The organism is Streptomyces sp. Isolate_45 (assembly GCF_024721315.2).
Classification (GTDB): Bacteria; Actinomycetota; Actinomycetes; order Streptomycetales; family Streptomycetaceae; genus Streptomyces.
In genome coordinates, this window is sequence record NZ_JANFAK020000055.1 from 1 (window position 1) to 47,556 (window position 47,556).

The window sequence follows — 47,556 nt, forward strand, 5'->3', positions numbered from 1 at the left end:
GAGGCCGAGCACGGCCATGGGGGTGCGGGCCCGCCGCCGGTGTCGGGCCCGCCGGGGCCTTCCGTTCCCGTCCGCCGGCTCGCCGGGCCCGCGCGGACCACTCGTGCCCCGCGACCGCTCCTGCTCGTCCGGCGTCCGGCCGCTCTTCCCCCCTGCCCCTGGCACCTTCCCCACCCCCTGGTCCTGGTTCTGGTTCTCCCCGTGATCCGCCGGAGTCGGCGACACCTGAAGTCTGCCGTCGGACGGGGGCCGTGGTCGTTGGCACACAGCGCACGCATCATTGGTCCTCGGCGCACGCGGAACCGGTGGACGACCGGCGACAACCCGCCATAGCGGGCGATGGGCCCATCGGGCCGGCGGCCCGGTCCCCCGCCGTCCGCTCCTCGGCCTCGGGTACCACTGGTGAGCGGCCTTGCCCCGGCCGGCGCGTTTCGCCTCATTCCGCTCGTCGGCGCGGGCGACAGCCACATCAGGCCGTGCGCCGGCGCGCGGTGTGGCCGCCGCGCGATCTCCTCCCGACGATGGAACGGCCGCCCCACGGCAAGGCGGTGGTGAGGGAGGGGGCACATGGGTTTCACCGTCTACGACACGGCCGATCTGCCGCCCGAGCACCGCTTCGAATGGTGGCGGGAGACGGTGAGCCAGGGCGCCGGCCCCACCTCGATCACGAGTGATCACCCGGCGGGCTTCACCGGCAGCATGGGAGTCCTGTCCCTGGGCATCGCGCAGATCGCCACGATGTCCTTCCCCACGATGAGATCGGAGCGCACTCCTCGCCTGATCCGCCGATCCGACCCGGAGACGTACGAGTTGACGCTGGTCCTCGACGGGTCGATGGGCGTCTCTCAAGCGCGCCGTGAAGCACTGCTCGTGCCCGGGCACTTCAACCTGTGGAGCTCCTCGCGGCCCTACAGCAGTCTGGGTACGGGTGACCCCGGCGCGGAGCCGTCCCGTGCCGTCGTCCTGCACCTGCCGCGCGCGCTCGTCCCGCTGCCCGAGGCGAAGGTGGACCGGCTGCTCGCTCGGGCCCTCCCGTCCGCGACCGGGGTCGGAGCGGTCTTCGCCCGTCACCTCGGCTCCGTCGTCGAGGAGGCGGCGACGTTCACCGAAGGGGACGGACAACGTCTCGGCGTGCTGACGTGGGACCTGGCCACGGCCTTCCTCGCCCATCACCTCGACGCCTCGGACCGCCTGCCGCCCCACACGCGCCACCAGTTACTACTGACGCGGCTCGACCTCTTCATCGACGCGAACCTCGCCGACCCGTACCTGTCGCCGCCGGTCATCGCGGCCCGCCATCACATCTCGGTGCGGCTCCTGCACCGGCTCTTCGCGGGCCGGCGGGAAACGGTGGCCGAGTCGATCCGCAGGCGCCGGCTGGAACGGTGCTCGGCCGATCTCGTGAACCCCGTCTTCTCCACCCTCCCCGTGCACGCGGTGGCCAGACGCTGGGGCTTCACCGATGCCGCGGGGTTCAGCCGTGCGTTCCGCACCGCCTACGGGGTCACCCCTCGGGAGCACCGCCTCGCACCGGAGACGGCACGGGCGTGCCTTGCGTGAGGCCGACGCACCCCGGGCAACGCCCTCCCGGTGGGAGTGCGGGCGAGGCGGCCGGGCCGCCGCATGGTGCTGCGCCCGACCACAGCTCTAGCCGATGAGGGCCTCGGTGATCTGGCGGGTGGTTTGCGCGGCGATCCGGGAGTCCACCGCGGCGTAGGCGGTGTAGGCGTTCAGGCCCGTGGCCAGAGCCCAACCGCGCCCCCGCGTCCAGGTCGCCTCGTCCACGTCGAGCGCGGCGCGGAAGACCGCCCGGCTTCGCGCGGACAGCAGGGTGAAGGCGATGGTCAGGTCACGGGCGGGGTCGCCGATGCCGAGTCCGCCGAAATCGATCACCGCGCTGAGCCGGCCGCCCACCGTCAGCAGGTTGCCGGTGTGGAAGTCACCGTGGAACCAGACCGGGGGCCGGTCCCAGCCGGGAGCGTCGAGTGCGGCGTTCCACAGTGCGGTCGCCGCCGGGGCGTCGAACACCCCGGCGAACCGGGCGATGGCGGCCCGGGTGTCGCCGTCGCGATCAGCCAACGGAGCGGCGGACAGGCCCGCCGGGACGTCCCCGGTCGGGAGGTCCCCGGGCGTGAACCGCTGGAGGGCCCTCAGGAAGCCCGCCAGGCCGGCCGCCGCCTCGGACGAGTCGGCGAGGGTCTCGACGGTCGCCTGCTCACCGTCCAGCCAGCGGGACACCGACCACGGCCACGGATAGCCGAAGGCGGGCCGGCCCGCCTTCACCGGCGCCGGGACGGCCAAGGGCAGGTGCGGGGCAAGTCGCGGGAGCCAGTCGAACTCCTTGCGGAACTGCTCGGCGACCGCCGCGCGGCGCGGCAGCCGTACGGACAGTTCCCCGCCCAGCCGGTGGATCACGTGGTCCGATCCACCCGGGTCGACCGGAGTAAGGGGCAGCCCGGCCCACTGCGGGAACTGGGTGTCGACCAAGCGCCTCACCAGCTCCGTGCCGATCACCGGGGTGAGGTGCGGGGTGCGTTCGGTCGCCACGTACGGCTCCTGCGGTCGGCCCTCCGGACGGAACGGGCGGTCGGGTCATCCCAGTACACGCGTACGCGCCCCGTCCAACGATTTGCGGGCCGCTGCGTGTCCAACACCGCCCGCGGCCGTTCCGGCACGGCCCGGGCCACGGTGAACTTCCCTGCTCACGGCTGTGGTCGAGTGCGCGGTCGGTGAACCCGCTGATCCACTCTTCGCCCGGGGCGAGCGGCACCGAGACGACGGTCCGGGACACCGGTGGCGTCGCGGGGCCGGCGACCGGGCCTGCCGGGCTCGGTGGTCCGGCAGGCCAGTAGTGCGCCGGGGCGGGAGTTCAGGAGCCGATGAAGCGGGTGGCGCCCACGAACGGGCGGTTCGTCAGGGGCTCCTCCCTCACGCTCTCCCCGGTCCGGGGCGAGTTGATCATCATCGGTTCGCCCTGGTCGTTCCTGCCGACGTAGATGCCCACGTGGGTGACGTTCGATGTGCTGCTGCCGAAGCCCACGACGTCGCCGGGCCGAAGGTCGCTCGGCGATGTGATCCGCTCGCCCTCGGCCGAGCCGGCGGGCGCCGCACCGCCGCCCGCGTCGAACTGCGGCTGACTGTCGCGCGGGATGGTGATGCCGAGGGTGGAGTACACCTGGCTCGTCAGGCCGGAGCAGTCGTACCCGAATCCGGCGGTGCCGGACCACAGGTATTCCAGGCCCAGGAACTTGCGCGCTTCGGCGACGACGTCGTCGCCGGTCACCCCGGACGTCGGGACCTTCGCGAGGTGGGCGCGCTCGAAGTAGATCGGCGTGCCGTCGTTGGCGCGGGCCTCCACCACGAACGGAGCGCCGGCGACGGGCTTCACGGCGAACTCCGTGTTGAACGAGTACTCGGTGCCTCCCTTGGACGGCGCCCCCGCCGCCAGTGCCTGACGCGAGCCGTAGCCCCGGGCCGTCGGGCTGCTGACGCGCTCCACGGTCGTGCCGGACGGGGCCTTCTTCCGGAGCTTCGTCAGCTGCCGGTCGGGCATCCAGCCCGGGTAGCCGGCCGCGTCCCGGGGCGTGGGCTGGCCGTGGACCACCACCTTGTCCCAGAGCACGCCGTCCTTCGTCGTCGTCTCCACCACCGTGACCCGGCCCCCGTACAGGGCCTGCGTCTCCCCCGGCACGTCTCGGCGGAGGTTGATGTCGTGGGCCATCGCGGCGAACCAGCCCCTGATGTCGACCGGGTTGGTGAGTGCCTTCGCGTCCACCGTCCGCACCTTGTCGGGGCTCTCCCAGATCTGGGCGACGGAGACGTCCACGTAGCAGGTCCTGGCACCTTTGCACGCGGCCGATGCCCCCGAAGGGGAGGTGTCCGCGGCGGACACGTGATGTGTCAGGGGAACCAGGGCGATGACGGCGCTGACGGCACTGACGGCGACGGGAAACGCGATGTTCGAGAGGGGCATACGACGATTGTCCTGCGCGGGCCACAGCGGACCAGGGACCGATCGGCCGACCATGCGGCTGATATCGGACATCCCGGTCGAGCGGCACCCTGTCGGCGCAGAGCCGACCCAGGCCGGATCGGACGCAACGGGGATGCGGCGAGGTGGCAGGATGACACGGTGTTCGACTCTCCGCGTGAACCGTGGCTCCGCGGCATCGCCTTCAATCCGGCGGCGCCCTCCGACGTATTGGTACGGCTGTTGGATCCGGCGGCCGGTGAGGCCGGCTTGCTGATGTGCGAGGGTCGTGACCTGCCTGACGCCGTCATCGACGCGGCCCTGCGCCATCCGGCCGGGGTCATCCGTCGCGCGTTCGCCCGCAACCGGTACGTCGACCCGGCACGGCTCGCCCCCTTGGCGTCGGACCCGTCGGGGATCGTCCGCGGGTGGCTCGCCTCCGGCCCCCACCCCCGCCACCACTCCCGCTCGGTCCGCCCGCTGCCGGACGACGTCCTCATGACCCTTCTGATGGCCCAGGACGGTGGCGAGGACGGCAAGGTCACCGCGAAGGAGATCGTCGGGGAGCTCGATTCGTCCCGGCAGATCCCGCTGTCCTTCTTCCGCTCCATCGCCGGGCACAAGCTCCCCGAACTCCGGATACGGGCGACGTGGAGGTGGGAGTCACTCACGCCGGCGCAGCGGGCGAGGCTGCTCGACGATCCGGACCCGGCGGTCCGCGCAGAGGCGCAGGACAGAAACTGGCGGCTGGACCCGGGACGGGTCGAGGCCATGCTGCCGTCCTTCGGCTCGCGCAACGGATTCGTGTTCGGCACGTGCGCCCTGTCCCCCGCGCTCGTCGAGCAGTGCTTCACGGACGGCACGGTGCTCCCCATGGCCCGGAACCCGCACATCCCCGCCCACGTCCTCGCCCGGCTCGCCCGCCACCCCGACGCGGAGGTCCGCGCGTCGGTCGCCGTCCGGCCCGACGTGGGACCGGACCTGGTGGCGGAGTTGAGGGAAGACCCGGACGCCGTCGTGCGGATGCACGCGCGCCTCCACCCCTCCCCCCGTACCTGGGCGGAGTACTGGGCGATCGACCAGGTCCTCGGGCACGGTCCCGACTGCGTCTGCCCGATCGGCGAGCCGTTCAACAGGCCGGACATCGACCCGGCCGTCGGGCCGTCACCCGACTGGTTCGCCACCTGCGCGGTGTCCGAGGAGCCGGTGCTCCGGCGGGTCGCGGCAAGTTGGCCGGGCCTGTCGGCGGAACTCGCCGGGACGCTCGCGCAGGACGACGACGAGGGGGTGAGGATCCGGCTGGCCTGCCATCACCCGCTGGCTCCGCCGCACCTCCTCCTGGATGTCTTCGTCACCCGCCCGGCACACCGTCCGCACCTGCTGGCGCTGCCCACGTTCCCCCGTACCGGCCGGGCTCACCTCATCGACCACCCGGACCCCGAGGTACGGGCTCTGGCGGCAGCCGATCCCGCCTTGCCCCACCCCCCGCTGGAGGACTCCGACGCGACGGTGCGCCTCGCGTCGGCCGGCAATCCGAACCTGTCACCGGACGCCCTGGAGGCCCTCCTCGCCGACCCCCGTACCGCCGAGGGCGCTGCGGCCAATCCAGCCCTCACCGTGCCGCGCATGCACGCGCTCCTCGACCACTGCCTGAACGGCACCGCCACCCCACCGGGGGCCGTCCAGCGCTGACCGCTTCCCATGCACCAGCAATGGGAATGGACGCGCCGACCCTGTGCGAGCTCGCGGGCGGAACCGGGGGGACCGGCGACGGCGTGCGCTCGGCACCGCCCTCGCGGCCGATGGCCCGGACCTGAATCAACTCCCGGCGTATCGCACCGTCTCACATCGTGACCTGCGAAGACACCGACCGTTGGGACGTGCGGCCCGATCCCTACCGGCTGCCCGCACGGGGGGTATTGTCGTCCGGTCACGGACGGCGATCGGGTCGTCCGTCCAACCCAGGGGAACCACCATGACTGATCTGAACTCGCTGCGGGCAAGCCTTGCGTCGGGTGAGCACGAGTTCGCCGACACCTTGGCCTTCGTCGCCGCGCATTACGACTATCAGCCGCAGGCGTTCCGCAACGGGGAACTGGAAAATGCCGCAGGTACGAACGAGGGCTCCTGCAAGACGCTGGGACTGGCCCTGCTGGAAGGGCTGAGCGACCAAGAGGCGCTGCAGGCATTCGGCGAGCACTACCGCGGTGTGCTGGCCACGCCGAACGACACTGATCACGGCAACATTCGCAACCTCATGGCCCATGGCCTGGCAGGAGTGAGCTTCGCCGGGCAGCCGTTGGCCCGTAAGAGCGTGGTGTAAGCCGCCGGAACCTTACGGCTCGTGGAAGACGGTGCGCACCCGCTTCCGTTCGCCACCGTCGACGGTGTGTCCTCCCGAGCCTGCGCCACATCCGGGCGCGGCCCGACGCCGCCGGTGACATCACCGGCAGGTACGGATCGGCCTCACCATCGCCGGCCCCGACCAACACGCCGCCTCCACCGCGCTCGCCGGGTGGGGCAACCGGCCCCTTCCGGGTCAACAACGTGGGCCGGGCGGGGCAGCGCCGGGGCGGGGAGGGCGGCGCGCATGGAGGGCCACAGCCGTTCGATGGTGCTTCGCCTCGGCCCCCTCCCAGGGCTCGGACGCGCTGCCCGCTTCCTCGTGAACGCCCCGGATCAGGGTCGCCCCACGGAGGTGTACCGGAATCCGATGTTGCGCAGGCGGGCCGGGTCGAGGAGGTTCCGGCCGTCGAAGATGACCGGTGTGCGCATGACGTCGTGTGCCTGGGTCCAGTCGACTTCGGCGAGTTCGGGCCATTCGGTGACGATCACTGCCGCGTCCGCGCCGGTGAGGGCCTGTGCCGGGGTCGGAAAGCGGGTCACGGAGTCCCACGGCTGTCCGGCGGCCGGGCGGGCGAGGGGGTCCCAGGAGCGTACGTGTGCGCCTTCGGCGAGGAGGCGGCCGGCGAGCACGGTGGAGGGTGCTTCGCGCATGTCGTCGGTTCCGGGCTTGAACGCCATGCCCAGGAGGGCGACGGACTTACCGGCGAGGTCGCCCAGTTCGTCCTTGAGGTGTTGGACCGCGCGGCGCTTCTGGATGTTGTTCACGTTGATCACGGCGGTGAGGAGCTGCGGGTGGAAGCCGGTGTTGGAGGCCATCTGGCGCAGGGCTTCGCTGTCCTTGGGGAAGCAGCTGCCGCCCCAGCCGATCCCCGGGCGCAGGAAGTGGGCTCCGAGGCGGTGGTCCATTCCGACGGCTCCGAGAACCTCGGTGACGTCGGCGCCGGTGTTCTCGCACAGGGTGGCGATCTCGTTGGCGAAGCTGATCTTCGTGGCGAGGAGGGCGTTGGAGGCGAGTTTGACCATCTCGGCGGACTTCACGTCCATCGTCGCCACCGGGGCGTTGATGCCGGTGTGCAGGTCGGCGACCAGGGCGCCGGCGGCCTCGTCGTCCTGTCCGATCACGATGCGGTCCGGGGCCATGAAGTCGGTGACGGCCCGGCCTTCGGCGGTGAACTCGGGGTTGGAGACGTAGCCGACGCGGGAGAGTCCGATCTCGTTCAACAGGGCTCGGGCTCGGGCGCCGGTGCCGACGGGGACCGTGGACTTCATGACGACGGCGCGCAGGTCGTCAGCTGTGGCAAGGGAGCGGATCACTTCCCATACCCGGGTGAGGTCGGCGTCGCCGGAGGCGGAGGGCGGGGTGTCCACGCAGACGTAGGCGACTTCGGTACCGGTGAGGGCCTCGGTGAGGTCCAGGGTGAAGGAGAGCCGTTCCTTGTTCCGGGCGATCATGTCGCCCAGTCCGGGCTCGTGGATGGGGACGTCACCGGCACGCAGGATGCGGACGCGCTCGGGGCTGATGTCGCGGAGCGTCACGCGGTGGCCGAGTTCGGCGAGGCACGCACCGGTCACCAACCCGATGTAGCCGGCGCCGAAGACCGCGATGCGTCGCGCTGCCATGGTCTGTCCCTGTCCTCGTGGTGGTACCGGGAAGCCGCTCGCGGGTTCCCGTTCAGGCCCTCGTGTCGCGCCACACCCTACTCGGCCGCCTCACCCGGCGGCCCTGGCCAACTTCGACCTGGAGCGGACGCGCGGAGACCTCGAAGCCATGACGGCGCCCGCGTGCCGCACGGTCGGGAAGCCGTTCACCGGACGGGTCCCGTCAGGGTGTCCGTACCCCAAGCGGCCAGCCGGCTCGTGATCGTGCCGCTGCCGTCGAGGACATGTCGTGAGAACGCGTCGCGTTCGTGGGCCAGGATGGCGGCTTCCCAGACACAGGGGGCCAGGCCGGTACGGCCGGGGCGGAGTTGGTCGGGCTGTCCGGCCGGTCCGGTGAAGACGGCCAGGTCCGACATGTGCCCCTCGATCCAGTTGTGGACCAGGACGTAGTCGCCGTCGGCGCCGGCGTGCAGGATCAGGACGGCGAGCCCGAGCGACCCGCGGGTGCGGCCGAGCCCCAGGTGTGCCTCGGTGATCCGCAGCGCGGCGGCGACGTCCTGTTCCGTCACGGTGCGGCCCGGCGCCTGGAGGGAGTAGGTCTTCACCAGATGGCCGCCGACCTGTCGAGTGCCCGCACTCCGTGCGGTGCGCTCGTGGTGCCCCTGGCTCAGGGTGAGCAGTGCTTCCGCGTCCACTGCCGCGGGCAGTTCCTCTCGATTGCTCATTCGCCCATCATGCATTGCGCGTTCGACCGGTCACGCACCGACCCCGGGGGCCGTTCAGCGCCCCAGTGCGACCCGCAGGGTGACCCCGTGGCGCCTGCCCAGGCGCCGTACCTCCCAGACCGAGAGCGCGGTCACGGACAGGGGCCCGCTGAGCAGGAAGGTGTACAGCACCTCCGGAGGCGCGGCGACGTCGGGACCGATGAAGAGCTGGAACGCCAGGAGCGACCAGACCAGCAACGGCGAGAGCAACGCCGGGAGCAGCTGGTGCACGTCCGAGGCCCGGAGGCACGTGACGAGACAGGAATAGCAGGCCAGGAAGGAGAAGGGAACCGAACCGAGCAGCAGTACGAGCGCTGCGAGCCAGCCGATGACCATCGTCAGGATGGCCAGCAGCGAGGAGGTGTATCCCGGGCCGGCGAAGGCGGAGAAGAAGAGATACAGGTCGTCACCGCTGATCAGGTCGCCCCGGAGGGTCTGGAAGGACACCCAGGCGCAGATGGGGCCGATGAAGAGCATGAAGCCCGCGCTGATCGGCCTGCGCACGCGCTCGGCGAAGTCACGGCGTCTGTCCGGGGTGCTCGCGACGATGAAGGCCGTCATGCCGATGATGCTTCCGACCGCCAGGACCACACAGGCGAAGCCCAGTTCGACGAGCTTGCCGAGAACGAATTCCGCCCCGTCACTGCTCAGCGGATAGACCACGACCAACCCGGTGGCCGCGACCAGCCCGAGCACGGTCCGTGCGATCCGCATACCGGAGATGAGCCCGTCCTTCACCTGCTCGGCGATGGGGGCGGATGTGATGTCCCCCGCCCAGGACCGGAAGAACGCCCGCAGCGCGCCGCCGGGCGCCGACCGGTCTCCGTATATCGCTCTGTTCCAGCTCACTTGATGTCTCTCCCCGGCCAACACGCATGCTCCGTAAGCCCCGTGGGGCACGCGTGCGCCGCCATGAGCATCGAACATCTTATCGGGCTACGTCCGGGCCCCGTCGTGTCCGTACGGGTCGGCCGACGATGCCGACGACGGCCGCGTCGAAGGGCGAGCAGGCCCCTCGTGGCCCGGCGGGCTCGTGCGCCGGTGGGCGTCCCGGGGTGAAGGCGTGGGTGGGCCGTGCACCGTCGGTCGGCGTGATGTGCGGGAGCGGTTCCACGGTGGGGCGGTCACCGGGCCGGCGACCGGAGCCGGCGCACGTACCCGGACACCGGCATCCGGCGCCGCCGGGCGCGCAGGGGCTTCGGTGTTCCGACGGCTCCGGCCTTCTCCGCGCGCACACCGGCCGGGGCCGCCGTGCGCGGTGTTCCGTCGGGTCACTCCTCGTTGAGCCAGCCGCAGACGTAGTACTGCTGGTTCTCGTCCCGCTCGATGATCCATTGGTTGAGGACGTCGCCCGCGATTTTCCCGGTCTCGGTGTCCCGCCGGGTGATCTTCGCTTCCACGCTGAGCTCGTCCATGTTCGGCGGGATCTCGTAGGGCTGGAGTTCCCAGCGGTCCACGAAGTAGCCGTTGAGGACGAACCCGAGCAGGCCCGCGCGCAGCCGGGGGCAGGTGCCTCGGCGCAGCGAGGTCATGTCGTGGTCGGCCAGGCCGTTCATGTAGAGCGAGAAGACGCGCTCGATGGCTTGGCGGTCGAGGGGGGCGCGTGCGGGACCGGGAGTGGGGGTCGACGGGAGCGGGACGGACGGGGTGGTCGTTACGGGTGGAGAAGGGGACGGGGAGCGGGGTGTGGGGGCCGTTGCGGGAGAGGAGGGGGACGGGGAGCGGGGCGTGGGCGTCGTGGAGTCGGTCGCGCGGGTGCGGCCGGAGTCGTCATCCGGGGATCCGGACTCCGGTAACCACCAGGGCACCGCGAGCAGCGCGGCCACGACGACGCCCACCAGGCGGACCGTCCGGTACCACCGTCGCCGGGCAGGGTGGGCGCAATCCCGTACCGGTGGAGTCGCTCCGGGTGCGGCGTCCGGCGCCGCACCGAGCCGCAGCGTGGACGCCGCTGTCGGCGCGCGGTCCGGGCGGGGGAGCTCCCTTCCTCCCGCCGGCCCGGCGAGCAGGTCGTACGTTTCCTCGGCGGTGAGGCGCTCCGCCGGGTCCTTGCGGAGGAGGCCCGCCAGCACGGGGGCGAGCGCGCCGGCGCGGACGGCGATGGCGGGTTCCTCGGTGGCGACGGCGACGAAGACGGCCCAGGATCCGGAGCCGCTGAACGGAGGGTGTCCCTCGACAGCGGTGAACAGGGTTGCTCCCAGGGACCACAGGTCGGATTCGGCGGTCGCCGGCAGACCCCGGACCTGTTCGGGAGACATGTAGGCCGGGGTACCCATGAGGGCCCCCGTCCGGGTCAGACCGGGCTCGCCCTCCACGGCGGCGATCCCGAAGTCGGTCAGCACCACCCGGTCGCCTTCGAGCAGCACGTTGGCGGGCTTGATGTCCCGATGGGTGACGCCCGTGGCGTGGACGGCGCGCAGCGCGTCCAGGACCTGTCGGCCGATCCTGGCCACCCGGGCCGGCGGCAGCGGTCCGTCCTCCTTGATCAGGTCGTCCAGGGAGCGGCCGTGAACGAGTTCCATCACGATCCACGGGCGGCCGTCGTCACCCGCTATCCGGTCGTGGACGGTGATGACGCCCGGGTGTTTCAGCCTGGCCGCCGCGCGGGCCTCGCGGTCGAGGCGGCCCATCCAGGCCTCGCGCAGGGAGGCGTCGAGGTCGTCCGGGAGCCGGAGCTCCTTGAGGGCGACCTCCCGGTCGAGTTGCTCGTCGTGGGCCCGCCATACGGTCCCCATGCCGCCCTGGCCGAGCAGTTCGGCCAGCCGGTACCGGCCGGCCAGCAGTCGTCCGCGATCGTGAGTCACGCCCGGAACCTAGCCCAACGCGCCCGGCCGTGAGAACGCCACCCCCTGCTCCCGGCCCCGCGCCCGAAGCCGCCGGTGCCCCAACCGCGCCAGGGCGCGCCGTCCCGAATCCGCGGTCCGCGCCATGCTCGCCGGGGGCGCCGGACCGCACTGCGGATCCGTGGCCGTCGAACGCCCCGCCCCCGGCCCCGATCCCTTACCCGGACCGGCGTTCGCCGCTCACCGGTGGCCGATCGGCGGGGGTTGACTCGAAGGGAGTTGGGTGGCCAGGAGGGTCAGGCCGCGGCGGAGCCTGCGGAAGTAGGTGGCACGGCTGAGGTGCAGGGCGCGGGCGATCTGCTGGTGGGTGCGGGACCGGCCCAGGTAGTACGCGACCAGGATGGTGCCCGCCTCCCTGTCGGTGGAGGCGGGGCAGGCGGCCAGGGCGGCCACGCGGTCGGTCAGCCAGGCGCGCAGCCGGGGCGGGGATGACAGCTCCGGCAGGGCCAGCAGGGGGTTCCCGGCGAGGCCGCCCGGATCCCGGAGGCCGGCCAGGGCCCGGCCGACCAGGGCGGGCAGGTCCTGGCCCATCAGGGCCGCCGGGCTCGCCCCGGTCGGAAGTAAGGTCCCTGCGGCGGCCGGGCCCGCGCCGAGGCGGCGGATCCAGCCCGCGAGGCCGGTGGCGGTGAACTCCTGGCTGTAGACCTCCGGGCGGCGCCCGCACCGGTAGACGTCGTCCCGGATGCCGCCGTGCCGGCGGAAGCTCAGCGCGTGCAGCAGGCTCTGGTAATCCGGGCTCGCCGTGGAGACGAGGAGGTGCCCGGCGAGGGTCGCCTGCACCAGGATGTGGCGCAGCATCTGCGCGTGCGCGCCCGTGTCCGCCCCGTACGCCGCCCCCAGGAACAGTCCGGCACCGGCCCCGCCCCCGTCGCCGGACTCGGCGTCGGGGCCGCCCGGGCCGGCATCGCCGTCGGTCGCCGGTCGGGGTGCGAGGAGGTCGGGGGCGTGCTGTTGGAGCAGCGGCTCGATGTCGTCGGCGGTGTCCGGCCCGACGGGTACGAGGGCGGCCAGCGCGACCGGTGCCCCGTCGCGGTCCCGGGCCAGGTGGAAGGCGGCCGGGGCCGACGCCAGCCAGCCCTCCGTGACCCGCTCCGAACGGCGCGGGTCGAAGCCGTTGCGGACCGCCCAGCGACGCATCAACCGTCCGATGTCATCGGCGTCGCCGGAGCGGGCGGGTCGGATCAGCGCATCGTCCTCGACGGGCGGGAACAGCGAACGCCGCAGAGCGGGTTCGCCGGACAGGAACAGCCCCTGCTCCACGATCCGGGCCCGCTCACGCGGGTCCCGGCGTTCGGTGAGCGACGTCTGCCGGTACCCGGCCGCGCGCGTCCGGACGTCGTGGTGGGCTTGCGGCCTGCGCCAGGCGTAGGCCAGCTCGAACAGCGACCGGTACGGTTCGCGCACCGCCAGCCCGAGGGGCCCCCGCCGGACCAGACTCAACGCCCCCAGCGCGGAGAACACCTCCGGCCCCGCGGTGAGCAGTCGCTCGTCGCCGGCGCCCACGGTGGCCAGTAGCCGCAGCGCGTGCCGGTCCCGGCCCCCGGACCGCGGCCGCTCGCGGTCGAGGCGCCCGAGCACCTCCTCGGTCACCGCGTCGGCGACGGCTCCGGGCGCATCTGCGGGGGTGCCGGCGAGGAACTCGCGGGCGGCCAGGGCGGCCGGCAACGGGTACCCGCCCGCGAGGCGCACCGCCAACGCCACCGCTTCCTCGTCCTCCAGACCGGCCGCCCTGACGAGGTCCTCGATGTCCTCGGCCGGCCACGGCTTCAGCGGTACGACGGAGGGCGAGTGCCGGTCCGCCCAGCCGGACAGCCCCCGCAGCGACCGCCGGCTCACCACCAGCACCGACGGTGCCCCCGGTGCCCGACTCCGACGTCCCGAGGACCCCATGACCCCCATGGCCCCCATGGCTCCCAGCAGACCTGAGGCCTCCGGGGCGTCGGAGGGACGGGGCTCCGCCAGGACCGCGGTCACGGCCTCGGCCTGGCCAGGGCCGTCCAGGCTGTCGATGAGCAGTACCCCGTCCCCCTCCGGGGCCCGGGCGAGCAGTACCCGTACCCGCTCCGCGGCGACGGAGGCCGGCAGCCCGCACAGGTCGACGCGGGCGACCACGGGCAGCCACCGGGCCAGTGTGCTCTTCCCGCTGCCGAGGGGTCCGCAGAGGTTGACCACGGAGTGCGAGGCGAGGGCGGCGGACAGGGCACCGAGGCCCGGGGGGATCTTCACGGTCCCCGGACGATACCCATCCGGCGCCCGACCGGGTCAGCGGTCAACCAGCCGAACGGTGGCTGGAGTTGATACCTCGGTGAGACTCCGCGGCAGCGAGCCGCGGCTAGGGTCTGAAACGACCGCGGGGCCCCGGCGGCGCACCTTCCTGCACGGCCACCACCTACCCGAATGGAGTCCGGAGTGAAGCTGGTTCGATGGCTGTCGACCACGGCCACCGCCCTCCTCGCCGCGACGACCCTGCTCGCCGCGCCCGCCGCGGCGAGCAGCACTGCGAGTGCAACCGCGGCCGCCCCCGCGCGCGGCACCGCCGTCCCGGCCGCCGCCCTGGCGCCCACCGCCCCCAAGTACTTCCTCGGCACCGGCTACGGCCCGTACAACATCGCCGTCGACGCGGCTTGGAACACCGCCTACGCCGCCGCCGTGAACGAGGGCTACCAGGCCTCGCGCTGCGCCCGCTCGGCGGGCCCGGCCGCCAATCCGATCGGCGGCAACGGCTACTACCAGGTGCTCGTCGAGATCTACTGCAGCGTTCCGCCTCCGCCGGGCTCCGGCCAGATCACCGGGGTCCACTCCGGCAAGTGCGTCGACGTGAAGGGCGGCAGCCTCAAGGACGGCGCCCCGATCCAGCTGTACCAGTGCAACGGAACCGACGCCCAGGCCTGGCGGCTGGAGAGCGACGGCACCGTGCGCGCCCTCGGCCGCTGTATGGACGTCCAGTACGCCAAGACGGAGAACGGGTCCCACATCGGGCTCAACACCTGCCACCAGGGCCTGAACCAGAAGTGGGAGCTCCTGCCGGACGGCCTGCTGCGCAGCGTCCACTCGGGCAAGTGCCTGGACGCCCTCGGCTGGGCCACCGGCAACGGCACCCGCCTCGGCATCTGGGACTGCGCCCCGCAGCACACCAACCAGCAGTGGCGCGGCGCCCCCCTGGGCACCTGATCCCCACGCACCACCACCCGTCCCGCCTCCGTACGGCCCCGGTACCCGGCCCCGTACGGAGGCGGGACGCGACAGCGGCCCATCGAGCCCCGCGCCCTGCCCTCATGGCCCGCGGACGTCGGAGAGGATCGGGTGGCTCGGGTGGCTCCGGGTCCGAAAACGAGTCCGGTACTTTGCCGCAGCGTGCGCTTACCGTGACCCCGACCAGGGATGATGACCCGTTGTGCTCACCAACATCATCTCTGCCGTCGGTCTGGCCACCCTCTTCTGGGCGCTCGTCCACACCACCCGTCTCGTCGTCCGCAACCGTAGGGCTCGGCACTTCGACGCCTCCGCCTACGGCCTCGTCCCCCGCGAGCAGCTCGACGGCCGGCGCTCCGGCCCGCCCCGGGACGAGCCCGCGCTGCGCCTCGCCGTCGACGCCGCCCTCAACGGCGAGTGGGAACCCGCGGCCGGACTCCTCGCGGACACCGCGGAACGCCAGGACTGGGCGGAGCGCTGGCGGCTCGTCGAGGTGTTCGCGGACGTGGCCGTGGAGGATGAGCGCTGGCTGCGCATCTGGCGCGCCAAGCGGCCGCAGGACGCCGACGCCGTCGTCGTGCACGCCCACGCCCTGCTGCTCCGCGCCTGGGCGGCGCGCGGCGAGAAGGACATCAAGCAGACCTCCGACGCGCAGGTCGCCATGTTCGGCGAGCTGCTGCCGACCGCCATGTACGCCGCCCACGAGGCGGCCAGGCTGGCACCCGGCGACCCCTCACCGTGGGTCACGATGATCGCCGCCGCGCGCGGCCTGGGCCTCTCCCACGACGAGTTCCGTCAGCTGTGGAGCGAGCTCACGAGCCGTGCGCCGCAGCACTACGACGCGCATTGGCAGGCCCTCCAGTACTGGTGCGCGAAGTGGTACGGCTCCCACCAGCTGATGTTCAAGTTCGCCAAGCAGGCGGCGACGTCGGCTCCGGCCGGGAGCCTGATATCGGGCATCTACCTGCATGCCGTGCACGAGGCAGCCCTCCAGGACGGCGAGGCGGCCTACCGCACCTGGGCCACCAAGCCCATGCTCGCCCGTATCCAGGCCGACCTGGCGCAGGCCGACCCGCAGGACCGACGGCTTCCCGCGATACGACACCTGTACGCCGCCGTGCTCGTCAAGACGGGCCGGTACGCGGAGGCTCTGACGCAGTTCCGGCTCATCGGCGGGTGGTGCGGAGCGGCACCCTGGACCGACGCACAGGATGCCGTGGCAGCGTTCGACCACGCCCGCGGCCTGGCGGCCCTCCACTCGGGCCGCCCCCAGTAGCGCCTCGGCGGCAGCGGTACCACGGTGTGGTGCTCATCCGTCCGGCAGGCAGAGCCAGACCTCGGAGCAGGCGAGGCCTCGCTCGTTGGTCACCGTGCCGCCGCTGCTGCGGGCGACGGGTTCGGGGCGGCGTGCCAGGGCAGGAGGGGGCAAGCGACGGCGGCGAGATGGGCAGCGGCCGGCGGGCTGACGGCGGAGGTGCCGGAAGCACTGTCCTGCGTGCCGCACTCCGGGAGACGGCAAGTATTCTCCCGGCATGCGCATAGGAAGATCGTTCGCTCTGGTCGGGGCAGCAGCCCTGCTGGTCGGTGCCTGTACAGCGCCCGACGCCTCGGAAGTCGCACGTCAGCCGCAACCCGGCATCGCCGAGCTCAGCACCGGCGAGCTCCAGAGCCGGTGGTGGAGTTGGGCGGCCTCCAGCCCGGAGGACTCCAACCCGGTGACCGACCCCGACGGGAGCTTCTGCGCACAGAACCAGCCGACCGACGCCTGGTTCCTCGCGGGCACCTTCGGCGGCAAGGCCGAGCGGCGCTGCTCGATCCCGGCGGAACGCCCGGTGGTCTTCCCGTTGCTCAACTTCACCGGCACAAAGGCCGAGTGCTCGGCACGGTTGGCCGAGGCGAAGGGCACCGTCAGGCTCGGCACCGCCGAGGTCGCCGTGGAACGGATCGAGCCCACCCCCATCCGGATCACCGGGGTCGAGGGCAACCCCGTGACCGGGCAGGCGGGTTCGCTGGCCACTCACGGCTGCGGACTGTGGGTCCGGCTGGGGCCGGTCCCCGTGGGGACGGCCTCCCTGACCATCGAGGGCTCTGCGGGATCGTTCTCCCTCTCCGTGACCTACAACCTCCAGGTCGCGTAGGCGGCGGGGGCCCGCGAACACCACTGCCGGCGATCGGCTCCGGCCCGCAGGCGCCCCTCGCGAACGAGTGGCCCGTGAGCGGCCCCGCCGCGACGGCCACGGGCACGGAGTCGCCCCGGAGTTCGGCGAGCAGCAAGAAGGCCCCGGTCTCCATGAAGGAGGCCGGGGCCTTGATCGAGCGCTGGGCAGGCCTTGCACCTGCATTCCCCCACGGGAAGTGGGATGTCTTTCCTTGGACCACCAACGCCGGACCCGACAACCCTTGTTCAGGGTGGCGAGCTCAAGATCCAGTGTACCGCAGGCCGGACCGGGGCCGACACCCGCTCCGCCGGCGAAGTGGCACCTCTGAACACCGAACCCGACCGGGAATCCCACAACGGCCCGCTCTCATGAGGGCAGGCATGGGAGCCGGGTACTCCAACGGGTCAGTGAGGAGCGAGCACGGAGTCGTCGAGGATGCCCGCCCCCGGCAGCTGATGACGCGCGGCGATCAGAGCCGCGTGGATGTCCCCGGTGCCAGTGGCCACGCACAGGGCCCGTTCCACGGCCTCGATCTCCCGGCGTACGGGCGAGCCCTCCTCCGCGGCATCGAGCACGGCCAGCGCCCAGTAGCGGTCGACGAGTCCGGGAAGTACGGCCGGGTGAGCCATCAACATGAGCAGTAACCTTTCGCCGGCGGTTCATCAGGTCGCCATCGCCTACCCGGCCGATCACCATTGAACCCCCAGCGTGACCCGGCTGGTGGAGCCCCGGGTTCCTGAGCGCCGAACAGCTCCTGGAACAGCTCTGGGACGAGAACACCGACCCCCTCACCCCTGCGGTCACGGTCACGATCGGCCGCCTGCGCCGCAAACGGGGCGATCCCCCGGTCATCACGACCACGGCGGGAGTCGGCTACCGCATCGCCGACACAGGGGGCCGCGGTGAGCTCCCGGCGCCGAAGGCCGGGGCGCGTTCGCACTCCTGCGTGCTCGTCCATGCGTGACAGGTACAGGCGCGTGAGGCGCATATCGCCGCGGGTCCCCCGGCTCCTGATCGCTGACGGCCTACGCCGGGTGCATGATCGAACGTTCCGCTGAAGTGTCGGGCGAGCCGTATCCGGAGCCGGCTCTGCCGGGCGGCCCGGGAGAGGCGGCCGCGAGCGACGTCAGCTCGCTCCCCCTTGGTACGCGCGGCCGGCCCCGCGCGCGCCCTTCCCGTGGCCGTCGCACGGCCGGTTCAGCCTGCTCGGTCGTACCGCGGACCCGTTCCGTACGGAGGTTGCCCACGTGCCCCCGGTGGGGAACGGGGTGCGGCGCGTGCACGCGCAGTCGTCACCGCAGGCACCGTCGCGGGTCCTCGGCACCGATCTCAGCGCTCGCGATGCCGCCGCGCCGGTGGCCGCGCATGTCCCCGCAGGCAGCGGCCCGGCAACCGAGGAAGGCCGACCGGCCGGCGGAAGTACGGTCCGACCCGCGCACGGGCGCGGCCCCTCCGTCAGGACGGCGTGTCGGACGGCGGGCTCAAGGCCTGACGTACCAGCCGTGCGCGCCGCTGCCTTCCGACGGATCGTACGACTGGTGCAGTCCGAGCAGTGCGGCCACCAGCCGAGGGTCCCAACTCCCGTCGAGAACACGGTACTCGTCCTCGATCCCCCGGAAGACGAGGTGTGCGCGGCGTGAGGAGTCGCGCCAGATCACCCTGCGCGGCTTGCCGAAGGCGCCGTCGCCCTCACCGAGCAGGGACAGGATCAGACAAACCAGGCTCACGGGCAGGCCGACGGGCCACCACAGCGCCCACCAGAACAGGCGCCCGCGGAAGCCGCTCACGCGGCGTCCGGTCACCGTCTCGACGGTCCAGCGGGCCCGGGCGCCGCGCAGGGCGCGTCCGCTCCGGTACGTGATCCGGCCCAGCGGGGCGCCGTACTGGTCGTCGACGCGGTACACGGCGGGCCGTCCGCTCAGGCGCGAGCCCGTCTGCTCCGTGGACACCCGGGCGATCGAGGCCCGTCCTTCACCGACGACGTCGAAGGTACGCGTGGTGGGGTGCGGGGCGCTTCCGTAGCCGTCGGGCACACGGCAGAGCAGCCCGATGGCGACATGCCCATCGTGCCCCGCGTCGTCATCGTGGTGGATGACGACCGGCGAGGACGTCCCGTACCGCACGTTGTACGTCATCCGCCCCTGGGCCACGCCCTGTCCTCCCGCGCACCGCCGCACGGCGCCGCACGGCCCCGCATCCGGCTCTCATGATCTCATCACCGTTCGGCGACATCCGCCCGATACCCCCGGGGGTTGCTCGTCGTGCTGGTCAGAGGTGGGAGTTGCTCTCCACGGGACCGTAGAGGGCGGCGACTTCTCCCGTGACCATGGCCCGGTACCGGTCACCGAAGGACCAGTGCCACCATTCCGTCGGGTGGTTCACCAGACCCGCGGCGGTCAGCACGGAGCCCAGCAGCTTCCGGTTGGCGCGGGCCTGCTCACCGATGTTGAGGGCGGCGGTGCAGCAAGCACCCGCGCTCTCCTCCGGGTTCGCGTTCATCGGTGTACCAGGTCCAGTTCGCGCCCGCCGGCATCGACCAGGGTGAGGTCGACGGCCGCGCCCGCGCCCGCGCCGTGCGGAGCGATTTCGGGCGGGGACACGTATCGGCCGGCCATCGAACGGAGCTGTTCGGCCGACCAGTTGGGGTTGCTCGTGCGCAGTTCGTCGGCATACGCCTCGAAGTACTTCCGTTGGAGTGCGGGCGGCCGGTACCCCTCGACGAACAGCAGGCGCAGGCCCCGGCGAACCTTCCCGGTCGCGCCACCAGGCGGGAATCCGGCCGACGCGGGCATACCTGTCTCCGGGTGCCCGGTTGCTGGTGATGGTCGGGGGCCGGCCGGCCACGCCCGTTCCCTGAGCGGCCTATTGAGGTCGCCGGGTCATGGCCTTCCGAGGATGTGTGGCGGTGGCCTTCCGGGTGCCGCTGACCACATGGGGCGGCAGCACGCGCTCGGCGCGGAGCAGGATCGCCGCGCCGACCAGGACCAGTAGCGCGAGGACCGTCCACAGGTGCCATTGCCCGGCGTCGAGCAGGAAGCCCAGCAGCACGGGAGCGATGGTGCGGCAGAGCGACCAGGACAGTTGGTAGGTCGACAGGTACCGTCCCCGCAGGTGATCGGGTGCGGCCCGGATCGACAGGCTCTGCGACGGTGCGGAGTGGACGAGTTCACCGACGGTGTAGAGGACTGCGATCGCCAGGACGGCGACGATGGCGCCCGTACCGCCGGCCAGCCGTGGAAGGGCCGCGAAGGCGGCGAACGAGAGCGCGAAGATGACCGCGCCGAATGCGGCCGCGCGGGTGCGTCTGCCGCGCAGGCTCAGGCGGGCGACCGGGACACCGAGCGCGGCGACCAGCGTGGTGTTGAGTGCGAATACGGCTCCGGCCAGGGCGTCTGGTAGGCCGACGTCGCGGGTGAGGAAGATGGGCAGGGCGATGGCTTGGGCGGTGTACCCGAACGCGATCAGGAAGTTGGCCGCCGTGATGAGCAGGTAGGGCCGGTCGGCGAGCACCTGCCGGTATCCGTCCCGAGTCCCTTCCTGTCCCCCGGCCCCGCCGTGGACGGGCGGGATCCGCGCCACCAGTACAGCGGCGACGGCGAAGACCGCGGCGAGGACCATGGCCGCGCCGACGTAGCCGGCGCTGCCGTTCCACGCCAGCATGCCCGCCGCCGCCAGACTGCCGAATCCCATGCCGGCGTTCCGCAGGCTGCGGTCCCACGCCAACAGGCGTTCCCGTTCGGCTCCTTCGGCGATCTCACCGATGAGGGCGTGCAGGCTGGGCGAGGAGGCCCACATTCCCACGGCGACCACCAGGGCGACCATGAGGAACGCCGGGTAGGAGTCGGCGAACGGGTAGGCGGTGAAGCCGGCCGCCCGCAGCGCGAGCACGCCGATGAGTACCCGTCGACCGCTGAACCGGTCGATGAGGATGCCCGCGACCGGCATGAAGGCCAGGGCGCAGAGCCCGGCGATGGTCAGGCCCGCGCCGATGGACGTCAGCGACAGGCCGGTGAGCGAGTAGATGAACAGCATCGTCAGGGGCACGTATATGCCGTCGCCGATCGAGCTGACCAGGCTTGCGGCGATCAGCCGGCGGCGGGTGCGAACGTCGGGTTCAGCGGACGTCGAGTGCACCGCGCCCCCGCTTCAGTTCGGCGAATGCACCCGTCCCGGCCAGTGTCCGAGTGGCCTGGAACAGCCGGATCGCCTCGTCCCCCTTGGGTATGGAGGCGAGCACGGGACCGAAGAAGCCGACGCCGTGCGCGGCCTTGGCCAGGGACGCGGGCAGCCCCAGCTCGTCGAGGGACTCGGTGATGACCACGTCGTGGTCGTTGTTGCGCTCCAGGTGCAAGCGGCGGCCGAGGGCGGTGTACAGATCACGCAGGACGGTGTTGCCGTGAAGGGCTTCGGCGGCCGCGCACACCCGGGCCGGGCCCCGGGCCCGGTCGTTGAACTCCCGGTACCAGGGCTCAAGTTCGCGATGCTCGTTGAGCACGGACAGACTCATGACCCGGAAGCGCAGGTCGATCGGCTGGAGTCGTTCGACTTCGAGCAGCCACCGGGAGGTGACCCAGGCGAAGGGGCAGGTGGCGTCGAAGTGGAGGACGACCGGCGTGACGGCACGAGGAACAGAATCATCTTCCATGGAAGATAAAATATCATCCGTGGAAGATATGGTGAAGGCATGCAGACCGACGCCGTCACCGCCATCGCCGAACAGTGGAAACACGAGCGCCCCGATCTGGACGCGTCACCGATGCTCGTCATCGGCAGGCTCTTCCGTCTCACGGACGTACTGGACCAACGCCTGCGCCCGCCCTTCCGGGCCGCGGGCCTGGGCAGCGGCGACTTCGACGTGCTGGCGGCGCTCCGACGCTCAGGGGAGCCCTACTCGCTCTCCGCGGGTGAACTCAGCCGCACCGTCCTGGTCACGACCGGCGCGATCAGCAAGCGGGTCGACCGACTGGAGGCCCGCGGCCTGGTCGGCAGATCCGTCGCCGAGAGCGATTCGCGCGGGCGCCTCATCACCCTCACCGACGAGGGCGTGGAGCTGACCGACGAGCTCATCGCCGTCCACCTGGACAACCAGCGCCTGCTCCTCTCCGGTCTCAGCGCGAACGAGCAGACCCGACTCGCCGGCCTACTCGAACGACTCACCCACACACTGACCGCAAGTGACGGCTGAGGCTTGTCCCGCAAATGATCTTTGAGTCGCCCGGGCAGGGTCGATCGCGGCGGAGGTCCGCTCGCCCATCCGGTATCCGGCGAGGCCGAGGTTGTACATGCGGGCGATGCCGAGCATGGCCCGGTGGACTCCGTCGCCCTTGAGGCGGCAGTCGCGGAGGATCTTCCATGTCTTCACGAGGGCGAAGACGTGCTCCACGCGGGCGCGGACCTGCTTGTGGGACTTGTCGTGCGCCTGCTTCCACTCAGGCAGGTCTTCGCCTGTCCGGCGGCGGTGGGGCATGACGAGTCCGGTGCCCGGGTAGCCGCCGGCGGCGATCGTCGCGGTCTTGCCGACGGCGGCTTCGGCGCCGGACTCCTCCCATGCCTTGCGGTCGTTGCGGTTCCCCGCGAGCGGTCGGCCGACCACGACGATCAGGTGGGGGTCGGTGTCGATGACGACCTGGTGGCTGGTGGCTGGTGGCTGGTGGAGTACCGGTAGTTCTTGGACCGCCGGGCTCAGCCCGCTGAACGGCTCCCTGCCCGAACGCGAGGGTACTCGTCTTGGCCGTGGATGCGGACGGCAGGCTCCAGGCCGCGAGTTCACGGTCCGCAGCGCAGATCGAGCAGCATCACGTCACGGAGGTCCGCGCCCTCGCCCCATGGCCGCGCTTCGCCGATCTTGCGGTATCCCCACGCCCGGTAAGCGGCCGAGGCCGCCTTGCTCGCCTGGTTGACGTTCAACAGCACCCGCTCGGCTCCGATGCCGTCGAGCAGCGTCTTGTGCAGACGCCGCGCGACACCCTGTCCGCGCCACGGTCCGCGCACGGCGAGTTCCATGAGTCCGAAGGTGCGGCGCCCGTCCTCGCGCCGCATGTCGTCGGGCACGGGCTCGGTCAGTTCGTCCCACCACACCGTGTCGGGCCGGAGCGGGTGGCCGTACGCCATGCCGATCGGCTCGCCCTGCGAATCACGGGCCAAGACAGCGCGAAAGGTGCGGTTGCGAGCCTGTACGGGGAAGCGACGGAAGGCGGCAGCGACGTCTTCCTCGGTCTCGTTGTACGGAGGCTCCGCGAACGCTTCGGCGTAGATCAGCCTGAACGCGTCCTCGGCCTGCACCGCGGCCGATCCATCCATGCGCCCTATCGCGACGATCCCTTGCTGCGTCACGTGGTCCCCCCTCGAACGGCACTCACATGTGCTCGCCGCGCACTCGCGGCCGCTGAAAACTCCCGGATCTTACCGACCAAGGGCATTGAGCTGGTGCTGGATCAGTATGGGCAGACGGTTGAGGAAGGTACAGACGTCGTTCACTCGGCTGATCGTGGGCAAGAAGCAGCCGGCGCGGGGACGGCCTCGCTCAGCTCGACACACCAGGCGTCGTACGGCAAGGCGTAACGGCACTGGATGGCGAAGTGGATGCGGTGCGGTGCGGTGGCGGCTGAGTACGCCGCTACTGTTTGCCTCTCGTCATCCGGGGTGGTCCCGGTCTGCTTGAGGGGTGGGAAAGTGGAGAAGACCTGGTTCGAAGAGGTGTTCCACAGGAGACCGCATCCGGTGCTCCGCCTACTGGGCAACCTGACTCTCTGTGCGGTCCAGTGCGTCTTCGTCATCGCCGTGATCACACAGTTTCAGAGCGCATGGCGATGGCTTGCCCTCCCGATGGGGCTCTGGGCGATGGTGTGCGATGGCCGGGGCGTTGCCCTGGCGGTGCGAGACCTTCGGCGGCGCGGCGGCGCCCCGGTGTCCGAGTAGGACGAGCCGGCGCCGGGCCGACCGCCGCGGCGGCTCCGGCCCCCGGTGCTGGAAACGCAGTCGCCCCCGCACTACGGACCGCTGTCGACGTCCCGGTGGGCTTTCAACAGCACCGGATGCTCCACGTCCCGGGGCAGACGCGTGGCGTGCAGGTGGGCCGGGAGGCACTCCTCTTCCCGCGGCTACCCCGCGGGAAGAGGAGTCGTCTTCCGGAATGCCCGCACACGGTGCCCGGCCTGTCCCAAGGGGCCGGTCGACGGTTCTCACGTCTCCGGTCGCACCTGAGGTACCCGCTGAGGGCAAGCGTCACGGTAGCGGTTCGGCCGGGCTTCGCAGCGTCGGGCGGTCCGGTGGGCGGCGTCTCGACCGAGTGTGTGCGGGTGGTCCCCGGTCAGCGGCGGCCGGCTGCCAGGGTGACGAGGAACTGGCCGCCGCCCGGCTCGATGGCGGCGGTCACCGGCATGCCCGGTACCAGTCGGGAGAACCGGTCCACCAGCCAATCCGCCGCCTCCTGGGCATCCCTCCTGGTCGGGCAACGGCCCACCATCTCACGACCCCCCTTTCGCTCCAGCCTGTCGGCAACGGCGATCAGCGGCGCGGGTTCGACCACGTACAGGCGCTCCGGCCAGGCGATGACCGCCTTGACCGCGCCCTTGCGGGTATTGCACCCGCGGTGCGCGAGCCGCTCGGCGACCTTGGCCTTCCGGTCGGTGGTCCGGCTGTCGACACTGGGCCCCCGCGGGTCGTTCACCGACTCGTCGGGATCGACCGGTTCGTCGCACACCCAGCACCGCCAGCCGTCGCGCTCGGCCACATCATCAAGGAGACTCATCCGAGCAACCTAGCCTGCCCCGGCCGCCATCCACGCACCAGGGCACCGGGTCGCCCCAGGATCGGCCGGCCGGACGGAATCGGCCCGGCACGCCGTGGGACGTGGTCCGTCCGATGGGCAGAGCGGAGATGTCACCGGTTCTACGCACCGGTGACCGTGACCCGCCAAGCCCTCCACACGACCCACCGGGCCGCACTCCCCGACGAAAGAGGCTCGACGGTGCGCTGACGCGACGTGGTGCGGGGCGGTCTTCTCACCGTCGGGCGGTCCCGGATCCATCGATCAGTTCGAGGACTTCCGAGGTGGCCCGTACGTCACCGAAGGACCGGTAGACCGTGCGGAGCGTGCTGTTGTGGTCCTGGTCGCGGCCCGTGGCGTTGGCGTCAGCCACCATGATGACCCGGTAGCCGAGTGTCCAGGCGTCGCGGGCCGATGACTCGCAGCACACATTCGTGACGGTGCCGGTGATCAGAACCGTGTCGATGCCTCGTGCCTGGAGCAGCTCGGGCAGCGGGCAGCGGCCGGGGAAGAAGGCGCTGGGCGCCGATTTCTCCGCCAGGATGTCGTCCGCACCGACGGCGAGTTCGTGCCACAGCCGGTCTCGCAGGGGGCCCGTGCCGCCTGCGTTGCGGAACATCTCGGCTGCCTCGGGTCCATGGAACTCGTCGCCGACCGGAGTACGGTCACCGCGGGCGGGAAGTACCCAAGCCACCGTTCCTCCGGCAGACCGGAGCCGCCCGGCGAGGCCCAGGACGTTCGGGACGATGCCGCGGGCGTAGGGGTTGGCGTTGACGAAGAACGGCACCATGTCGATGACCACCAGAGCGGTACGGGTGGGATCGATGTTCGCGTATGCGTATCGGCGGCCCCGGCGTTCCTCCTGGCTCCGGTAGTCCCGCTCATCGATGTGCCAGGCGTGGTGGAGGGGCTCGTTCTCCGGCATGGCTCTTGCTCCTGTCAGTCGTGGTCGGGCCGGTCCGGTCTCCCCGAAGGGTGGTGCGTGTCCTGGGTGGCCCCTGCCCCGCGTTGCGGTCGGGTGGCGTCCGGTGCCGCCGCCCACCCCGGCGTTGAACCACGTGAGGATCACCCGCGCGGCCGGCGCGCGCATGGCAGCCCGCGTCGCCGCATCCGCTCAGGGCGTCCGGGGGCCGTATCCAGCGGGTGGCCGGACGGGGTCGCCGCCCCACGTGTCCTCAGCGGTCAGCGTGAGGACCAGCCGTCCGTCCACCACTGCTGCGGCCACGTCCTCGTCGTCGACGGCGGCCTCGGCGAAATCAGCGGGGGCGACCCGGTCGAGCAGGAAAACGAAGTGGAGGGCGAAGGGTGAGCCGTACGAGTCCGGCTCACCGTCGGCGTCGACCATGAAGTTGGCCCGCCAGGCGCCCGTGCACAGGGTCCACACGAGGTCGCCGAGGAACTCCGCTTCCAGCAGTGGATCCGCGCCGTCGATCAGTACCGCCACGTCCTGCTTGCCGTGACCGGGCCCGTGCCAGTCGCCGAGGCAGTCCACCATGGCGTCCCAGTTGTGTCCGAAGTAGCCGGGGAAACCCAGTTCACGGGCGAAGGCTCGGTACAGACAGCCCGTCTCGTGCAACTCCTCGCCGTCCAGACGCAGAACGATCCCACCCCGGGCCCGCAGCTCGGCCTCGGCCTCGGTCACCCAGGGGTCGGCCGAGGACGTGAAGGTGACCCAGGGCGATCGGCGTTCGGTGAGGGTGGGAAGGAAACTGCTCATGCGGCATGCTCGCACCCCGCCCGTCCTGGACGCATCGGGAATTGCGCCCGCGGACCGGAGCACTTACGGCAGGACGTCGACTTGGCGCATGTCCCGGACGCTCCGGTCCGCTCCGTCGCATCCCCTGTCGAGCCACACCCGGTCCGCACCCGCGTCGGCCGGATCGCCACCGACCTCCCCCAGCGGCACGGGGGACCCTGGAGCCTGGTGCCGCACTCGCCACGGGGCTGCGCGTGGCATACGCCCCGGCGAGCCCGGGTGGGGTCAGCGACTCGCGTACGGCAGGAGTGCCATCTCCCGGGCGTTCTTGATCGCGGTGGCGAGGGTGCGCTGCTGCTGGGCGGTCACACGGGTGACCCGGCGGCTGCGGATCTTGCCGCGGTCGGAGACGAACTTGCGGAGCAGGTCGGTGTCCTTGTAGTCGATGTACGTGATCCTGGCTGCGTCCAGCGGGTTGGGGCGGGACTTGACGGGCTTGCGGGGCTCGGGGCGTCGGGCCATGGCGGCTTCTCCTCGCGGGTGTGTCGTTGGTTCGTACGGGACGGTGGTCAGGCGGCGTCGAGCAGGGAGTCGAAGGCGGGCGGCAGGTGTTTCCACGCCTCCGGCCCCGACGCGTACTCCGCGTCGGTCAGCAGGCAGGAGTCGAGGAGGTGTTCCAGCCCGTCGCGGTCCAGGCCGGGCGAGGTGAACACGAGGTGCTGGCAGCAGTCGCCGTGGTCGGGGTCCCAGTCGAGCGCGGCTGCCGCCCGGCGCACGGGCGGCACCATCTCCCAGGCCGCGTCCGGCAGCGACGCGAGCCAGGGCCCGGCGCTCTCCACGCACAGCGCCCCGCCGGCGGCGTCCCAGGCGAGCAGCGTGTCCGGGCGGTCGGCCAGCCAGAATCGGCCGCGGCTGCGGGCGGCGGCGCAGCACAGGTCCTCGAGAGCCTGGTGGAGCCGTTCGGGGTGGAACGGGCGCCGGCGGTGCCAGACGAAGGTGGTGACGCCGGCCTCGTCCGCGTCCTGGGGCAGGAGTGCGCAGGCCGGGTGCTGGGCGGCAGCGGCGGCCTCGACGTCGAAGCCGGCGAGAGCGGCCTGGACGAGTTCGGCGGAGGCCGCCGGCACCCGCCTTGCGGTGGGATGGAGTTGGGCGAGCAGGGCTCGGTCCTCGTCGTCCGCCGCCTCGCTGTCGACGACGGCGAGAACGGGCGCGTACTCCAGTTGGCGGGCCCAGGTGTCGCCGACGGTCCGCTGGTCGGTGGGGGCGGCGGCGAGTCCGGCTTCGGCCAGGTCGTCGCCGTTGGCGAGGTACGGCAGGACGAGCGCGGGGTCCACAGCGGTGATCACGCTCGTCACGACCAGGCCGTCTCCACCGTGTCCGGCGATGACCTCCGCCATGGCCGCCGGCTCGACCGAATCCCACAGCTCGACGACGGCGAGCCTGGTCAGGCCGCTGCCCGCCAGACGTTCCAGTTCGGGGACGAGGTCCTCGCGCAGTGCGCAGCAGGCGCAGTCGTTCACGAGCGGTGTCTCGTCGCCGGAGATGGGCCCTGAAGCGTCGCGGACGAGACGGAGCACGGTGCCGGTCGGGGCCGATGTCAGGTCGTGGTGCAGGGAAACGCTCCCCGCGACGGCCCGCAGGAGGTGATCGACGACCTCCTTGCGGGCAGCGGAGTGGAGTCCGGCGACGATCGCCACGGGGAGTCTGCGGTCGGGCTCCATCAGCGTGCTCCGTAGCGGCGCTCGAAGCGTTCGACGCGGCCGGCCGTGTCGAGGACGCGTGCGGTGCCGGTGTAGAAGGGGTGGCTCGCGGAGGAGATCTCGACGTCGACGAGCGGGTAGGTGTTTCCGTCCTCCCAGGCGATGGTCCTCTCGCTGGTCATCGTGGAGCGGGTGAGGAACGCGGTGCCCGAGGCGGAGTCGCGGAAGACGACGGGCCCGTAGGCGGGGTGGATGCCGGACTTCACGGCAGGAACCTTTCGACGGTGTGGGCGGGGATCGGGGTGCGGAGCGTGGGGTCGTTCCGCCTGTTCTTGCGGGGTACGTGGGTGAACCCGGTGCCGGTGGTGGAGCCGAGCTTTGACGACGGGACGGATCCGGGTGGGTGCCACGTGCCCTACTATATGGCAACGGTTTTCATTTCCAACAACCGTTTGCCCCAGAGAGGACCCACCACCCATGTCGGCCCACTGCCAACTGACCGGCGCCAAGCCGGGATTCGGCAACTCCATCTCCCACTCCCACCGGCGCACCTCGCGCCGCTTCGACCCGAACATCCAGCGCAAGCGCTACTGGCTCCCCGGCGAGGGCCGCCACGTCCGCCTGACCCTGAGCTCCAGGGCGATCAAGACCGTGGACACCATCGGGATCGAGGCCGCCGTGGCCCGCATCCGCGCGCGGGGAGGCAAGGTCTGATGGCGAAGAAGAGCAAGATCGCGCGCAACGAGAAGCGCAAGGCGGTCGTCGAGCGGTACGCCGTCCGGCGAGCCGAGCTGAAGGAGATCATCCGGCGGCCCGCGGCGACCCCGGCGGAGCGCGAGGCCGCCCGGGCGGAGCTCCGCCGACAGCCGCGCGACGCCGCCGCCACCCGCGTGCGCAACCGCGACAGCGTGGACGGGCGCCCCCGGGGGTACTTGCGAGCGTTCGGCCTCTCCCGGGTGCGCATGCGACAGCAGGCGCACGCCGGGTTCCTACCGGGAGTGACCAAGTCCTCCTGGTAGCCCCACCCCCCTCACCCCACATCACCAAGGAGTTCACGATGGCCGTTCCCAAGCGGAAGATGTCCCGCAGCAACACCCGTCACCGCCGCGCCCAGTGGAAGGCGACCACGCCCCAGCTCGTCGCGGTCACGATCGACGGCTCGGTCCACCGGGTCCCGCAGCACCTCGTGAAGGCGTACGAACGCGGCTTCATCCTCCCCGAGGGCTGAGCCCGACGACGAGCGCAGCGTCAGCGATCTCCTCATGGAACAGGGCGAGTTAGCCGACGTCATCGTGCTCAACAAGTTCCACAAGCTCCACACGCTCGACCTGGTCGGGCCGGACGAGGCCGCCCGTTCGCGGGCGGCCCTCCGCCGACGACGCGTGCGAGCACGAGCACCACGTGGCGGCTCGAATACCGCTCCGTCCCGCCGTTACGGCAGCGGAGGTGCGGGCCGAGGTCAACCGGCGGTGGAGTCGAGATGCCGGGTGTCACCGAGGCTGACGACTTGGCGGTTGTGGAAGAAGTCGTCCTGGCACAGCGTGGTGATGCTGCCGGAGGGCGCGCGGAAACCGCGTCGCCTCCGGATGGGTGACGACGTGGAGAGTGCGCATGAGTACATGCCTTCCGGTTGGTGGGTCCTGCCTGGTTGCGGACCACGACCATGGCGGGGACCGCTCAGCGCCATCAAGCGGATTCTTCGACCCGCCAAAGTCCGGTTCTCCCCCGGCCCGTTCGGAAGGCTCCACGTGTGGTTCGGCGAGCGCGCCGGGGCCTGCCGCTCGCCGCTCCCACCTTCGGGGCGCTCACGTCACCAGGTGCAGCGACGTTCCCGCGATGCCCAGCCGTACGCTCTGGCCCCAGGTCAGCTCCAGGGCGTCACCTTCCATCCCGTCGCCGAAGACCACCATCCGGTCGGACTCGACCGTCAGCCGCAGGCCCTGCCCCCGCCCCAGCTCACCGGCCACGTTCGTCGTTCCGGTCGTGGGAGAGGGCCAGGCCTCGCGCACGAACCACAGGAGCCGCCGGTCGCAGGGGGCGGGCAGCCCCGTGGGGCTGCCGCGTTCCAGCCACAGGGAACGCAGCCAGCCGGTGGCGCCGGTGCCCGTGCCCACCAGCACCCCGGAGGACGCCTGGGCCTCACCCGGGCCCTTCTCACCGTCGGAGCCCAGCCGGTAGCGGGCCGTCTGGTGTCCGGGCGGGCCCAGGTAGATCTCGTTCAGCGCGACAAGTCGCTGGGTGTCGTCGGCGACGGCCTCGACCATGGTCAGCTCCTCCGCCCGGCCCCCGGCGGCGGTCGCCGCGCGCAGCAGGGCGGCCGTGTCGGCGCAGCGGTGACGGACCAGGACCCCCGGGTTGCGCCCCGGGTCGGTGTCGATGCCCACCACCGGCTGTCCGCGCAGGTACTTCGCGGTATTGGCGACCAGGCCGTCCTGTCCGACCACGACCACCACGTCCTCCGGAGCGAACAGGAAGCGGTCCAGGTCCGCCCGCTCCACTCGGGAGCTGCGCCAGGTCAGCGGCACCGCCGCCGCCACCTCCCGCAGCGCCTGCCGCGTACGGTCGTGGCGGCGCACCACCTCGTCGATCGACCTGCCCCGGCTGGAGAGGAAGAACGCGGCCTGCCCGTGCGTCCCGTGCCGGGCGAGCAGTTCCTCGTACTCGGTCCTGCGGTGCACGACCACGGCCCGCGGGGCCAGACTCACGCGCCCGAGCCGCCTTCCGGACGTCCGAGCCTGGTGAGGAGCCCGGTGAGGACGTCGGGAGACAGCGTGACGCTCTCGATCCGCGGCAGGTTCTCCGCCAGCCGGGTCACCGCCAGGGCGTGCAGCGTGCCCGGGCCGGCTTCGTCGTGCACGCGCAGCCAGGCTGCCTGGGCCTCGGCGCGCGCCGCGCCCGTCTCACGCGCCGCCTCGGCGTCCGCGCGGGCCAGGCGGACCTTGCGGGCCGCCTCCGTCTCGGTCCGTACGCCGTCCGCCGCCGCCTTCTCCTCGGCCTCGCGGCGGGCGTTGGTGCCGCGCTGGTCGATCAACTCCTCCTCGCGCCGTGCCAGTTCGATCTGGCTGGCCAGCTCGTTCTCGGCGATGGCACGCTCACGCTCGACGGCGACGGCCCGCCGTTCATAGGTGGCCCGGTCCGCCTCCTGCTGGATCTGCTCACGGGCCGGGGTGCGCAGGGCGCGCTCCACCTCGGCCTCGGGCCGGATCGCCACGACCCGAACGGCCACCACCTCGATGCCGGTGGCCGGGAGCCTGGGCTCGGCGGCGAGACCGGTGGCGACCCGCTCCCGCACGGAGGCGACGCCGTCCACCAGGGCGACGGCCAGCGGCGTCCGCGCCAATACGTCGAGCGTGTGCTGCTGCGCGGTCTCGGTGAGGAGCGTGGCGATCTGCTCCAAGGGCGCGCCGCGCCAGCTCCCGGTGTCCGGGTCGACGGAGAAGTCGATCCGGTCGGCGGCCTCGGCCGGGTCGCTGATCCGGTAGGTGACGGTGGCCTGCACGGCGACGTCCTGGAAGTCGGACGTACGGGCGTGGAACGCCATGGCCAGCTCCCGGTCGTCCACCGGCACTTCGGAGAGCGCGGCCGACAGCGACCGGTACCAGAAACTGAGCCCCCGCCCGTCGTGGACGAGTCGGCCGCGCTTGTGGTGCCGGATGTGCGTGGTGGGCGCGGAGCGCAGATGGCGCCAACCGAAGCGCCGAGTGATGTCGGCCATGGCGAACCCCCTTCATTTCGTCAAGGCGACGATAACGAGATGGACTCATATCGTCAAGAGGACGAAAAGGGTTTCCGGGACGCTTCCCGGCGGTCGGGCCGGTCGCCCTCGGGCGGACCGACCGACGTTCCTGGCATCGTCCCGTTTCCCGAAGGGTGCGACCGGCTCCAAGTCCTTCGGTGCCCACGGGAACACAGCGACCACGTGCCGGAGACTCCGCCGTACCCGACCGAGCCGTGCGAGAACTACGTCCCGTTCCCTTGCGCAGTGCATCCGGAGCCGGCGACGGTGACGGAGTACCCGTGGTGGAGCACGGAAGCCGACGCCGCGTCCCGGCGCGCCTGGACCCCGGTCGAGGAGAGGCACACACGAGTGCCACGTCCGCACCGGGCGCCCATTCACACACCGCTACGACTGCCCGTAGTGCGCGGGCTCCGCTACGCCGCACGGATCGGCCCGAGGACCGACGAGATCGCCATGTGTGCCACGGTCCCACGCCAACGGTGCCGCGCCCGTGCCCCTACTGTGTGCAAGGGCTCAGCCTTGTCCCAGCAGAACGGATGCACACATGCCCACACGTCACCATCACGCCGTCGTCCTCGCAACCCTGTGTGCGCTGCTTGTCAGTGGGTGCGGTTCCTTAACCAGCGAACCGGCCGACGGCGCCGGTATCCCGGCCGGACTCCCCCACCCCGCCCCCCATGGCGCTTTCGATCCGGAAGACGCATCACGCGCCACGGAATTGCGACAGTGGGCGGCCTCCAACGCTGACAGCGGACCGAAGAACGCCGCCGCTCACATCAAGGCCGTACAAATCGTGGAGGCGGGCGACACCCAGCAGGTCTTCCTCCACACCGACCTCCCCCACGCCGAAGACGGCAAGCCCCCCACCGTGACAGGCGATCTGCTCGCCGTCTACGAACACTGGCCCTCACGCCCCACCACGGCAGTCAGGGTCGGCGCCTTCGACGCCGACGGCCATCGCGTGGGCACCGCCGGAATCCCGGCCCCCACACCAGCGGCCGGCTGAACCTACGGCATCGACGGCACCGACGGCACCGACATGCCGCAACCCGTACCAACGCAGGCCAGCATGTCCACGTATCTCCGCCGGCCTGCTCGAAGGCTTCGATCGGCACGCGCGGACGGGCCTGACGGAGGCGACGTCCTGTTGGCCGGTCCGGTCGGACGTCACGGGAGGGCCCTGGATCTCCCACCGGTACGGGGCCGGTGACGGGCGGCCTGGGCGGGGGTTCAGCGTCGCCGGCAGCGACCACGTAGCTCGGCGATGACGGCCTCCTCCTGCGTGCTGAGATCCCCGTCGACCGTGGCGACCCGTTCGGCCGCGTGGAGAACGTCGCTGAGATCGCCCGGCTCGGCGTCGACCCGGTGCCACACGTCGTCCGGATCGATGGTGATGACGTTGGCGAGTTGTTCGTCATGCAGCTGATGCCGTTCCAGGGCAAGCCGCGTGAGCTGCTGGAACAGCAGGCGCTCGGCGTCGGTGACCTTGCCGTCCGCGTTGATGACGAGCCACGCGACCCACAGCATCAACCGCGGATGCCGCGTGCGTCGGATCAAGGTGTCAGCGAGTTCGATCACCTCCGCTTCGCCACGGAACACGGATTTCGCGTGACGGCCCGCGGCCACGGTCGTGTAGCGGTTCACGAAGATGGTGAGGGGGATCCCGACGCCGGGGATGCCGAATTTGATGATGTTGCGTTGCAGGAGGTGCTTCCCCACGAACGGAAGGCTTTTCGCGGCGGCGAGCACCGGACCGGAGTAGTACTTCTTGAGGATTTGCCGGACCAGGCCGGGTACGAACCTCGTACCGCTGCGGGCGACCTCCCCGGCCTTGATGCCGAATGCCACCCGGACGAGTTTCATCATGTCTTCGGGATCGTCCACGTCCAGCGGAATCCGGTAGATCACCGCGATGTCATGGGCAAGGCGCATTTGCAGCTGGGTGATGTACGTCAGGTCGACCATGAACGTGACGAGACCGGCCGGAACGGCGGCGGGGCTGGCGCCGCCCAACGACCCGACGGTGGCGGCGACCGTCCCGGTGTAGAGGCTGGAGGTGATCCCGCCTTGAATCATGGCGTTCTTCGCCGCCAACTTGATCTGCTGCCCGACGATCCCGTCCGCGGGCACGCCCTTGTACTTCCGCTGGAAGTACTCCCAGTTGGCCTTCTTCGTGTACGAACGCAGCGCCTGAGCACAGAGTTTGGTGAACCAGCCGCCCGACTTGATGTCGTCCGCGCTCAACCCCTTGACGAAATCCTGGAGTTTGGCCCGTTCCTGTTCGACCGCTTCGCGGTCGGCTTCGTCCTCGCCGGCGTTGACAGCGTTGACGGCGTCGTCGGGCAGCACTTCGGTCACGGCGGGGTCCCCTCCCAGATGGTTCAGCGATGTGCAAGATTGCCAGATATGAGCAACTGACGGGCGGACTACAAGGCAGCTGACCTCCGGCCTGCGGCAACCACTCGGGCGGGTTCGGCCACGGGCCCGCTCCTGGGTGACGTGAAGGTGTTCACGGAGCGGTCTCACCGACGACCTGGCGCGCATGGGCACCCGCGGCTGCGGCCTCGGCTGCGGCTGCGGCTCTTCGGGACCGCGCCCGAAACGTGCGGCCGGGGCGCCCGTGCCGAGGACACGACCGACATTGCGACGCCTCTTCCGCGACCGCTCCTTCGCCGGGCCGACCGCGAGCCCCGGGCCGCGTTGTACGCGCTGTGCGTCAGCTTCTTCATGATCCGCCTGGACGCCACCGTCGTGAACGTGGCCGTCCCCGAATCCGGACGTCCCTCGGGGCGTCCCTCAACGACGTCGTGTGGGTCAACAGCTCCTATACCCCGTGCTACGCCGTTCCGCTCATCCTCGCGGGACGGCTCGGCGACCGCTACGGCCCCAAGCGCGTCCTCCTCACCGGCGTGGCCGGGTTCACCGCGGCGTCGCCTGCGTGCGCGCCGGCCCCGGCGCCCGGCCGGGGCCGTGCCCTTCGGACAGGTTCGGGCCCTCGCGGCCCTCGCGCGGCCGCCCCGCTGCTCGTTCGCGTACGGCTGCCGGAGCACTTCATAGCCCGTCCCGCCCGGATCGAAGGCCCGGACGCCTCCGAGAGCGGCCACTCCTGCGTTTGGCCCCACGCCCGGCCTCCGTGGTGGTCACCCCCTGAATTTCAGCCGCTGCTCCGCTCGACCGGAATCCACAGCTGGGAGTCGGTCTCCGCGCCGATCTCCACCAGCCGCGTCCGCAGGAGCTCCGGACCTGGCCGGCTCGCGTACGGGTTGGAGGGGAACCACTGCGTGAACACGTCTCGCCACAGCTCCTGGACGGCGCTCGGATAGGGCCCGTGGTTGTCGAAGACCGCCCAGGTCCCGGCCGGCACGTCAAGGTCGTCGAGGTCGTCGAGGTCGTCGAGGTCCTCGGCTGCCGCCCCGGGACCGGTCACCACGCCGATCCAGTAGTCCACCTCGGCGCCCTCCTCCCGACTGTCGGTCAGGTGCACCACCGCCGAAAGGATCCCCTCCGGCTCCTGGTGGACCAGCTCCTTCATCCGTACGATCACCTGCTCGTCCAGGCTCTCCAAGTGCGCGGCCGCGGCCGCGTTGACCCCCTCGTGCACGAGGGGGATCCGGGCCTTCCTGCCGACGACCCGAAACGATTCCTTCTCCACGATCCGGTACCGCATGCTCGTGGCCCCTTCGACGACCACACGGAAGGACATGCGCGGCTGCGCCGTGAGCACGGCGCCCGTGCGCCGGGCCTCGCCCGGCCCGATGCCGTGCACCGACTTGAACGCCCGGGCGAACGCCTCGCCCGAGCCGTACCCGTACCGCACCGCGACATCGAGCAGCGTCAGCTCCCCGGCCAGCACCTCGGCCCCGGCCAAGGTCATCCGCCGGCGCCGCACGTAGACCGGGAGCGGCATCCCGGCGAGCGCGGAGAACAGCCGTCGGAAGTGGTACTCCGACACCGCGGCGATCCGGGCGACCTCGGCCATGTCGACCTCCTGGTCGAGACGGGTCTCCAGGTGGTCCAACGCCTGATTCAGCCGCTCCAGCACGTGTATCCGTTCCTCTTCCTGTTTCCTCGTGTCCGCGCCGCGGGAACACCCGCCCATCTGCGAACCGGCCTCAGCCGTGGCAGCCGTGGCGGCCCGCGTCCGAGCCTAGGGCGTGTCGCCGCGCACGGAGCGGTGACGGCCGTCGGCGCCGCGGTGTCGTGCGCCGGCGGGACTGTGGTGCCGCACATGCTCGACGGGGGCCCGGGGCTGTTCGCTGCGAGAGCCAGCGGCCGGGCGGGCCGTCGGCCTGCCAGGGGGATACAGGCGCGGTCGCCGCGCGGACGTCGGGTCGGCTTCACGGGGTGGAGGGATCCGATCGCGGCCGCCCGACAAAACCGGCGTGGGAATTGTCGGGCCGGGAGACCCGGCGCCGACCGAGGCTTGTGCCCATGACTGATATCGAGGGAGTGTGCGAGCCGCGGTTCGCCGCGGTCCGTGAGGCGTTCGCGGCATTGTTGGAGAAGGACGACGTGGGTGCCTCCGCGGCCGTCTACGTCGACGGCGAGCCGGTGGTCGACCTCTGGGGTGGGTACACCGGTGCGGACCGTACCGTCGGCTGGGGCCGCGACACCCTCACCGGCGTGAACTCGACGACCAAGAACATGATCGCCCTGTGTGCGTTGATCCTGGCCGACCGGGGCCGGCTCGACCTGTCCGCGCCGGTCGCCACCTACTGGCCCGAGTTCGCCGTGGCCGGCAAGGAGCGCGTGCTGGTGCGGCACGTCCTGTCGCACACCGCGGGACTGCCGGACCTGGCCGGGCTGACCACGGTCGAGGAGCTCTACGACCGTGAGGGCGTGACGGCGCGGCTGGCCGCGCAGGCTCCCGAATGGGAACCGGGAACGGCCGCCGGTTACCACGCGCTCACCTTCGGGTTCCTGGTCGATGAGATCGTCCGCCGCGTCACCGGCCGCGGCCTCGCCGAGTTCTTCGCGCAAGAGGTGGCAGGGCCGCTGGGCGCCGACTTCCACATCGGGCTCTCCGCGGAGCACGACCACCGCGTCGCACCGCTCATCCCACCGCCGTCACTGACCGACGACTACGCCTCCAGCGCCCCGCCCGGACCTGACGGTGAACGCCGGGAGCACACCGGTGCCGCGATCCGGGTCGGGGACGTCAACTCCGTGGCCTGGCGTCGCGCGCAGATCCCTGCCGTGAACGGCTACGGCAACGCCCGGTCGGTCGCCGCCGTCCAGTCGGTACTGGCGAACCGGGGCTCGGTCGGCGGCGTACGGCTGCTGTCCCCCGAGGGCTGTGAGCCCGCGTGGCAGGAGGTGTTCCGCGGCGACGACCGCGTCCTGCGGACGCCGATGTCCTGGACGGTGGGGTTCGGCAAGTTCGGCAACACCTTCGGATGGGGCGGCTGGGGCGGCTCGCTGGTCGCGAGCGATCCCGACTCGCGCATGACGGTGGCCTACGTCATGAACCAGATGATCGACCGGGAACGGCAGGAGGACAACCGCGGCATGGAGATCATCATGGCCGCCTATGACGGACTGCACTGACGACAAGGGAACCTGTTCGTGCGGTTCGTGCCCGCCCGGGCCGCGCTCGCGGCATCCGGGGGTCGCGCCGGCCGGACAGCGGAGTTGTCAGCGGATGCCGGCAGCATCACCGCCATGAACGCCATGTTCACCACCCCGCCGCGGCCGTTCGACGTCACCGCGCTCTTCCCTCAACTGGCCCCGCTGGCGCGCACGGCGACACGGTTGCACCCGCGGCCCGGGGCACCGACCGTACACGACAGCTCCGTCGGCGGGCCGCTCCTGTGGCCCGCCGACGAGCCGTGGCCGTACTGCGAAGAACCGCACGACAGGCGTGCGGCGCTCAGGATCAACTCCCCGGACGACATCCGGCTCGAGCGCCGTGTCCTCGCCGCATCGGCCGACCGCCTTCACCTCGACCCCGAGGCACCCGTGTGGACCCCGGAGGAGCAGGCGACCTTGGATCTGATCAGGGCGGGCCGCCCGTGGTTCGACGGCCCGATCCCTCTCCTGCCCGTCGCCCAGTTGTACGCCCGCGACGTCCCCTTCCCCTGCCCGCCCGACGCGGACCTGCTCCAAGTCCTCTGGTGCCCCTTCGACCACGAGATGGCGCACCCGAAGGCCGCCCTCTTCTGGCGGTCCTCCGCCACCGTCACCGACGTCCTCGACGCACCGCCCGAGCCGCCGATCGTCCAGGACGGCTGGTACCTCCCGGAGCCCTGCCCGTTCTCACCGGAGCAGGTCACCGATTACCCCCACCCCCTGGAGCTGGACAAGGAACTCCGGGGCCGGCTGGAGGACATGAGCCGCTGGGCGGCGATCGATCCCGCGCAGTACAACGCGTACGCCCACGATCCGGGCGAGCTCTACCTGAACAACCTCTCCACCGCCCCCGGCTGGAAAACCGGCGGCTGGACCCGCTGGAGCCCTGGCGACCCCGTCGACCGCGCCTGCCCGGAATGCGGCACCGAGGCGGTCCCGCTCCTCACCATCGCCTCATCGGAATGGGACGGCGGCAGCGCGACCTGGATCGCCGAGGAGGACCGGCCGACCCCGGGCCCGCCGCCCCTGGGCGCCCGGGACGGCAACTTCACCTTGATCGACATCACCGGCGGCAACAACCTGAAGCTCCACGTCTGCCTGTCTTCCCCTTACCACCCCCACTTCGAACTGCTCCGGTGAGCTCGTGCGGAAGTCCTCCGCGCCGACGCCTACGCCTACGCCTACGCCTACGCCACGATCGACACCGCGATCGGCTCTCCGGTCGCCGCCTTGGTCGACCACCGGAGATCCAAACGATGGGCCCTGAGTCGTTCCCTTCTTGGACCACGAACTGAGGGGCACTGGCCGCAGCCTCGCCCGCTTCGGTCGGAGCGACGTCGGCTCCCCCATGGCCGCGCACGCCGTCCGATCCCGTGGCACGCGACACGACTCCTTCCCCGTTCGCCACCGTCGCCGGTCCCTCAGTGTCCGAGGCGGGCTCACCGAACTGCCCAACGAGCTTCCTCCGAGTGCCGGATGCGCATCGGAGGGCAGGCGCGGCAGGCGGGGCAGGCGCGGTAGGTATGACGGGTGTGGCAGGCACACGATCGAGCCAAGCGAAACGATCGTTTCATTGCGTATCCGACCGTTTCCGTGATCTAGTTGACGTGCGCGGGTCTCGGGGTTCCACCGGACCGCAAGTCCCCCTTCCATCCCGTCCGGAGGGTCCATGAACGACGGGTACGAACAGCTCGCCGAGACCGTGAGAGAAGTAGAAGGGCTCCGGCTGCGGTCGGGCCTCGACAGGGCATCCGCCTTCAACCTGTCGACCCTCTCCTTCCACACCTCGCTGGCGGAGGCCGACATCCGGCGGCTGCTCGACGGTGAGCCCGTCGAAGCGCCGGCGAGCGGCCCGGCGGAGCTGGCCCGCCGCATCGCGTTCCTCAAGGAAACCCGGCTGACCGTGGACGGGGACACCGGCAGCCGACGTCAGTACACGACTGCCGAGATCGCCGCCGGCAGTGGGATGACGCCGCAGTGGCACGGCAAACTCCTGAACCGGAGCACGCCGAACATCTGGCACGGGGCGGGTCTGGCCAAGTTCTTCGACGTCCCCATGGAGTACTTCACCCACACTCCGCCCGAGGCCCTGAAGCGCGTACTGGAGAGCAAGGTCATCCCTGACCTCACGGCGCTGCTCAAGAACCCTTCCGAAGCGGTGAAGAATCGTTACGCCTTGCAAATCCAACTCCGTCTCGGCGACACGGAACTGCCGCCGAACCTGGAGACGGCGCTGATGGCCTTCGTGGACGCGATCACCCAGGAAAGCTCCCGACCCTGAGGTCGGGCGGGAGCCCGGGCGACCGACCCGAGCTCCAGTCACAGGAAGCGGAAGGCCGGGCCGCGGCTTCACCGCCCATCGGAAGGAACGCAGAGTGAGGGCATTCGGATGAGCGAGCGGCAGAGGGTCGACCTCCGCAAGGGTGTGTTCGCGGCTCTCGGGAGGACGATTCGCCCCGAAAGCCTGCTCGTTGCGCCGAGGAACCACCTGACGCGACGGTCGACCGAGCGCAAGATCGCGAAGTTCTGCGACGAGGTCCTCGCGGGCCTCGAACGGCCGATCCCCTCGGATCCGGACAGTTTGTTCGAGGTGTTGAGGGCCGACGTCGAGCAGCGGTTCAACGCGGGCCACGACGGACTGCCGTACCGTCCGGTCCTCCTGCGCTTCCGTGAATTCCCCGAGGAGACGGCCAGCGGCCTCACCGCCAGGTTCGACGACCGAGTCGTGATCATCATCGAGAGTAAGACCACCACGTTGCACCAGTTCGTAATTTTCGCACACGAAATCTGGCACACCCTGAGGGGTGAATGCCTGTCACACGGAACGCACAGCGACGTGGCCACGGCGGCCGCCCGGTCGCTCGGTGGTGACCTGGCGAGCGACGACCTCGTCGCCCTGGCCGCAAGGAGCCACGTCAACACCGAGGAGGAGGACGACGCGGAGAAGTTCGGGCTCCAGCTGGGATCGCGACTGCGGGAGTACCTCCAAGGTGGCGGTGGCCCGCCGGTCACCGGTCTGGCGGGTCGGATCCAGTCGAGCCTGGGCAGAGGCTACTGAGCATGACCGGATCGGACTACTACATACCCGCCGCCGTCCTGGCGATCGCCCTGGTGGTGAAGTCGCCGTCGTTCTGGCACACCTGGCACTCACCGATGTCGAAGTCGATCTTCGTGATCCTCGCGTCCTCGGCGGCGGGCTTCGTGTTCGGCGCGCCGCCGACGATCGAGCGGGTCAACCGGGTCACCGGCGTCCCGAACATCTCGGCGCTCATCGTCTACTGCATCCTGTCGTGCCTGGCGTGCGGCTCGCTGGTGCTCCTCATCAACTGGCGCGGGGGAGCCGAGGAGACCGTCCGACGGCACACCAGGCTGTGGATCGCGGCGACCGCGGCGGTGATCGCGACGTTCTGCGTGCTCTTCTCGCTCAGCGACGTACCGATCGAGCAGCAGCGCGACTTCGACACCTTCTACGCGAACACCCCGTACGTCCGGGAGATGATCGTCCTCTACCTGACCGCGCACACCGCCACGAGTGTCGTCGTGGCGACGAAGTGCTGGAGGTGGGCACGTGAACTGCGGGAGCTCCAGGCGGCGTGGACCCACTGGGGCCTGATCATCCTCGTGACGGCGTTCGGTCTGACCCTGTCGTTCGCGCTGCTCAAGTTCATGGCCGTGGGTGCCCGATGGGCCGGTACGGACGCCTGGGATCCGCTCAGCACCGACATCGCCCCGCCCCTGGCGGGACTGGGCGCAGCCATGACCACCGTCGGTTTCCTGCTGCCGGTCGTCGGGCCGCGGTTGGGGTCGATGTGGGTTTCCTGGCGGGCCTACCGGGCGATGGAGCCCCTTTGGCGTGCGCTCGAACCGTTCGCGGGGCCCGGGAAGCCCGTGCGCATCCGGCCTACCGCGTCGCTGGAGATCCGGGCGATGGCCAGGTCCACCGAGATCGCCGATCGCCTGCTCAACCTGGCGCCCCACCTGGACACCAGCCACCGCGAGGCAGCCGAGCGCTACGCCTCCTCGCACGGCTGCACGCCGGATGCCGCGATCATCTTCGCCGAAGCGGCGACGATCCACGCGGCCCTGGTCGCCGCGGACGCCGCGAGGGTGCCGGCGTCCGGTCGGACGGCCGTCGCCGTCGCGGTCGATCCGAGTGCCGTGATTCCCACCCGTGTTTCCGGGACGAACGGTCTTGCCCGGCTGAGCATCCAGTTCTCCAACATCCACCGTTCCGGTTCCCCCGTCGGCGCCGACCGCTCGGAGAGCAACTGACCATGCCCACTGCCCTTCATGTGGCTCACGGAAGCCCTCGGTGAACGCGGGAACGGCGTACCTGAGCTCGGCCGCCGGCTTGTTGGTCGCCACCGCCATCAAACTGTGGGCACTGCGGAAGAACCCGCGGGACCCGCTCCTGAGGGCCGTCACCGCGACCCTCTTCGTCGGCGCGCTCCTGTTCGTCACCGCCGCTCCCCCACATCTCGCCGCCATCAACGCGCTGTTCGGCGTGCCGAACATCGCGGCTCCCATCGTGTACTCGATCCTGACCGCGTTCGACGCCGCCACCATCGTGCTGTTGATCCACTGGCGGGGGAACGACGACGCGCGCGTCACCCGGCGGCAGACCCGCTTGTGCCTGACGGCCTACACCCTGGTCGTCCTGGCCATCTGGGCCCTGTTCGCGCTGGGCGACGCACCGGTCGAACGGCTCCGTGACCTGGACACCTACTACTCCGGCACGCCCTGGATCCGCGAGATGGTCGTTCTCTATCTGGCGGCGCACAGCGTCGCGGCCGTCACCATGGTGGTGCTCAGCCGGCGTTGGTCGAGGCAGGTCAGCGGCACCCTGAAGGGCGGGCTGCTGCTGATCGCCGCGGGGGCGGCCTGCACGTTCGCCTACGACCTCTTGAAGTACACGGCGATCGTCGCGCGCTGGCTCGGCCACGACTGGGACTGGCTGAGCACCCAGGTCGCCTTCTCCATCGCCAGTTTCAGCGCCTTCCTGATCGCAGCCGGATTCGTCCTTCCGCCCCTCGGACAGGGCGCCGGCTACCGGTGGCGGGCTCTGTGCCGCTTTCGCGGGCTCCAGCCCCTGTGGCTGGAGGTCCGTCCGGAGATACCTCCCACGAGCCCGCCGCCCATGCCGTGGTGGCAGCCCGTGGAGCACCGCCTCATGCAGCGTGAGAGGGACATCTTCGACGCGGTACTGCGGCTGACGCCCTGGTTCGACCGCTCGACCGGCGCGAAGGTCTACGCGCTCGCTCTGGCCGAGGGCACCGGGAGCCGGCGGGCCCGCAGCGAGGCCGACGCCTCCGTGATAGCCCACGCGGTCATCGGGAAGGGTCGTGCGGCGCCCGCGGTTCCGCCGGAGCTCCGATGGACGATCAGTTCCACCGAGGAATCCGATGACCTCCTCGACATGTCGGACGCCATGCTGCGCTCCTCGCGAGTGGAGGTGACGCGCCGGTCGGCAGCACTGGCCGAGCACCGTGCATGAAACCGGAGAAGAGGCCGCGAGCCCGCACACCGTCCGCCGCTCAGAGATCCTTCACAGAGAGATAGACATGACCACCACACACCCGAAGCATGTCGAAGCCCTGATCATCGGCGGGGGGTACGCGGGCCTGCTGGCCGCATCCGTGGTCGCCCTGGCCGGCTACGACGTGCTCGTGCTTGCGGGACGGTCCGACGGCGAGCCGGGGGAGGCGGGTTCCGCGGCCGCTCAGCACGGCGAGGTCCTCCACATCGGAGGGATGTGGGACGTCAACGACCTGGTGTACGGCTCGGGCGCGCTGCTGCGGCGCCGTGGTGCTCGTACGTTCCCCCTCCCCGCCGGCGCCCACCTGTCCCGGACACGCCCGCGCGCCTGGGGGACGCGCGAGCTGCTGACGTGCAGCCGCGACCTCCTGACCTCGGTGCTGCGCGAGATCGTGGTCGCCAACCCCGCACACGAGCGGAGCACCGCCGTACTCGACGGCGCCCGCGCCGTCGGGCTCATCGGCGACGAGTCAGCGGTGCTCGGTGTGCGCGTGCGCTTCGGTGACGGGCCGGAGGAGGAGATCACGGCGCAACTCGTCGTCGACGCGAGCGGCGCCGATTCGTCCACCGCGGCCTGGCTGAGCGATCTCGGTGTGGCCGCCGTGCCGGTCACCACGCGCGGCACGGCCGGATTCATGGCCAGCCGTCGCTACCGGGCACCCGACGGGCAGGCGGACGTCGCCCTCACGGCTGTCGCGGACGGAGCCCGCAGCGCGGTGCTCGTCCCGATCGAGAACGGCATGTGGGCCGTCACCCAGACCTCCCCCGACCGTGAACGGATCACTGGCGGGGACGCCTTCGCCGCTGCCGCGCTGGCCATGTCCGACCCCGCCGTGGGCCGGCTGATCGCCGAGGCGAAGCCGGCGGGCGACGTGATCGTCGCACCGACGTCGACCCGCTGGCACCGGTACGACCGCATCCGCGGACCCCGCGGCTTCGTCGTCATCGGGGACGCCCTGGCGACCTTCAGCCCACTGGACGCCCGGGGGCAGTTGGCCACCGAAGCCGCTGCCAGGTCCCTGCGCGTGGCGCTCGGGCGCGGCATCAGTCACCCGACGGCGTCCCGAAGGGCCCAACAGGCGATCGCCGAGGAGGTCGCGCAGCTGTGGTCGGATCCGCAGACGGGGCCCATGGGCGGCAGCCAGCTCAGGCCCGTCACCCCGAGCCTTTCCGCGCGTCTCGCCCGCGTACGGACGGCGGCAGGTCGCATTCTGCGGAGGCGGGACCGCTGATTCGGCCTGCCACCGGCCCGAGCGGGACACGACGGGACTTCACGTGACGACAACCGGAGGAAACCTTCCATGCACCTGTCCACACCTCTCGAACTGCGCAGCGGCAGCCGCATCGCGAACCGGATCGCCAAGGCGGCCATGGAGGAGAGCTTGGCCCGCCAGCCCGGACAGTTGCCCGGACCGGAGATCGAGGAGCTCTACCGCAGTTGGGCGCGCGGCGGGAGCGGGCTGATCATCACGGGAAACGTGATGGTGGACAGACGGGCCCTCACTTCTCCGGGAACGATCGTGCTCGACGCCGGAACCGACCTGGCCCCGTTCCGCCGCTGGGCCACCGCGGCCGGTTCGGGGGGCGGCCAGGTCTGGATGCAGATCAACCATCCCGGTCGCCAGGTCCGGTCGGACCTGCCCGGTGTCGCATGGGGCCCGTCCGACATCGGCGTCAGCCTCGGGAAGCACACGAGCGCCTTCGCCCGCCCGACGGCCATGACCGAGGCGGACATCCAGGCCACCATCCACCGGTTCGCGACGACGGCTCGGCTCGCGCAGGAGAGCGGGTTCCACGGCGTCCAGATCCACGCGGCCCACGGCTACCTCCTCAGCCAGTTCCTCTCCCCCTTGGTCAACCACCGCGCCGACCAGTGGGGCGGCAGCCTGGAGAACAGGGCCAGACTGCTGTTGAGCGTGGTCCGCGCCGTCCGAGCGGTGGTGTCCCCCGGCTTCGCCGTGAGCATCAAGATCAACACTGCGGACTTCCAGCGGGGCGGCTTCGACGTCGACGAGGTGGAGCAGGTGCTCGGCTTCCTCACGGGCCTCGACGTGGACCTGGTGGAACTCTCCGGCGGAAGCATGGAGAGCGCCGCGACCATGGGTCGCACGGCCGATGACAGGACCCTCGGTCGGGAGGCGTACTTCCTCGCCATCGCCGAGCGGCTCGTCGCCTCCGCGCCCGTGCCGCTGATGCTGACGGGAGGCATCGGCCGTCGCGCGTCCGCCGAACTGGTCCTGGCGAGCGGCTTCGCGATGGTCGGACTGGCCACCGCGCTCGCCCTGCGCCCCGACCTCCCGGCACGCTGGGAGAAGGGTGAGGACATCGAGGTCGCCGCGCCACGCCTCGACTGGCGTGACAGGGACATCGCCAGCGCGGGCGTGCTGGCCCTCGTACGGACACACATGGGCCGCGTTTCCCGGGGCCTCGCGCCCCGCTCCCGAACCTCCGCCCGCCTCGCCCTTGCCCTGGAAGGCCTGCGGAACCGGGGAACGATCCGGGCGTACGGGCGGTGGCTCGCCCAGAACCCGGTGCCCGAGGCGGACGCCCCCCAGCGGCTGACCGACCCGGCCCGGCAGACGCCATCGTGAGCCCGGGTGCTTCAGGCCGGATCCGGTAGGTCGTCCTCCGCCCCCTCGGGGGCCGGCACCCAACGGTAGACGGCTACGCCGTCATCGTCGGGCCCCCGTAAATAGCGTCCGATCTCACGACTGCCACTATGCGCGGCCAAGGTCACCTCTGTGGCTTGGATCCCCTCGATGCCCGCGAGAGGACCACCGACGAAGCGCGTAATGATCATCATGGGATTCTAGAGCTCACCATCCAGACCCCACTCGAATTCCGCCATACCGGCCAAGGCCGGGGCAGAAAGCAGACCCGCATGGCCGGTACGCCCCCATCTCGGTCCCGAGTCCTGATCCTCGGAGGCGGGCTGAGCGGCACCCTGGCCGCCGCGGCGCTCGCTCCGCACGGCATCGGTATCGACATCGTCGAACGGCACGCCCTGCCGGACACCCCACGAGCCCGGCGCGGACTTCCCCAGGCCCGCCACGCCCACATGCTCTGGTCGGGCGGGGCCGACGCGATCGAGTCGCTCCTGCCCGGAACCTTGGAGATGTGGCTGGGCGCCGGCGCGCACCGGATACCCATTCCCAACGGCATGGTCTCCTTCTCCCCCGGCGGCTGGTACCGGAGGTGTTGGCCCGAGGCGCAGTACCTCATCAGCGCCGGCCGCGACCTCGTCGACTGGGCCGTCCGCACCCGTGCCCTGGCGCTGCCGGGAGTACGCCTGCTCTCCGGGGCCGAGCCGGTTCGTCTCCTCGGCACCCGCACCAGGGTCACCGGCGCGGTCATCCGGCATCAGGACGGGACGGAGGAGGTCCGTGAGGCCGACCTGGTCATCGATGCCACGGGTCGCGCCTCGCGCGCTCCGAGCTGGCTGGCCGGGCTGGGGATACCCGTCGTTCCCGAGACCGTCGTCGACGCGGGGGTCGCCTACGCGAGCCGCCGCTACAAGGCACCCGTGGACACCGCGGGCTGGCCGGTCATCAACATCCAGGTCGACGCCCGACTGGCCGGGCCCGGCTCGGGCGGCACCATCCTGCCCATCGAGGGCGGCGAGTGGATGGTCAGCCTCGCCGGGACCCGGGGCGGGCAACCCACCAGCGCGGCCTCCCAGTTCCTGGCGTACGCCCGCAACCTGCGGAGCCCCCTCATAGCGGAGTTCCTGGACCGGACCGAACCCATCGGGCCGGTGACGGTCACCCGGAACACGGCCAACCGGCGGCGCCACTACGAGAAGATCCGCGTCGACGGCTTCGTCGCGCTCGGGGACTCCGCCACCGCGCTCAACCCGATCTACGGGCACGGCATGTCCGCGGCCGCCCAAGGCGCCCGCGCCCTGCGCGAGCTGGCCTCGACCAGCGACATCACGTCCAGGGGATTCGCGCGGCGCGCCCAGCGCGCGATCGCCCGCCCGGCGGCCGCCGCCTGGCTCCTGGCAGTCGGCCAGGACGCCGCCTTCCCCCGAGCGATCGGGAAGAAGCCAACGCTCGCCGACCGCGCCGCCACCAAGTACGTCAACCGCCTCGTCACGACCGCCTGCTCGGACTTCACCGTTGTCGAGGCCCTCACCGACGTCATGACCCTTCAGGCGAGCGGCTCGGGCCTCGCCCACCCACGGGTCCTGCTCGCCGCGATCCGCGGACCGCGACTCCCGCCTCTCGCCGGCCCCGCCCTCACCCCCGCGGAACAAGCCGTACTGCTCGGCCGTCCCGCCCCCACGCCCACGCCCACGCCCACAAGCACGACCTGACCAGGGACGGGTCCCTCGGCGGGCGAAGGAAGCCGGGTGGTACACGTCTACAGGCGCTGCCACGGGACACACCCGGTCGCGGGACGCGGCGATCGGGGTGAGCGGTCTCCTTCATCCCGAGGTACGGATGGTCACATTCCGTGAGTTTTGGGCGGTTCGGGGGTGAGCCGTCCCATAGGACCCACGTCACACACGAGCCCGGATAGTAGACGCAGAAGGCCCGGTACGGCTCCCCGTACCGGGATCCCACCTGCACGGATACCGGGGGGCTCGGGGACGGGTCGTGGGGCCCGGGCTGCGAGGGCGGGTAGTAGGTGGGCTCGTTGCCAGGCCGGTGGGGCGTCGGTAGAACTGGATGAGTC

42 protein-coding genes and 4 pseudogenes are annotated in these 47,556 nt (G+C 71.3%); 21 read left to right on the plus strand and 25 right to left on the minus strand.

All coding sequences use genetic code 11. From position 1 onward, the window contains the following. The first annotated feature begins 567 nt into the window (after positions 1-567). A complete protein-coding gene (locus NOD94_RS19270) occupies positions 568-1,560 on the plus strand; it encodes a helix-turn-helix domain-containing protein (protein ID WP_281207223.1) in 993 nt (330 codons plus the stop codon). A gap of 87 nt (positions 1,561-1,647) precedes the next feature. Here the strand turns inward: NOD94_RS19270 and NOD94_RS19275 are convergent, their stop codons facing one another. Beyond that, positions 1,648-2,547: an aminoglycoside phosphotransferase family protein gene (locus tag NOD94_RS19275; RefSeq protein WP_281207224.1), complete on the minus strand. Its 900-nt coding sequence runs from the start codon at positions 2,545-2,547 to the stop codon at positions 1,648-1,650. Between the two features lie 322 nt (positions 2,548-2,869). Continuing rightward, the gene (locus NOD94_RS19280) at positions 2,870-3,973 is read right to left on the minus strand and encodes an NlpC/P60 family protein (protein WP_281207225.1); all 1,104 of its coding nucleotides are present in this window, start codon (positions 3,971-3,973) and stop codon (positions 2,870-2,872) included. A 159-nt stretch (positions 3,974-4,132) separates the two neighbouring features. On the opposite strand from NOD94_RS19280, the gene NOD94_RS19285 reads away from it, so the two are divergent. Together NOD94_RS19285 and NOD94_RS19290 are read left to right on the plus strand one after the other, a co-directional pair. Beyond that, on the plus strand, positions 4,133-5,662 hold the full coding sequence (locus NOD94_RS19285) for a hypothetical protein (RefSeq protein WP_281207226.1): 1,530 nt from the start codon (positions 4,133-4,135) through the stop codon (positions 5,660-5,662). A gap of 283 nt (positions 5,663-5,945) precedes the next feature. Further along, positions 5,946-6,293: a HopJ type III effector protein gene (locus NOD94_RS19290; protein ID WP_281207227.1), complete on the plus strand. Its 348-nt coding sequence runs from the start codon at positions 5,946-5,948 to the stop codon at positions 6,291-6,293. Between the two features lie 356 nt (positions 6,294-6,649). Here the strand turns inward: NOD94_RS19290 and NOD94_RS19295 are convergent, their stop codons facing one another. The 5 genes from NOD94_RS19295 to NOD94_RS19315 form a co-directional block, all read right to left on the minus strand. Beyond that, on the minus strand, positions 6,650-7,936 hold the full coding sequence (locus NOD94_RS19295) for a UDP-glucose/GDP-mannose dehydrogenase family protein (RefSeq protein WP_281207228.1): 1,287 nt from the start codon (positions 7,934-7,936) through the stop codon (positions 6,650-6,652). 185 nt (positions 7,937-8,121) lie between these two features. Beyond that, complete coding sequence (locus NOD94_RS19300) at positions 8,122-8,640, minus strand: hypothetical protein (RefSeq protein ID WP_281207229.1); 519 nt, start codon at positions 8,638-8,640, stop codon at positions 8,122-8,124. 54 nt (positions 8,641-8,694) lie between these two features. Beyond that, on the minus strand, positions 8,695-9,528 hold the full coding sequence (locus NOD94_RS19305) for a hypothetical protein (protein WP_281207230.1): 834 nt from the start codon (positions 9,526-9,528) through the stop codon (positions 8,695-8,697). A gap of 422 nt (positions 9,529-9,950) precedes the next feature. Beyond that, complete coding sequence (locus tag NOD94_RS19310; RefSeq protein ID WP_281207231.1) at positions 9,951-11,483, minus strand: serine/threonine-protein kinase; 1,533 nt, start codon at positions 11,481-11,483, stop codon at positions 9,951-9,953. A 219-nt stretch (positions 11,484-11,702) separates the two neighbouring features. Continuing rightward, positions 11,703-13,748, minus strand: coding sequence for a hypothetical protein (locus NOD94_RS19315; protein ID WP_281207232.1), 2,046 nt, complete (start codon positions 13,746-13,748; stop codon positions 11,703-11,705). Positions 13,749-13,931: 183 nt separating this feature from the next. On the opposite strand from NOD94_RS19315, the gene NOD94_RS19320 reads away from it, so the two are divergent. The 3 genes from NOD94_RS19320 to NOD94_RS19330 all read left to right on the plus strand — a co-directional run bounded on the left by NOD94_RS19320 (position 13,932) and on the right by NOD94_RS19330 (position 16,852). Then, positions 13,932-14,693: an RICIN domain-containing protein gene (locus NOD94_RS19320; protein WP_281207233.1), complete on the plus strand. Its 762-nt coding sequence runs from the start codon at positions 13,932-13,934 to the stop codon at positions 14,691-14,693. A gap of 223 nt (positions 14,694-14,916) precedes the next feature. Further along, positions 14,917-15,990, plus strand: a complete 1,074-nt coding sequence (locus NOD94_RS19325) for a DUF4034 domain-containing protein (RefSeq protein WP_281207234.1) — start codon at positions 14,917-14,919, stop codon at positions 15,988-15,990. Between the two features lie 256 nt (positions 15,991-16,246). Beyond that, positions 16,247-16,852, plus strand: a complete 606-nt coding sequence (locus NOD94_RS19330) for a signal protein (protein WP_281207235.1) — start codon at positions 16,247-16,249, stop codon at positions 16,850-16,852. A gap of 425 nt (positions 16,853-17,277) precedes the next feature. Here NOD94_RS19330 and NOD94_RS19335 read toward each other — a convergent pair whose 3' ends face one another. Continuing rightward, entirely contained in the window at positions 17,278-17,508 is a 231-nt protein-coding gene (locus NOD94_RS19335; protein ID WP_281207236.1) for a DUF5133 domain-containing protein, read from the minus strand. 101 nt (positions 17,509-17,609) lie between these two features. Between NOD94_RS19335 and NOD94_RS41430 the strand changes: the two are divergent. Continuing rightward, a pseudogene (locus tag NOD94_RS41430) lies at positions 17,610-17,756 on the plus strand (helix-turn-helix domain-containing protein); the annotation flags it as partial. Positions 17,757-18,354: 598 nt separating this feature from the next. On the opposite strand, the gene NOD94_RS19345 reads toward NOD94_RS41430, so the two are convergent. From NOD94_RS19345 to NOD94_RS19360, 4 genes and pseudogenes are all read right to left on the minus strand, one after another. Next, complete coding sequence (locus NOD94_RS19345) at positions 18,355-19,023, minus strand: hypothetical protein (protein WP_281207237.1); 669 nt, start codon at positions 19,021-19,023, stop codon at positions 18,355-18,357. A gap of 118 nt (positions 19,024-19,141) precedes the next feature. Further along, a pseudogene (locus NOD94_RS19350) lies at positions 19,142-19,611 on the minus strand (M15 family metallopeptidase); the annotation flags it as partial. Between the two features lie 124 nt (positions 19,612-19,735). Beyond that, on the minus strand, positions 19,736-21,007 hold the full coding sequence (locus NOD94_RS19355) for an MFS transporter (RefSeq protein ID WP_281207238.1): 1,272 nt from the start codon (positions 21,005-21,007) through the stop codon (positions 19,736-19,738). Next, positions 20,988-21,518, minus strand: a complete 531-nt coding sequence (locus NOD94_RS19360) for a disulfide bond formation protein DsbA (RefSeq protein WP_281207239.1) — start codon at positions 21,516-21,518, stop codon at positions 20,988-20,990. The genes NOD94_RS19355 and NOD94_RS19360 overlap by 20 nt, the downstream gene beginning before the upstream one ends. Before the next feature lie 39 nt (positions 21,519-21,557). Between NOD94_RS19360 and NOD94_RS19365 the strand changes: the two genes are divergently transcribed. After that, a complete protein-coding gene (locus NOD94_RS19365) occupies positions 21,558-22,058 on the plus strand; it encodes a MarR family transcriptional regulator (protein WP_281207240.1) in 501 nt (166 codons plus the stop codon). Between the two features lie 75 nt (positions 22,059-22,133). Here the strand turns inward: NOD94_RS19365 and NOD94_RS19370 are convergent. From NOD94_RS19370 to NOD94_RS19410, 9 genes and pseudogenes are all read right to left on the minus strand, one after another. Next, a pseudogene (locus NOD94_RS19370) lies at positions 22,134-22,555 on the minus strand (transposase); the annotation flags it as partial. 84 nt (positions 22,556-22,639) lie between these two features. Further along, the gene (locus NOD94_RS19375; protein ID WP_281207264.1) at positions 22,640-23,173 is read right to left on the minus strand and encodes a GNAT family N-acetyltransferase; all 534 of its coding nucleotides are present in this window, start codon (positions 23,171-23,173) and stop codon (positions 22,640-22,642) included. A 1,009-nt stretch (positions 23,174-24,182) separates the two neighbouring features. After that, positions 24,183-24,623 (minus strand): hypothetical protein, encoded by a 441-nt coding sequence (locus NOD94_RS19380; RefSeq protein WP_281207241.1) that lies wholly within the window; start codon positions 24,621-24,623, stop codon positions 24,183-24,185. Positions 24,624-24,876: 253 nt separating this feature from the next. Next, positions 24,877-25,566: an isochorismatase family cysteine hydrolase gene (locus NOD94_RS19385; RefSeq protein WP_281207242.1), complete on the minus strand. Its 690-nt coding sequence runs from the start codon at positions 25,564-25,566 to the stop codon at positions 24,877-24,879. 189 nt (positions 25,567-25,755) lie between these two features. Next, positions 25,756-26,358 carry a barstar family protein gene (locus NOD94_RS19390; protein ID WP_281207243.1) on the minus strand — a complete coding sequence of 201 codons (603 nt, stop codon included), beginning with the start codon at positions 26,356-26,358 and terminating at the stop codon, positions 25,756-25,758. Between the two features lie 264 nt (positions 26,359-26,622). Next, positions 26,623-26,859: a 30S ribosomal protein S18 gene (gene rpsR, locus NOD94_RS19395; RefSeq protein ID WP_281207244.1), complete on the minus strand. Its 237-nt coding sequence runs from the start codon at positions 26,857-26,859 to the stop codon at positions 26,623-26,625. 47 nt (positions 26,860-26,906) lie between these two features. Continuing rightward, positions 26,907-28,058 (minus strand): GTP-binding protein, encoded by a 1,152-nt coding sequence (locus tag NOD94_RS19400; protein ID WP_281207245.1) that lies wholly within the window; start codon positions 28,056-28,058, stop codon positions 26,907-26,909. Next, positions 28,058-28,303 carry a type B 50S ribosomal protein L31 gene (locus NOD94_RS19405; RefSeq protein WP_281207246.1) on the minus strand — a complete coding sequence of 82 codons (246 nt, stop codon included), beginning with the start codon at positions 28,301-28,303 and terminating at the stop codon, positions 28,058-28,060. The genes NOD94_RS19400 and NOD94_RS19405 overlap by 1 nt, the downstream gene beginning before the upstream one ends. A gap of 47 nt (positions 28,304-28,350) precedes the next feature. After that, positions 28,351-28,447, minus strand: a pseudogene (locus tag NOD94_RS19410) (50S ribosomal protein L33); the annotation flags it as partial. A 67-nt stretch (positions 28,448-28,514) separates the two neighbouring features. Here NOD94_RS19410 and rpmB point away from each other — a divergent pair. From rpmB to rpmF, 3 genes are read left to right on the plus strand one after another with little or no spacing between them, the layout of a single operon-like run. After that, entirely contained in the window at positions 28,515-28,751 is a 237-nt protein-coding gene (gene rpmB / locus NOD94_RS19415; protein ID WP_281207247.1) for a 50S ribosomal protein L28, read from the plus strand. After that, positions 28,751-29,056 (plus strand): 30S ribosomal protein S14, encoded by a 306-nt coding sequence (gene rpsN, locus NOD94_RS19420; RefSeq protein WP_281207248.1) that lies wholly within the window; start codon positions 28,751-28,753, stop codon positions 29,054-29,056. The genes rpmB and rpsN overlap by 1 nt, the downstream gene beginning before the upstream one ends. Positions 29,057-29,094: 38 nt before the next feature. Next, positions 29,095-29,265, plus strand: coding sequence for a 50S ribosomal protein L32 (gene rpmF / locus NOD94_RS19425; RefSeq protein WP_281207249.1), 171 nt, complete (start codon positions 29,095-29,097; stop codon positions 29,263-29,265). A 577-nt stretch (positions 29,266-29,842) separates the two neighbouring features. Here the strand turns inward: rpmF and NOD94_RS19430 are convergent. Together NOD94_RS19430 and NOD94_RS19435 are read right to left on the minus strand one after the other, a co-directional pair. Beyond that, positions 29,843-30,742: a hypothetical protein gene (locus NOD94_RS19430; RefSeq protein WP_281207250.1), complete on the minus strand. Its 900-nt coding sequence runs from the start codon at positions 30,740-30,742 to the stop codon at positions 29,843-29,845. Beyond that, positions 30,739-31,752: an SPFH domain-containing protein gene (locus tag NOD94_RS19435; RefSeq protein WP_281207251.1), complete on the minus strand. Its 1,014-nt coding sequence runs from the start codon at positions 31,750-31,752 to the stop codon at positions 30,739-30,741. Before NOD94_RS19435 ends, NOD94_RS19430 begins: the two co-directional genes overlap by 4 nt. A 568-nt stretch (positions 31,753-32,320) precedes the next feature. On the opposite strand from NOD94_RS19435, the gene NOD94_RS19440 reads away from it, so the two are divergent. Then, positions 32,321-32,782 carry a hypothetical protein gene (locus NOD94_RS19440; protein WP_281207252.1) on the plus strand — a complete coding sequence of 154 codons (462 nt, stop codon included), beginning with the start codon at positions 32,321-32,323 and terminating at the stop codon, positions 32,780-32,782. A 224-nt stretch (positions 32,783-33,006) separates the two neighbouring features. Here NOD94_RS19440 and NOD94_RS19445 read toward each other — a convergent pair whose 3' ends face one another. Together NOD94_RS19445 and NOD94_RS19450 are read right to left on the minus strand one after the other, a co-directional pair. Continuing rightward, positions 33,007-34,134 carry a hypothetical protein gene (locus NOD94_RS19445; protein WP_281207253.1) on the minus strand — a complete coding sequence of 376 codons (1,128 nt, stop codon included), beginning with the start codon at positions 34,132-34,134 and terminating at the stop codon, positions 33,007-33,009. Positions 34,135-34,930: 796 nt separating this feature from the next. After that, on the minus strand, positions 34,931-35,818 hold the full coding sequence (locus NOD94_RS19450; protein ID WP_281207254.1) for an AraC family transcriptional regulator: 888 nt from the start codon (positions 35,816-35,818) through the stop codon (positions 34,931-34,933). Positions 35,819-36,207: 389 nt separating this feature from the next. Between NOD94_RS19450 and NOD94_RS19455 the strand changes: the two genes are divergently transcribed. The 9 genes from NOD94_RS19455 to NOD94_RS19495 all read left to right on the plus strand — a co-directional run bounded on the left by NOD94_RS19455 (position 36,208) and on the right by NOD94_RS19495 (position 47,194). After that, positions 36,208-37,323: a serine hydrolase domain-containing protein gene (locus tag NOD94_RS19455; RefSeq protein WP_281207255.1), complete on the plus strand. Its 1,116-nt coding sequence runs from the start codon at positions 36,208-36,210 to the stop codon at positions 37,321-37,323. A 114-nt stretch (positions 37,324-37,437) separates the two neighbouring features. Further along, a complete protein-coding gene (locus NOD94_RS19460; protein ID WP_281207256.1) occupies positions 37,438-38,484 on the plus strand; it encodes a hypothetical protein in 1,047 nt (348 codons plus the stop codon). 529 nt (positions 38,485-39,013) lie between these two features. Continuing rightward, positions 39,014-39,625: a hypothetical protein gene (locus NOD94_RS19465; protein WP_281207257.1), complete on the plus strand. Its 612-nt coding sequence runs from the start codon at positions 39,014-39,016 to the stop codon at positions 39,623-39,625. 108 nt (positions 39,626-39,733) lie between these two features. Beyond that, positions 39,734-40,402, plus strand: coding sequence for a toxin-antitoxin system, toxin component (locus NOD94_RS19470; protein WP_281207258.1), 669 nt, complete (start codon positions 39,734-39,736; stop codon positions 40,400-40,402). A 2-nt stretch (positions 40,403-40,404) separates the two neighbouring features. After that, positions 40,405-41,616: an MAB_1171c family putative transporter gene (locus NOD94_RS19475; RefSeq protein ID WP_281207259.1), complete on the plus strand. Its 1,212-nt coding sequence runs from the start codon at positions 40,405-40,407 to the stop codon at positions 41,614-41,616. A gap of 40 nt (positions 41,617-41,656) precedes the next feature. Further along, positions 41,657-42,838, plus strand: a complete 1,182-nt coding sequence (locus NOD94_RS19480) for an MAB_1171c family putative transporter (protein WP_281207260.1) — start codon at positions 41,657-41,659, stop codon at positions 42,836-42,838. A 67-nt stretch (positions 42,839-42,905) separates the two neighbouring features. Further along, positions 42,906-44,111: an FAD-dependent monooxygenase gene (locus NOD94_RS19485; protein WP_281207261.1), complete on the plus strand. Its 1,206-nt coding sequence runs from the start codon at positions 42,906-42,908 to the stop codon at positions 44,109-44,111. 69 nt (positions 44,112-44,180) lie between these two features. After that, positions 44,181-45,470, plus strand: coding sequence for an NADH:flavin oxidoreductase/NADH oxidase family protein (locus NOD94_RS19490; RefSeq protein WP_281207262.1), 1,290 nt, complete (start codon positions 44,181-44,183; stop codon positions 45,468-45,470). 290 nt (positions 45,471-45,760) lie between these two features. Further along, positions 45,761-47,194 (plus strand): FAD-dependent monooxygenase, encoded by a 1,434-nt coding sequence (locus tag NOD94_RS19495; protein WP_281207263.1) that lies wholly within the window; start codon positions 45,761-45,763, stop codon positions 47,192-47,194. The last annotated feature ends 362 nt before the right edge of the window (positions 47,195-47,556 follow it).

Coding starts and splice junctions, on each gene's coding strand:
- rpmB (WP_281207247.1), top strand. CDS start 28,515: ATGTCGGCCCACTGCCAACTGACCGGCGCCAAGCCGGGATTCGGCAAC.
- NOD94_RS19365 (WP_281207240.1), top strand. CDS start 21,558: ATGCAGACCGACGCCGTCACCGCCATCGCCGAACAGTGGAAACACGAG.
- NOD94_RS19490 (WP_281207262.1), top strand. CDS start 44,181: ATGCACCTGTCCACACCTCTCGAACTGCGCAGCGGCAGCCGCATCGCG.
- NOD94_RS19385 (WP_281207242.1), bottom strand. CDS start 25,566: ATGCCGGAGAACGAGCCCCTCCACCACGCCTGGCACATCGATGAGCGG.
- NOD94_RS19335 (WP_281207236.1), bottom strand. CDS start 17,508: ATGTTGATGGCTCACCCGGCCGTACTTCCCGGACTCGTCGACCGCTAC.
- NOD94_RS19290 (WP_281207227.1), top strand. CDS start 5,946: ATGACTGATCTGAACTCGCTGCGGGCAAGCCTTGCGTCGGGTGAGCAC.
- NOD94_RS19465 (WP_281207257.1), top strand. CDS start 39,014: ATGAACGACGGGTACGAACAGCTCGCCGAGACCGTGAGAGAAGTAGAA.
- NOD94_RS19270 (WP_281207223.1), top strand. CDS start 568: ATGGGTTTCACCGTCTACGACACGGCCGATCTGCCGCCCGAGCACCGC.
- NOD94_RS19435 (WP_281207251.1), bottom strand. CDS start 31,752: ATGGCCGACATCACTCGGCGCTTCGGTTGGCGCCATCTGCGCTCCGCG.
- NOD94_RS19455 (WP_281207255.1), top strand. CDS start 36,208: ATGACTGATATCGAGGGAGTGTGCGAGCCGCGGTTCGCCGCGGTCCGT.
- NOD94_RS19280 (WP_281207225.1), bottom strand. CDS start 3,973: ATGCCCCTCTCGAACATCGCGTTTCCCGTCGCCGTCAGTGCCGTCAGC.
- NOD94_RS19485 (WP_281207261.1), top strand. CDS start 42,906: ATGACCACCACACACCCGAAGCATGTCGAAGCCCTGATCATCGGCGGG.
- NOD94_RS19475 (WP_281207259.1), top strand. CDS start 40,405: ATGACCGGATCGGACTACTACATACCCGCCGCCGTCCTGGCGATCGCC.
- NOD94_RS19300 (WP_281207229.1), bottom strand. CDS start 8,640: ATGAGCAATCGAGAGGAACTGCCCGCGGCAGTGGACGCGGAAGCACTG.
- NOD94_RS19380 (WP_281207241.1), bottom strand. CDS start 24,623: ATGAGTCTCCTTGATGATGTGGCCGAGCGCGACGGCTGGCGGTGCTGG.
- NOD94_RS19470 (WP_281207258.1), top strand. CDS start 39,734: ATGAGCGAGCGGCAGAGGGTCGACCTCCGCAAGGGTGTGTTCGCGGCT.
- NOD94_RS19295 (WP_281207228.1), bottom strand. CDS start 7,936: ATGGCAGCGCGACGCATCGCGGTCTTCGGCGCCGGCTACATCGGGTTG.
- rpmF (WP_281207249.1), top strand. CDS start 29,095: ATGGCCGTTCCCAAGCGGAAGATGTCCCGCAGCAACACCCGTCACCGC.
- NOD94_RS19440 (WP_281207252.1), top strand. CDS start 32,321: ATGCCCACACGTCACCATCACGCCGTCGTCCTCGCAACCCTGTGTGCG.
- NOD94_RS19360 (WP_281207239.1), bottom strand. CDS start 21,518: ATGGAAGATGATTCTGTTCCTCGTGCCGTCACGCCGGTCGTCCTCCAC.
- NOD94_RS19390 (WP_281207243.1), bottom strand. CDS start 26,358: ATGAGCAGTTTCCTTCCCACCCTCACCGAACGCCGATCGCCCTGGGTC.
- rpsR (WP_281207244.1), bottom strand. CDS start 26,859: ATGGCCCGACGCCCCGAGCCCCGCAAGCCCGTCAAGTCCCGCCCCAAC.
- rpsN (WP_281207248.1), top strand. CDS start 28,751: ATGGCGAAGAAGAGCAAGATCGCGCGCAACGAGAAGCGCAAGGCGGTC.
- NOD94_RS19460 (WP_281207256.1), top strand. CDS start 37,438: ATGAACGCCATGTTCACCACCCCGCCGCGGCCGTTCGACGTCACCGCG.
- NOD94_RS19375 (WP_281207264.1), bottom strand. CDS start 23,173: ATGGATGGATCGGCCGCGGTGCAGGCCGAGGACGCGTTCAGGCTGATC.
- NOD94_RS19400 (WP_281207245.1), bottom strand. CDS start 28,058: ATGGAGCCCGACCGCAGACTCCCCGTGGCGATCGTCGCCGGACTCCAC.
- NOD94_RS19495 (WP_281207263.1), top strand. CDS start 45,761: ATGGCCGGTACGCCCCCATCTCGGTCCCGAGTCCTGATCCTCGGAGGC.
- NOD94_RS19330 (WP_281207235.1), top strand. CDS start 16,247: ATGCGCATAGGAAGATCGTTCGCTCTGGTCGGGGCAGCAGCCCTGCTG.